Source organism: Aeromicrobium sp. UBA7512 (assembly GCF_002476985.1).
GTDB lineage: Bacteria > Actinomycetota > Actinomycetes > Propionibacteriales > Nocardioidaceae > Aeromicrobium > Aeromicrobium phoceense.
On sequence record NZ_DLNK01000007.1, the window covers coordinates 654,814 to 700,986 of the forward strand.

41 protein-coding genes and 1 tRNA gene (1 of these 42 only partly in view) are annotated in these 46,173 nt (G+C 71.4%); 27 read left to right on the plus strand and 15 right to left on the minus strand.

The annotated features are described in order from the left end of the window. On the plus strand, positions 1-937 hold the 3' portion of the coding sequence (locus tag B2363_RS14040) for an alpha/beta hydrolase (RefSeq protein ID WP_286930924.1). The gene continues 581 nt to the left of window position 1, outside the view; 937 of the gene's 1,518 nt are visible here — the last part of the coding sequence; the start codon falls outside the window, past its left edge; its stop codon occupies positions 935-937. A gap of 76 nt (positions 938-1,013) precedes the next feature. Here B2363_RS14040 and B2363_RS14045 read toward each other — a convergent pair whose 3' ends face one another. Then, entirely contained in the window at positions 1,014-1,313 is a 300-nt protein-coding gene (locus B2363_RS14045) for a chorismate mutase (protein WP_078699451.1), read from the minus strand. Positions 1,314-1,397: 84 nt separating this feature from the next. On the opposite strand from B2363_RS14045, the gene B2363_RS14050 reads away from it, so the two are divergent. Beyond that, positions 1,398-1,473, plus strand: a tRNA-Thr gene (locus B2363_RS14050). A 257-nt stretch (positions 1,474-1,730) separates the two neighbouring features. On the opposite strand, the gene B2363_RS14055 is transcribed toward B2363_RS14050, so the two are convergent. Continuing rightward, positions 1,731-3,779: a discoidin domain-containing protein gene (locus B2363_RS14055; protein WP_286930925.1), complete on the minus strand. Its 2,049-nt coding sequence runs from the start codon at positions 3,777-3,779 to the stop codon at positions 1,731-1,733. 80 nt (positions 3,780-3,859) lie between these two features. Further along, positions 3,860-5,029 carry a pyridoxal phosphate-dependent aminotransferase gene (locus tag B2363_RS14060; RefSeq protein WP_286930926.1) on the minus strand — a complete coding sequence of 390 codons (1,170 nt, stop codon included), beginning with the start codon at positions 5,027-5,029 and terminating at the stop codon, positions 3,860-3,862. Positions 5,030-5,271: 242 nt separating this feature from the next. Between B2363_RS14060 and B2363_RS14065 the strand changes: the two genes are divergently transcribed. The 6 genes from B2363_RS14065 (at position 5,272) to B2363_RS14090 (ending at position 9,271) form a co-directional block, all read left to right on the plus strand. Then, a complete protein-coding gene (locus B2363_RS14065; RefSeq protein ID WP_286930929.1) occupies positions 5,272-5,919 on the plus strand; it encodes a sortase domain-bontaining protein in 648 nt (215 codons plus the stop codon). An 18-nt stretch (positions 5,920-5,937) separates the two neighbouring features. Further along, positions 5,938-6,582, plus strand: coding sequence for an orotate phosphoribosyltransferase (gene pyrE / locus B2363_RS14070; protein ID WP_286930931.1), 645 nt, complete (start codon positions 5,938-5,940; stop codon positions 6,580-6,582). Further along, positions 6,579-7,187, plus strand: coding sequence for a TrmH family RNA methyltransferase (locus B2363_RS14075; protein WP_286930933.1), 609 nt, complete (start codon positions 6,579-6,581; stop codon positions 7,185-7,187). Before pyrE ends, B2363_RS14075 begins: the two co-directional genes overlap by 4 nt. 30 nt (positions 7,188-7,217) lie before the next feature. Next, a complete protein-coding gene (gene fbaA / locus B2363_RS14080; protein ID WP_286930935.1) occupies positions 7,218-8,234 on the plus strand; it encodes a class II fructose-bisphosphate aldolase in 1,017 nt (338 codons plus the stop codon). Between the two features lie 166 nt (positions 8,235-8,400). Further along, entirely contained in the window at positions 8,401-8,838 is a 438-nt protein-coding gene (locus B2363_RS14085) for a universal stress protein (protein ID WP_181753230.1), read from the plus strand. Positions 8,839-8,866: 28 nt separating this feature from the next. Then, positions 8,867-9,271, plus strand: coding sequence for a DUF3151 domain-containing protein (locus B2363_RS14090; RefSeq protein ID WP_286930937.1), 405 nt, complete (start codon positions 8,867-8,869; stop codon positions 9,269-9,271). A 1-nt stretch (position 9,272) separates the two neighbouring features. On the opposite strand, the gene B2363_RS14095 is transcribed toward B2363_RS14090, so the two are convergent. The 3 genes from B2363_RS14095 to B2363_RS14105 are packed head-to-tail and all read right to left on the minus strand — an operon-like array spanning position 9,273 to position 12,947. Beyond that, complete coding sequence (locus tag B2363_RS14095; RefSeq protein ID WP_286930938.1) at positions 9,273-10,148, minus strand: diacylglycerol/lipid kinase family protein; 876 nt, start codon at positions 10,146-10,148, stop codon at positions 9,273-9,275. 10 nt (positions 10,149-10,158) lie between these two features. Beyond that, entirely contained in the window at positions 10,159-11,559 is a 1,401-nt protein-coding gene (locus tag B2363_RS14100; protein ID WP_286930939.1) for a condensation domain-containing protein, read from the minus strand. After that, entirely contained in the window at positions 11,556-12,947 is a 1,392-nt protein-coding gene (locus B2363_RS14105) for a condensation domain-containing protein (protein WP_286930940.1), read from the minus strand. The genes B2363_RS14100 and B2363_RS14105 overlap by 4 nt, the downstream gene beginning before the upstream one ends. Before the next feature lie 258 nt (positions 12,948-13,205). Between B2363_RS14105 and B2363_RS14110 the strand changes: the two genes are divergently transcribed. From B2363_RS14110 to purB, 8 genes are all read left to right on the plus strand, one after another. Further along, positions 13,206-14,489, plus strand: a complete 1,284-nt coding sequence (locus B2363_RS14110; protein WP_286930941.1) for an adenylosuccinate synthase — start codon at positions 13,206-13,208, stop codon at positions 14,487-14,489. 31 nt (positions 14,490-14,520) lie between these two features. Next, entirely contained in the window at positions 14,521-15,051 is a 531-nt protein-coding gene (locus tag B2363_RS14115) for a hypothetical protein (protein ID WP_286930943.1), read from the plus strand. Then, on the plus strand, positions 15,048-16,004 hold the full coding sequence (locus B2363_RS14120; protein ID WP_286930945.1) for a hypothetical protein: 957 nt from the start codon (positions 15,048-15,050) through the stop codon (positions 16,002-16,004). The genes B2363_RS14115 and B2363_RS14120 overlap by 4 nt, the downstream gene beginning before the upstream one ends. A 7-nt stretch (positions 16,005-16,011) precedes the next feature. Then, positions 16,012-16,758: a hypothetical protein gene (locus B2363_RS14125; protein WP_181753213.1), complete on the plus strand. Its 747-nt coding sequence runs from the start codon at positions 16,012-16,014 to the stop codon at positions 16,756-16,758. Then, positions 16,751-17,296: a hypothetical protein gene (locus B2363_RS14130; protein WP_181753212.1), complete on the plus strand. Its 546-nt coding sequence runs from the start codon at positions 16,751-16,753 to the stop codon at positions 17,294-17,296. The genes B2363_RS14125 and B2363_RS14130 overlap by 8 nt, the downstream gene beginning before the upstream one ends. A gap of 35 nt (positions 17,297-17,331) precedes the next feature. Next, positions 17,332-18,576, plus strand: coding sequence for a phosphoribosylamine--glycine ligase (purD, locus tag B2363_RS14135; RefSeq protein ID WP_286930948.1), 1,245 nt, complete (start codon positions 17,332-17,334; stop codon positions 18,574-18,576). A gap of 101 nt (positions 18,577-18,677) precedes the next feature. Continuing rightward, entirely contained in the window at positions 18,678-19,685 is a 1,008-nt protein-coding gene (locus B2363_RS14140) for an Lrp/AsnC family transcriptional regulator (RefSeq protein ID WP_286930949.1), read from the plus strand. Positions 19,686-19,702: 17 nt separating this feature from the next. Beyond that, positions 19,703-21,124 carry an adenylosuccinate lyase gene (gene purB / locus B2363_RS14145; RefSeq protein WP_286930950.1) on the plus strand — a complete coding sequence of 474 codons (1,422 nt, stop codon included), beginning with the start codon at positions 19,703-19,705 and terminating at the stop codon, positions 21,122-21,124. 233 nt (positions 21,125-21,357) lie between these two features. Here the strand turns inward: purB and B2363_RS14150 are convergent, their stop codons facing one another. Continuing rightward, on the minus strand, positions 21,358-21,906 hold the full coding sequence (locus B2363_RS14150; RefSeq protein ID WP_286930952.1) for a maltokinase N-terminal cap-like domain-containing protein: 549 nt from the start codon (positions 21,904-21,906) through the stop codon (positions 21,358-21,360). A gap of 4 nt (positions 21,907-21,910) precedes the next feature. Next, complete coding sequence (locus B2363_RS14155; RefSeq protein ID WP_286930954.1) at positions 21,911-23,080, minus strand: MFS transporter; 1,170 nt, start codon at positions 23,078-23,080, stop codon at positions 21,911-21,913. Between the two features lie 71 nt (positions 23,081-23,151). Between B2363_RS14155 and B2363_RS14160 the strand changes: the two genes are divergently transcribed. From B2363_RS14160 to B2363_RS14170, 3 genes are all read left to right on the plus strand, one after another. Beyond that, positions 23,152-24,012: a phosphoribosylaminoimidazolesuccinocarboxamide synthase gene (locus B2363_RS14160; protein WP_286930955.1), complete on the plus strand. Its 861-nt coding sequence runs from the start codon at positions 23,152-23,154 to the stop codon at positions 24,010-24,012. An 85-nt stretch (positions 24,013-24,097) separates the two neighbouring features. Beyond that, the gene (locus B2363_RS14165) at positions 24,098-25,660 is read left to right on the plus strand and encodes a long-chain-fatty-acid--CoA ligase (RefSeq protein WP_286930957.1); all 1,563 of its coding nucleotides are present in this window, start codon (positions 24,098-24,100) and stop codon (positions 25,658-25,660) included. 44 nt (positions 25,661-25,704) lie between these two features. Beyond that, positions 25,705-27,252, plus strand: coding sequence for a glycosyltransferase family 2 protein (locus B2363_RS14170; protein WP_286930959.1), 1,548 nt, complete (start codon positions 25,705-25,707; stop codon positions 27,250-27,252). Positions 27,253-27,258: 6 nt separating this feature from the next. Here the strand turns inward: B2363_RS14170 and B2363_RS14175 are convergent, their stop codons facing one another. From B2363_RS14175 to B2363_RS14190, 4 genes are read right to left on the minus strand one after another with little or no spacing between them, the layout of a single operon-like run. Further along, entirely contained in the window at positions 27,259-28,239 is a 981-nt protein-coding gene (locus B2363_RS14175; protein WP_286930961.1) for a class I SAM-dependent methyltransferase, read from the minus strand. A gap of 33 nt (positions 28,240-28,272) precedes the next feature. Beyond that, entirely contained in the window at positions 28,273-30,828 is a 2,556-nt protein-coding gene (locus B2363_RS14180) for a CDP-glycerol glycerophosphotransferase family protein (RefSeq protein WP_286930963.1), read from the minus strand. Further along, the gene (locus B2363_RS14185) at positions 30,825-33,290 is read right to left on the minus strand and encodes a rhamnan synthesis F family protein (RefSeq protein ID WP_286930965.1); all 2,466 of its coding nucleotides are present in this window, start codon (positions 33,288-33,290) and stop codon (positions 30,825-30,827) included. Before B2363_RS14185 ends, B2363_RS14180 begins: the two co-directional genes overlap by 4 nt. Continuing rightward, positions 33,287-33,778: a hypothetical protein gene (locus B2363_RS14190; protein ID WP_286930966.1), complete on the minus strand. Its 492-nt coding sequence runs from the start codon at positions 33,776-33,778 to the stop codon at positions 33,287-33,289. The genes B2363_RS14185 and B2363_RS14190 overlap by 4 nt, the downstream gene beginning before the upstream one ends. 113 nt (positions 33,779-33,891) lie before the next feature. Here B2363_RS14190 and B2363_RS14195 point away from each other — a divergent pair, with 113 nt between their 5' ends. After that, positions 33,892-36,678 (plus strand): YfhO family protein, encoded by a 2,787-nt coding sequence (locus B2363_RS14195; RefSeq protein WP_286930968.1) that lies wholly within the window; start codon positions 33,892-33,894, stop codon positions 36,676-36,678. Here B2363_RS14195 and B2363_RS14200 read toward each other — a convergent pair. Next, positions 36,631-37,572 (minus strand): lysylphosphatidylglycerol synthase transmembrane domain-containing protein, encoded by a 942-nt coding sequence (locus B2363_RS14200; protein WP_286930970.1) that lies wholly within the window; start codon positions 37,570-37,572, stop codon positions 36,631-36,633. The two genes, B2363_RS14195 and B2363_RS14200, sit on opposite strands and share 48 nt — an antisense overlap. Before the next feature lie 60 nt (positions 37,573-37,632). Here B2363_RS14200 and B2363_RS14205 point away from each other — a divergent pair, with 60 nt between their 5' ends. The 3 genes from B2363_RS14205 to B2363_RS14215 are packed head-to-tail and all read left to right on the plus strand — an operon-like array spanning position 37,633 to position 40,578. Further along, entirely contained in the window at positions 37,633-38,763 is a 1,131-nt protein-coding gene (locus B2363_RS14205; RefSeq protein WP_286930972.1) for a glycosyltransferase family protein, read from the plus strand. 2 nt (positions 38,764-38,765) lie between these two features. Next, positions 38,766-39,512: a class I SAM-dependent methyltransferase gene (locus B2363_RS14210; protein WP_286930974.1), complete on the plus strand. Its 747-nt coding sequence runs from the start codon at positions 38,766-38,768 to the stop codon at positions 39,510-39,512. Between the two features lie 52 nt (positions 39,513-39,564). Then, positions 39,565-40,578, plus strand: a complete 1,014-nt coding sequence (locus B2363_RS14215) for a glycosyltransferase family 2 protein (RefSeq protein WP_286930975.1) — start codon at positions 39,565-39,567, stop codon at positions 40,576-40,578. A 9-nt stretch (positions 40,579-40,587) separates the two neighbouring features. Here the strand turns inward: B2363_RS14215 and B2363_RS14220 are convergent, their stop codons facing one another. After that, positions 40,588-41,901 carry a UDP-glucose dehydrogenase family protein gene (locus B2363_RS14220; RefSeq protein WP_286930976.1) on the minus strand — a complete coding sequence of 438 codons (1,314 nt, stop codon included), beginning with the start codon at positions 41,899-41,901 and terminating at the stop codon, positions 40,588-40,590. Positions 41,902-42,026: 125 nt separating this feature from the next. Between B2363_RS14220 and B2363_RS14225 the strand changes: the two genes are divergently transcribed. The 3 genes from B2363_RS14225 to B2363_RS14235 are packed head-to-tail and all read left to right on the plus strand — an operon-like array spanning position 42,027 to position 44,395. Beyond that, positions 42,027-42,305 (plus strand): GNAT family N-acetyltransferase, encoded by a 279-nt coding sequence (locus tag B2363_RS14225; protein ID WP_241732805.1) that lies wholly within the window; start codon positions 42,027-42,029, stop codon positions 42,303-42,305. After that, complete coding sequence (locus B2363_RS14230) at positions 42,305-43,519, plus strand: Nramp family divalent metal transporter (protein ID WP_286930978.1); 1,215 nt, start codon at positions 42,305-42,307, stop codon at positions 43,517-43,519. Before B2363_RS14225 ends, B2363_RS14230 begins: the two co-directional genes overlap by 1 nt. Before the next feature lie 18 nt (positions 43,520-43,537). After that, positions 43,538-44,395: an Fpg/Nei family DNA glycosylase gene (locus tag B2363_RS14235; protein WP_286930980.1), complete on the plus strand. Its 858-nt coding sequence runs from the start codon at positions 43,538-43,540 to the stop codon at positions 44,393-44,395. Between the two features lie 66 nt (positions 44,396-44,461). Here the strand turns inward: B2363_RS14235 and B2363_RS14240 are convergent, their stop codons facing one another. After that, complete coding sequence (locus tag B2363_RS14240) at positions 44,462-45,358, minus strand: DUF6801 domain-containing protein (RefSeq protein ID WP_286930981.1); 897 nt, start codon at positions 45,356-45,358, stop codon at positions 44,462-44,464. Between the two features lie 188 nt (positions 45,359-45,546). On the opposite strand from B2363_RS14240, the gene B2363_RS14245 reads away from it, so the two are divergent. Continuing rightward, the gene (locus B2363_RS14245; RefSeq protein WP_286930982.1) at positions 45,547-46,170 is read left to right on the plus strand and encodes a hypothetical protein; all 624 of its coding nucleotides are present in this window, start codon (positions 45,547-45,549) and stop codon (positions 46,168-46,170) included. Positions 46,171-46,173: the final 3 nt, after the last annotated feature.

A 46,173-nucleotide genomic window follows, 5' to 3' on the forward strand; every position in this document is an offset into this window, starting at 1 on the left:
CACCGACGAGGCCGCCCGCGACCACGACATCGCCCGCGCCGTGCTGGGCCAGGAGACGATGCGCTGGTTCGGCTTCTCCTACGGCACCCAGCTGGGTGCCACGTACGCCGACCTGTTCCCCGAGAAGGTCGACAAGATGGTCCTCGACGGGGCCGTCGACGTCACCCTCGACGCGGCGGGTCAGGGACTGGGGCAGGCCACCGGCTTCCAGGCCGCGCTCGAGGCCTACCTCGCCTCCTGCCTCGACGAGGACGAGTGCCCGGTCGGCGACTCGGTGAGCGAGGGCATGTCCACGATCACCACGCTCATGGGCCAGCTCAGCAAGGATCCCCTCGAGGCGCCGGGAGGCCGGCTGCTGACCGAGGGCCCCGCCTTCTACGGCATCGCCATGGCGCTGTACTCCCAGGAGTCGTGGCCGTACCTCACCAGCGCGCTGCGTGGACTCGTCAAGGGCGACCCCACGGTGATGCTCGTGCTGAGCGACACCTACTTCGACCGCAAGCCCGACGGGTCCTTCGGCTCGAACTCCGGGCAGGTCATCTACGCGATCAACTGCCTCGACTCCGACGACGCGCCCGACGCCGCGCGGACGAAGGCCCTCATCCCGCAGTTCCGCGACGTGTCCCCGGTGTTCGGGGCGTCGCTGGGCTGGGGTGTCATGGCCTGCCACGACTGGCCGATCAAGGGCGAGCACCCGCAGCAGGCGGTCACCGCCGAGGGCGCCCCGCCGATCCTGGTCGTCGGCACCACGCGCGACCCGGCCACCCCGTACGAGTGGTCCGAGGCGATGGCCGACCAGCTCGACTCAGGCGTCCTGCTCACCCGTGAGGGCGACGGCCACACGGCCTACACCTCGGGGAACTCCTGCATCCGCGAGGCGGTCGACGCCTACTTCGGCGGCACCGTCCCGAAGGACGGCACGGTCTGCAAGGAGTGACCTGCGGGAAGCGCTGGGAGTGACGTTCGCGGGGGTGACACGCCGTGGAGCACCCCGCGAACGTCACTCCCAGCGCTCAGTCGCGGATGGCCTCGTGGTGCCGAATGACCTCGCTGATGATGAAGTTGAGGAACTTCTCCGCGAACGCGGGGTCGAGGTCGGCCTCCAGCGCCTTCGAGCGGAGCCGCTCGATCTGGCGCGACTCGCGCTCGGGATCGGCCGGCGGGAGGTCGTGCTCGGCCTTCAGCCTCCCCACACGCTTGGTGCACTTGAACCGCTCCGCCAGGAGGTGCACGAGGGCCGCGTCGATGTTGTCGATGCTGGCACGGATGTCGTCGAGCTCGGCCTGGGTCGGTGCGTCCACGCGGCCGATCATACGGACAGAACCCGGGTTTCCGTCCCGCTGGGCCGAGGCGGTATAGTCCACACTTGGTTCGGCGGGTGATCCTCGCCGGATCGCGCCGCCTTAGCTCAGTCGGTAGAGCATCTCACTCGTAATGAGAAGGTCGTCAGTTCGATTCTGACAGGCGGCTCCACCAGAATCATTGGAATGGCGCGGGTTTCTGCACTGGCAGAGTCCGCGCCTTCGTCATTCCGCGCCGGTTGGGCTCGCCGTCGGCCCGAGCGCGCACGTCCCCGAACATGAGCCCCGCCTCAGGTTGGTTTGAACGCCGCCTGTAGGTTGATGGCACTGCCCAGGTGCTTCGGCCCGGGTGGTGGCCGGAGCAGCACCGGCCTCTCGCCGCCCCAACCACCATCGGGAGGTTGGGGCGGTCCTCTGCCCTCAGCGATCTCAGCTGAACGCGCCGAACTCCTTGATCGAGTAGCCGTAGCGCGTCGCCCGCTCGACGCCCTGCATCCGCACGAACCGCGCCGAGCTCGGCGCGAACTTCACGGTGTCGAGCCCGCCGTTGCCGGAGCCGACGACGGCCACGTCGCGCCACTGCTTCCCGTCGAGGGAGGTCTGCACGCGGTACTGGCGCGCGTACGCGCTCTCCCACTCGATCGTGACCTTGCTGACCGGGCGCACCGACAGCAGCTCCACCTGGAACCAGGCGTCGTCCTGGCCGTACTTGCTGGCCCAGCGGGTCGAGAGCTTGCCGTCGATCGCGCGACCGGGCTTCAGGTCCGTCAGCAGGTTCCACTCGGTGGAGCTGGCCGACGCGATCGCCTCGCGCGCGAGGTTGGCGCCCGGCTGGAAGTCGGAGGTGGCGCCCCACGTCTGCAGGTAGGACTCCGACCCGGCGGCGAGGTCGTCGACGATCGCGGACCCGGCCAGGGTGCGCAGGCTCTCGATCCAGTCGGGGACGAGACCGTAGTGCGGGACGCCCTCGGCGTTGTAGTCCCACGTGCGCTCACCGGTGACCTGCCGGTCGAAGACCGTGCCGTCGACGCCGGTGAACGGGTAGGAGATCTTCGCGCCGTCCTCGGGCGGCGCGGCGGTGCCGCCGAAGCCGTTCATGTCGGTGCCGTAGCCGTAGGCGACGCCGTACTTGTCGCGCATCGGCTTCGTCTCGCGCCACTGCGTCGCGAACTCGGTGGCCGTGTGCCCGTACTGCGTCGCGAAGCCGCCGAGGCCGTAGAGCCGGTCCATGTACGCCGTCGACAGCCAGTCGTGGGTCGAGAGGGCGCCGGGGTAGGCCTCGGCCTCGAGGATGTCGAGGGCGCGGCCGGCGGCCTTGGCGCTCATGTGGTCCAGCTCGACCATCATGTTGCGCTTGATCATCCCGCGCAGGGCGTACTCGCCGAGCTCGGTGAGGCCGCGCGGGTTGCAGTGCGGCCCCTTCGGGTAGACCGGCAGCACCGCGGGCAGGCCCGGGACGCTCGCGATCTCGCTGGGCAGCACACCGCCGATCACGGTGTTGTCGGCGACCTCGCCCTCGCGGCACGTCGCGGGGTTCCACCAGGTGCCCGTGGTCAGGAACTGACCGGCGTTCACCAGCAGCCCGGCCGTGCCCTCGTCGTAGCGCACGCCGCACAGCGCGTTGTCGAACTTGTGGCACAGGAACATGCTCGAGACGCCCTTGCCCTGGAGCTCGTCGAGGCCCCGGTCGATGTCGGCCTTCGTGCACTGCGGCGCGCCGAGCACCTGCTTGCAGCCGAACGGCTCGGACACCTCGACGCCGAGGACGACGGCCAGCTTGCCGTCGGCCACGACCGCACGGGCCTGCTCCGGCGTGGTGACGACGCGGTACCAGCCCTTGCCGGCGCCGCCGAACTGCCGGTCGACGAACGCCTGCAGGTCGTACGTGGCCTTGATCTGGCGACGGACGGTGTCCATGTCGTCGCAGCTGTACTTGTTGGGGCCGGCGATGACACCGAGGATCGGGCACAGTCCCGGGTTGGAGACCATGTCGTTCACCATGATCCGCTGGCCGCCGCGCCACGCGCGCTCGACCCACTTGTAGTACATCTGCTGGTGCGTGAAGGAGGAGTAGGTCGGCCAGTCCTTGAACGTGGGCCAGCCGACCGTGTCGTGCGCGTCGAGGGGGCCGCGGCCGGCACCGGAGTTCGTCAGGTTCTCCAGGATCGAGACGCCGTGACGGTCGCAGTCCTTGAGCGCGTCCGCGATGCCCTTCTCACTCCAGGTGGAGCCGCAGACCGCGTTCCCACCCATGCCGAGGTCCATGAACATGTGGGTGTGGGCGTCGATGAAGCCGCTCACCTCGCCGCCGGGCCCCGTGCCGCGCATCGGCTCGCCGGTCGCGTTGACCTCGGACTCGGGGGAGGGGGTGCTGGTCGCGACCCACCAGCCCGACTCGGCAGAGGCTCCGGTCCCTCCGGTGACCAGGACCAGGGCGCCGAGCGCCGCCACCAGGAATGCCTTGAGCCGTCGTGACACGAGAGTCCCCCTACGAGATGCCGTTGGCGTGACTCTAGGTGTGAGGCAGGCCACATGCAAACGGGAGTTGCACGATCGTCTCAGTTCGAGCGCAGCGCGCGCAGGCGCGCGACCGCCTCCTCGAGCACCTCGGTGCGCTTGCAGAACGCCCAGCGGACGAGGGTGCGTCCGGGGTTCGAGCCGTCGGGCCGGTCGTCGTGGAACACCTGGTGCGGGACGGCGACGACGCCGGCGAGACGGGGCAGCGTGCGGCAGAACTCGAGGCCGTCGGAGAAGCCGAGGGGCGCCACGTCGGTCGTCGCGAAGTAGGTCCCCTCGGGGATGAAGACGTCGAAGCCCGCGTCGGACAGCCCGGTGCAGAGAAGGTCGCGACGCTTGCGCAGCCCGTCGCGCAGGTCGGTGAAGAACTCGTCGGGCAGGTCGAGTGCCGTGGCGATCGCCGGCTGGAACGGCGCGCCGGAGGTGTAGGTGAGGAACTGCTTCGCACCCATGAGGGCGTCCACGAGGTCGGCCGGTCCGGTCGCCCAGCCGATCTTCCAACCGGTGAAGGAGAAGGTCTTCCCGGCGCTGCTGACGGTGAGCGTCCGCTCGGCCATGCCCGGCAGTGTCGCGATCGGCACGTGCGGCCGCGCGAACGCGAGATGCTCGTAGACCTCGTCGGACACGACGACCAGGTCGTGCTCGATGGCCACCTCGGCGACGGCGGCCAGCTCCTGCGGCGTCAGCACCGTCCCGGTCGGGTTGTGCGGTGTGTTGAGGACGATCGCGGTGGTGCGCGGCGTGACCGCGGCGCGCAGCTCGTCCACCGGCAGCCGGAAGTCGGGAGCGCGCACGGTCACCGCGACGTGGCGGGCGCCGGCCATCTGGATCACGGCGCGGTAGGAGTCGTAGTAGGGCTCCAGCACGAGCACGTCGTCGCCGGGATTCACCAGCCCGAGCAGCGCGGCCGCGACGGCCTCGGTCGCGCCGGTGGTCACCACCACCTCTCGCGCCGGGTCGAGCTCGATGCCGTGGAAGCGGTGCTGGTGCCGGGCGATCGACTCGCGCAGGGGTGCCATGCCGGTGCCGGGTGCGTACTGGTTGTGGCCCGCGGTGATGGCGTCGCGCGCCGCCTGCCGGATCACCTCGGGGCCGTCCTCGTCGGGGAAGCCCTGACCGAGGTTGATCGCGCCGGTCTGCGTGGCCAGGGCACTCATCTCCGCGAAGATCGTGGTGCCGATTCCATCGAGTCGAGCGCTGCGCCTGCTCACCTGATCGACGATAGCGGGGCCCATCGGATCTTCGGAGGTAGCAGGGGGAGGACATAGGTCGGCCCGCCGTTCTCGGGGGGTGAAACGGCGGGCCGACGGCAGGAACGACGGCTCAAGAGCTCCCCGAACCTGCTCCTCCAGAATACATGGGGCCCCCAACCGCCGGAGCGAAATCGCGAACTTCGCCGAAGAGATCGCGGAGTCCGGTTCGCGTGCGTGGCCGGCCCCGGGACAATGGTGACGTGTCCTCCGCCTCCACGCGCTCCGTCGGCTCCCGCGTCGTGCTGGTGCTCGGCCTCGTGCTGGTGCTGACCGGTGTGGGGATCCTGGGCTGGGTGGGCTGGCAGTACTGGGGCACGAACGTCGTCGCCCAGCGCGACCACGAGCGCATCCGCGGCGAGATCTCCGAGGCCTGGAAGGCCCAGGAGGATCCCATCGCCGGGGTCGGCCTGCTGCGGATCAAGCGCTTCGGATCCGACTTCGAGGTGCCGATCCTCGACGGCGACGACGACGCCACCCTCGCGAAGGGCGTGGGCCGGCACGAGGAGAGCGCCCAGCCGGGCCGCGTGGGCAACCTCGTGCTCTCGGGCCACCGGGTCACGCACGGCGAGCCGTTCCGCAAGTTCCTCGACCTGCGCGCGGGCGACGAGGTCGTCGTGGAGACCCGCACGCACGTCCACACCTACGTCCTGCGCCAGGACGGCGACGAGATCCGCGTGCCGTTCACGACGTCCTGGCCGCTGTGGCCCGTCCCCGACCCCGACGCGGAGGGGGAGCCCGCCACCGAGCGCGTCATCACACTCGTCACCTGCTCCGAGCTGTTCCACACCGACGACCGCAGCGTCGTCGTGGGCGACCTCGCCTCCTCCGAGCGGAAGCCGGGCACCTAGGCCCCCTACGCTGGCGGGGTGCACGACTACCAGCGCCGCTTCATCGAGTTCGCCCTCGAGCACGAGGTCCTGCGCTTCGGCGAGTTCACGCTGAAGTCGGTGCGCACGTCGCCGTACTTCTTCAACGCGGGCGCGTTCGACACCGGCGCACGGCTGTCGGCGCTCGGCGGGTTCTACGCCGACGCGATCGCGGGCGCCGGACCCGAGTTCGACGTCCTGCTCGGCCCCGCCTACAAGGGCATCCCGCTCGCCGCGGCGACGGCGGTGCGGCTGGCCCAGGACCACGACCGCGACGTGCCGTGGTGCTTCAACCGCAAGGAGGCCAAGGACCATGGGGAGGGCGGCCTCTTCGTCGGCGCCGCCCCGCGCGGCCGGCTGCTGGTGATCGACGACGTCATCACCGCCGGCACCGCCATCCGCGAGGTCATCGCACTGGTCGAGCCCCTCGACGCCGAGGTGGCGGGCGTGGTCGTGGCCGTCGACCGCCGCGAGCGCGGCACGGGCGACCTCTCCGCGATCCAGGAGGTCGAGCGCGACCACGGGATCACGGTGACGTCCATCGTCACCTTCGACGACATCATCGAGTACCTCGAGGAGTCCGGCCGGTACGCCGAGCACCTGCCGGCCGTCCGCGCGTACCGCGAGCAGTACGGGGTGTCGTGACCGTCGGCCCGTGGCAGGGCCCCTGGCCGGACGACCCGCGCCTGGATCCCGAGCTGCTGCGCGAGGGGGACACCCGCAACGTCGTCGACCGCTACCGCTACTGGACCGTGGAGGCGATCGTCGCCGACCTCGACCTCCAGCGCCACCGCCTGCACGTCGCGATCGAGAACTGGCAGCACGACTTCAACATCGGCTCGATCGTGCGCACCGCGAACGCGTTCAACGTCGGCGGCGTGCACATCATCGGCAAGCGCCGCTGGAACCGCCGCGGGGCGATGGTCACCGACCGCTACGTCCACGTGCACCACCACGAGGACGTCGCCGCGTTCGCCGCGTGGGCGGCCGAGTCGGGACTCACCGTGGTCGGCGTCGACAACCTGCCCGGCGCCGTCCCGCTGGAGACGACGAACCTCCCGCGCGACGCCGTCCTGGTGTTCGGCCAGGAGGGTCCGGGCCTCACGCCCGAGGCCGCCGCGGTGTGCGAGCGCCTGGTCGCGATCGCCCAGTTCGGCTCGACCCGATCGATCAACGCGGGTGCTGCCGCCGCGATCACGATGCACGCCTGGATCCGTGAGCATGCCGACCTCGCGTCGGTGGAATACTGACCCGCAACACGAGTTCCCACAGGAGGACCCATGCCCGTCGCCACTCCCGAGGTCTACGCAGAGATGCTGGACAAGGCGAAGAACAACTCCTTCGCCTACCCCGCGATCAACGTCTCGTCCTCGCAGACGCTGAACGCCGCCTTGGCCGGCTTCGCCGAGGCCGGCAGCGACGGGATCATCCAGGTCTCCACCGGCGGCGCCGACTACTTCTCCGGCCCCACCGTCAAGAACATGGTCTCCGGCTCGCTGGCGTTCGCCGCGTTCGCGCAGGAGGTCGCCAAGAAGTACCCGATCAACGTGGCGCTGCACACCGACCACTGCCCCAAGGACAAGCTCGACGGCTTCGTTCGTCCGCTGCTCGAGGCCTCGGCCGAGCGGGTCAAGGGCGGCGACCTGCCGTACTTCCAGTCGCACATGTGGGACGGCTCGGCCGTGCCGCTCGCCGAGAACCTCGAGATCGCGCAGGAGCTGCTGGCCAAGGCGCACGCCGCGAACATCATCCTCGAGGTCGAGATCGGCGTCGTCGGCGGCGAGGAGGACGGTGTCGAGGCGGAGATCAACGACAAGCTCTACACATCCCCCGAGGACGCCATCGCGCTGGTCGAGGCGCTCGGCCTGGGCGAGAACGGCCGGTACCTCACCGCGCTGACGTTCGGCAACGTGCACGGCGTCTACAAGCCGGGCAACGTGAAGCTGCGTCCCGAGGTGCTCAAGGCCGCGCAGGACGCCGTCGCCGCGAAGTTCGGCCAGGACCGCCCCTTCGACTTCGTCTTCCACGGCGGATCGGGCTCGCTGCCCGAGGAGATCAGCGCCGCGGTCGACTACGGCGTCGTGAAGATGAACGTGGACACCGACACCCAGTACGCGTTCACGCGCCCGGTCGTCGGTCACATGTTCCAGAACTACGACGGCGTCCTGAAGGTCGACGGCGAGGTCGGCAACAAGAAGGCCTACGACCCCCGCGCGTGGGGCAAGGCCGCCGAGGCCGGCATGGCGGCGCGTGTCGTCGAGGCCTGCGAGAACCTGCGCAGCGCCGGCACGCACTGACGCACCGAACGACGGCGGGGACGGCTTCGTCCCCGCCGTCGTCGCGTCCGGACCGGGTCTCGGTGGCCGGGACCGCGCGCCCCCGGGCCGGGCCGGCGCCCCCGCCGGCGACTAGGATCCGAAATGGCATCCGGGCGTCCGAGCTCGGCGTGATGAAGGGGAAACCATGGCGAAGATCGTCCTCACCGGCGTCGACAACACCGAGCCCGCGGCCGCCGCGGCGCGCAAGGCGGCCGAGCTCGCCGCTGCGATGGGCGCCCGACTGCACGTGCTCTCGGCGTACGGCAGCTTCGAGGCCGAGCGGATCGACGTCGGCTCCGAGGAGCTGCTGATCACGAGCGAGCAGGCGGCCCAGGGTGTGGCGAGCGACGTCTTCGCGGGGATCCGCCGCGAGTTCCCCGAGCTCGAGGTGACGTACGGCGCCGCCGAGGGCAACCCCGCCGACGCGCTGGTCCGTGCGGCCGAGGAGCTCGACGTCGACGTCATCGTCGTGGGCAACAAGCGCGTGCAGGGCCTGGCCCGGATCCTGGGCAGCATCGCCCGGGACGTGGCCGCGCACGCACCGTGCGACGTCTACATCGCGCACACGCACCAGCGGTCCTGATGGGGTCGCCCGTCTAGGCTGGCTCACCATGACCAACCTTCTGGGAGAACCGCCCGAGACCCTGCTGCCCGAGGACCCGGGCGCGGCCCTGCTGGCCGAGGGAGCGCCCCCCGAGGAGGTCGCCGAGCGTCACCCCGACTCGGTGGCCGCCTGGGCGCGCCTGGCCGACGCCGCGCTCGCCGAGGACCGTCATCTCGAGGGCTACGCGTTCGCGCGCACGGCCTATCACCGCTCCCTGGACTCGCTGCGCCGCAACGGCTGGCGCGGGCACGGCCCGGTGCCGTGGTCGCACGAGGCCAACCGCGGATTCCTCCACGCCCTCGCCGTCCTGGCCACCGCCAGCGAGCGGCTCGGCGACGTCGAGGAGGCGCACCGCTGCCGCGAGTTCCTGCGCGAGTCGAGCCGCGAGGGCTACGACGCGCTCGTGGGCTGACTCAGTCGGGAAGGCGCATCGCGAGGCCGCCGGCGTGCAGCTCCCACCCGTGCTCCCGGCGCGGGTCGGAGAGCTCGCCGTCGGTCGTGCAGCGCACGGGCTCGCCCTCCACCCGCACCGACTGGGCCCGCGTGTAGTGCACGAAGTCGGCGCCCGGGTGGGTGCCGCGGCGCAGGTGCAGGGCGTAGGCGATCCGCTGGGGCAGCCGGGCCGCGAACGCGACGGCCACGTCCATGGCCCCGTCGTCGACGATGGCGTGCGGCAGCAGCTCGCCGCCGCCGCCCACGAAGCGCCCGTTGCCGACCGCGACCTGGGCCACGCGACCGCTGAGCGTGCGGTCGTCGATGGTCACGTGCACGTCGGCGCTGCGGCTGAAGAGGGTCGAGATCGCCCCGAGCACGTAGGCGATCGGACCGAGCGCCGGCTTGACGGGCTCGGCCCGCGCGGCGGCCTCGGCGCCGATGCCCACGTGCGCCGCGTTCACCACGACCCGCCCCGTGGAGTCCAGGATCAGGTCGATCGGCCGGACCGAGCCGTTGGCCAGGTCGCGGGCGGCCACCACGGGATCGGTGGACAGGTCGAGGGTCCGGGCGAAGTCGTTGCCCGTGCCCAGCGGGACGAGACCCACCGGGGTGCCCGGCAGCCGGCCGGCGTCGTGCAGCGCCTGGACGACCGCGTGCAGGCTGCCGTCCCCGCCCATGGAGATCACCAGGTCGACGTCGGGGTGCTTCGCCAGGGCCGCGGCCAGGTCGTCGGGGTCCTCGGTCGCCACGTGGTCGACGTCGGCGACCTCGCGCAGGGCCGAGAGCGCCCGGGCGATGACCTCCTCGTCGGAGGTGCCCGCATTCGCGTTGCTGACCGCCAGCCAGGAGTTCACCCCTCTGACGTTAGCGGGTGAGCGCGCCTCGCAGGAGGTTCGAGGCGTACGTGAAGAACGCGTTGACGTTCTCGACGGCCGTGGGCGTCTGCGGGACGCTGCACATGACGTAGAGCTCGGTGGGCGTGCGGTTGATCCACACGTTCACGTTGTCGTCGTAGCCCTGGCCGGTGGTCCCGTGGAAGCGGTCCTGCGCCCACTTCTCCTGGCCGGGGATCATCCGGCCGTCGAGGTAGGACACGATCGCCGGCCGGTGGGTGTCCTCGAGCGAGAAGCCGAAGACCTCCTGGACGACCTCCATGACCCGCAGTGCCGGCACCGGCTCGCAGACGCGGGCCTCGCGGAACTTCCGGCGCACGTCGCGGGCGACCTCGAAGAGCGTGTCCTCGGGTCCGACCGGGATGTGGATGGGCAGGACGTTGATCATCCAGCCCATCGTCACGAGCGTCTCGGCGGTGTCGCGCGTCGCGACGGGGTTGAAGAACCGGTACGCGCTCCGGCCGGCGAGGTCACGCGCCGCCAGCGCGAACGAGGCGTAGACGACCGACGGGAACGTGGCCTCCTCCTCCTTGGCGATGGCCTCGAGCCGGTCGCACTCCTCGGCGCTGAGGATGTCGTAGTCCATGGGGATCAGCCAGAACCGCTCGCCCTCGGCGATCCCGAGGTCCATGGGGAATCCGTCCTTCGCGACCACGCCGTCCATCGCGTAGTCGGCCCAGAACTGCATCGACGGGTGCTCGATGTCGTACTGCTGCGCGGCGTCGCGCTCCTCCTGCGCGTACGTCATGTAGCCCTTCACCGGGGGCAGGTCGACGTGCTCGGCGCCGGTCTCGTTGGCGTACAGCTGGGAGAGCTCCATGTAGCCCAGCAGGACGCTGAAGCCGTCGCCGTAGCAGTGGTCGAAGCCGCAGAAGATGGTGGACGTGTCGTCGCCGGAGACGCCCGCGATCGCGTAGCCGAAGTTGTCGATCGGGTCGACGGCGTCGCTGAAGTGCTTGAGCAGCACGTTGTTCACGTCCGGCCCGGGGTGCGAGCCGAGCGGCGTGACGGTGAGCGTCATGTCCTCGGGGGCGACCGCATGGCGGGTCATCTCGCCGTCAGGGTCGTCGGGGTTGTCCCGGAAGGTCCCCCAGAGGACCTCGTGCCGGCGGACCCACGTCGTGGCCGCGCGCTGCAGGGCATCGACGTCGAGCGGGCCAGGGACGTCGAAGCACAGGCCGAGCCAATTGGCGTCGGCCGAGCCCACCCGCTCCATCGCCCGGCGCAGCCGCAGGTGCTGGTCCTGCATGTAGGAGGGCCGGTGCTCGTTCGCGGGCGCGACCGCGAGGGCCGCGTATGACTCCTCGGACGGGCGGAGCAGGAACACGTCACCGTCGATGGTGTCGAGCTCCTCGATGCGGGTCATCCTCATGCCAGTGCCTCCGTCGGATCGTTGACCTCACGCGTGACCGCCACCATCTGCTCCCGCATCCGGTTCATCACGCGGTCGAGCCACTCGATGCAGGGCGGGGTGTCGGGGGTGCGGTGGACCAGCTCGGTGCCGTACGGCATCGAGTTGACCCACAGGTGCATCTCGTCGCTGGGCTCGACCTCGCCCAGGAAGACGGTGGAGTCCATCTCCTCCCAGCCGTCGCGCCCGGGGCAGTGGCGCGAGTCCAGGAACGACACGACCGCGGCGGGCCGCATCGTGGTGCCGAGCAGCTGGTTGGCCAGCGGCAGCGGGATCGTCTCGGCGGTGCGGGCGAACTGCCACGCCTCCGCCGTGCGCCGGGCCAGCTCGGTGAGGGGGAGGTCGCGGCCCATGTCGACCGTCATCGGCACGATCCCGGAGAACCAGCCGATGGCCTGGTGCCACTCCTGCCGGTGCCGGTTGTGCGTCGACATCAGCACGGTGAGGCGATCGTCGGGCTCCTCGGCGACCATGGCGCGCAGCAGCACCGCCGTGAAGGCCAGCGCGGGCGGGACGTCGTTGCGCTCGCACCACCGGTGGAAGGCCTTGCTCAGGCGGGGACCGGCGAAGGTCGGGTAGCGCATCCGGTGCTGGATCAGGTCACCACGGCGGACGCCCGTGCCCCGGGGCAGGCCGGGCAGGTTGCCGGTGGCGTCGGCGGCGCGCCGCCAGGGCTCGAGGGCCGGGCTGTCGACCGTGATGGCGTCCTGGATGGCGCGCTGCTCGACGGCGAAGTCCACGTAGCTGCCCACGGGGGTCGGCAGCGGCGCGTGGTTCAGCTCGGCCTCGAGGTGCAGCTTGAGCTCGCCCATCGTCAGATAGGCGCTGTAGCCGTCGAAGGTCACGTGGTCGAAGGCGGCGAAGACGGTGATGTCGCCGTTCTCGTCGGTCACGGTGATCACCGTGGCGGCGGGCCACGACAGCGGCCCGGTGAGGTCGTCCAGCTCGGCCATCACCGCGTCGAACGCCTCGCCGGGATCGGCGAAGTGCCCCACGTGGCGCGGCTGGAAGCCGATCAGCTCGGCGTCGACGATGCGGCGCTCGTAGCTGCCGTCGTCGCGGCGGACGAACATGCACCGCAGGCTCTCGTGGCGGGCGCAGAACCGGCGCAGCGTGCCCGCGAGCGAGACGAAGTCGGCACCGTGCAGCGTGGCGCGCAGGCCGATCCACGGGTTGACCTCGTCGTCGACGTGGCGCGGGAGGCTGGCGATGTCGAGGCGGCGCTGCTGGTCGGGGGTGACGGGGCGCGGGTCCGGCGGAGCGGTGGCGAAGGCGCGCAGCGTCGAGGAGCGGGGCACCCAGAGGTGGATGTCTCCCGCCGGGACGAGCGTCAGGCGATGGGGATGCAAGGGAGTCCTCCTTCGAGTGCCGTTGGGCCCGGGGGAGTCCCACTGCAACTCACCGTTACACGAGCAGTTACGGGAAGGCTACTGCAGGAATCCGTGACGTCCATCACTCGGAACGAACTCGTGCGGATGTCTCATTTGGCAGGCGCTCATGGCCCCCCGGGTCGCGGGCCTGTGCCCCCGCGACGCTCGCTTCTCGGTAGGATCGACGAGTAAGAGCCCCCGTAGCGGGGCTTTCCGTCTGGTGGAGGGGTGGCTCGCATGCCCGCAGTCGTGATCGTCGGAGCCCAGTGGGGTGACGAGGGCAAGGGCAAGGCGACCGATCTCCTGGGCAGCCGCGTCGACTACGTCGTGAAGTTCAACGGCGGCAACAACGCCGGCCACACCGTCGTCATCGGTGACGAGAAGTACGCACTGCACCTGCTCCCGAGCGGCATCCTCACCCCGGGCTGCGTGCCGGTGATCGGCAACGGCGTCGTCATCGACCTCGACGTGCTCTTCCAGGAGATCGACGGCCTGAACGCGCGTGGGATCGACACCTCGCGCCTGCTCGTCAGCGCCAACGCGCACATCATCGCCGACTACAACCGCACGCTGGACAAGGTCAACGAGCGCTTCCTCGGCAGCCGCAAGATCGGCACCACCGGCCGCGGCATCGGCCCGACCTACGCCGACAAGATGAACCGCCTCGGCATCCGCGTGCAGGACCTCTTCGACGAGAAGATCCTCCGCGCGAAGGTGGAGGGCGCGCTCGACCTCAAGAACCAGATCCTCACCAAGGTCTACAACCGACGCGCCGTGTCGGCCGAGGAGATCGTGGAGTCCCTGCTCGGTCACGTCGAGCGCCTGCGGCCGTTCGTCGCCGACACCGCCCTCGTGCTGCACGACGCCCTGCGCGAGGACAAGACGGTGCTGCTCGAGGCCGGCCAGGCCACGCTGCTCGACGTCGACCACGGCACCTACCCGTTCGTCACCAGCTCGTCGGCCACCACCGGCGGCGCGTGCACGGGCTCGGGCATCGCGCCCACCGAGATCACCCGCGTGATCGGCATCGTCAAGGCCTACGCCACCCGCGTCGGCGAGGGCCCGTTCCCCACCGAGCTGTTCGACGCCGACGGCGACCGCCTGCGCGAGAACGGCGGCGAGTTCGGCACGACGACGGGCCGCCCGCGCCGCTGCGGCTGGTACGACGCGCCCGTGGCCCGCTACGCGGCCCGCATCAACGGCGTCACCGACTTCGTGATGACCAAGCTCGACGTCCTGACCGGCTGGGAGCAGATCCCGGTGTGCGTCGCGTACGACGTCGACGGCGAGCGCGTCGACGAGATGCCGATGACCCAGACGGGCTTCCACCACGCGAAGCCGATCTTCGAGTACTTCCCGGGCTGGTCCGAGGACATCAGCGGCGCCCGGGAGCTCTCCGACCTGCCCGCGAACGCGCAGTCGTACGTGCGCGAGATCGAGGCGATCAGCGGCTCGCGGATCAGCGCCGTCGGCGTGGGTCCCGACCGCGAGGAGACGGTCGTCCTGCACGACCTGCTCTGACCTGAAACACCTGGCACATACGGGGGCACGTGTGAACGAGGAGAAGCGGTTCGAGTGGCAGGCGTTCCGCCGGGCCCGGTGGGGTCCGGTGCGCGTCGTGGTGCGCGACGGCCTGATCGAGGCCACGGTCGAAAACGCGGTCGTCGAGCTCGACGTGACGGACCGCCGGCCCGCGGCCGAGCGCGAGGCGAACCAGTGGCGCAGCGTCTTCGACGACGGCGTCCCGGTCAGCCTGAACGGCGCGCGGGTCGCCACGGTGACCACCGCGCAGGGCAGTCCCGGCGGCCTGGTCCGCCGGAAGCGGCACACCATCACGGGCGACGCGGGGTTCGTCCTGCCCGGGATGGAGTACACCGGTCGCTCGCTGCCCGACCTGGTGACGCTGCGCTGCGACGCCGGAGTCCTCGTGGCGTCGCGCCGGTGGGCCTCGCCGATCAACGTGGCGGTGACGGAGTGGTCGATCGTCAGGGAGTATGACCTCATCGCGCCGCGCGTGACGAAGCTCGCGGCGCCCGAGCACATCGCCCTGTGGGCCGCACTGAAGGAGAGTCAGCGCTCATGACCGTGGAGATGGACTACGACCAGCTGACGCTCTCGGCCACCCGCGCCGAGGAGCTCGCCAGCAAGATCCGTTCGAACGCCGCCTCGGCGAGGTCGGCCAGCCCCGTGGCGCTGCCGAGCCTGGAGAACATCGAGGCCAAGGCGACGTTCCTGGACGACGCCGCCGAGAAGCTCAAAGGCCTCGCCGACATCGCGCTGCTGCTCGACGAGTCGGGCGAGGGCAAGGTCTCGATGTCGCTCGGCGCCATCAACGACACCCTCAACGACCTGCTGGGCGAGTACCTCGGCGCCGAGTTCGGCAACATCTTCGGCAACGACGACGACTTCCCGCTCATCTCGATCGCCGCGGCGCTGGGCAAGATGAAGAAGATGGCCACGGGTGTCGCGCCGATCTTCCAGACCGGCCTCGTCGGCCGCCAGATGCTGACCCGCATGGCGAACGCCGGCGGGCGCACCGGCGAGTGGGCCCGCTGGATGCTCTCCGGTGGCGGCCGGCACGCCGCGCCGCCGACCGCTCTGCTCAACAAGCTGCCGAAGTGGGCCGGACCGGGCACCCGGTTCCCCACCGCGGGCTGGGCCGACCCGCTCGCGCGCAATCCCGGCGGACTGGGCCTCATGCGCGGCCTGGGCATCGTCGGCGGCGTCTACAGCACCGCCGTCGGGGTCAACAACCTCATCCAGCAGGGCAACCCGATCGACGCGTTCGAGCGCGAGGGTGCGGGCTACGTCGCCGACGTCGCCGAGACCGCCTTCAGCGCCTCCACGACCGCGTTCCTGATCGCACCGAACCCGGTCACCGGCGCCATCGCCGTGACCACCGGCCTGGTCTGGGCGGGGGCCGAGGTCGTCGACCACTGGGACGAGATCAGCGAGACGGCCTCGAACGCCTGGGACACCGTCACCGACGGCGACACCTGGTCCGACGTCGGCGACACGCTCACCTTCTGGGACTGATCACGACATGAACGACACCCCTGCGAACGCTGGAGCCACCGTGCCGAAACTCGACGAGACCTTCCTGCAGTTGACCGTCGGCTACGACGACCTGATCAAGCTCGCCGAGGTCCATGCGGGCCGGATCAGCCCGGGCGACGCGCCCACGCGCCTGCGCCAGGAGGGACTCGTGACCTCCACGGGCGTCCATCCCACGGCCGCGAGCCTGGTCGAGGTCGCGGTGGGCCCGGCACGCAGCATCGTCGTCGAGCGCTTCGACGGCGCCACCCTGAAGCCCCTGTTCATCGGCTGGATGCCCGACGGCCGCGCCACCACCAGCACGCCCGACGCCGAGGGCGCGGTCGTCGTGACGGCCACCGAGCTCGGCCTGCTGCGTGACCAGCTGCGCCAGTGGCTGGCGATCTTCGACCGCGAGGTCGTCGACGACCGCGACACCGTGGGCACGAACACCACGGTCATCGACGCGGCCATGACGCTCGACGGCGTCGACCCGAGCGGTGACGCGGCGCTCGATCCGATCCTCGAGGGGTGGCGCCTGGCCTGGCGCGCGACGGGCAACTGGGCCGAGCGCGACGTCGACGCCTCCGTCACCGTCGTCGACGCGGGCGCCCAGGGCTGGTACCGCGTCGAGCACGCGCCCCGCACCGGCAACGAGGAGGTCGAGGTCTCGCTCGTCCCGCTCACCCTCGAGGAGGTCGTCGCGGCGCTGGGCGACGTCGTCACGGGCCGCAGGTCCCAGGTGGCCGATGACTGACGTCCTCCCGCCCTCCGATCTCGTCTCGCGGCAGCAGGCGGCGCGCTTCACCCGCCTCATGCGGGTGCTGGAGCGGCAGCACCGGCGTCCCGAGGCGATGGCGGGCTTCTTCGCGGCCATCGGGGCCCACGGCGTCGTCGCGGCGCTGGCCACGATCGCGTTCGGACCCCACCGCGAGGACCTCACCGACTGGGACCGACTGCCCGACCTGCTGCGCGACGGGCTGCACGCGGCTGCCTCGTGGCCCGAGTTCGACGCCGAGGGGTTTGGCGCCGACCTCGCCGAGCTGCTGCGCGAGGACGACGAGGACCGTCGCGGCACCGTCTCGGCGGTCACCTCGTTCCTGCTGGCCTCCGGCCGCTACGACGAGCGGCTGCTGGCCGGCTGGACCCGCGCCTTCGACGAGCTCACGCTCCCGGTCGAGCAGCCCCTCACGTGGGCCTCGTTCTTGACCGGCACCGACGGGCCGCGTCCGTGGGACGGCCTCGTGGCGCTCGCTCGCGAGGTCGCCGCCGGCTCCGCCGACGCCCCGTCGTGATCGGTGCCGGCGCCGGGCGCCGCTAGGCTCGACGGGTGAAGGTTCTCGTCATCGGCACCGGCGGCCGCGAGCACGCCCTGTCCCTGGCCCTCTCCCGTGACTCCCAGGTCACCGAGGTCCACGCCGCCCCGGGCAACCCGGGCATGGCGGCCGTCGCCACGCTGCACCCGGTCGACCCACTGGACGGCGCGGCCGTGGCCGACCTCGCCACGAGGATCGGTGCCGGCCTGGTCGTCGTCGGCCCCGAGGCGCCCTTGGTGGCCGGCGTCGCCGACGCCGTTCGGGAGGCCGGCATCGCCTGCTTCGGCCCCACGGCCGAGGCGGCCCAGCTCGAGGGCTCGAAGGCGTTCGCGAAGCAGGTCATGGCCGCCGCCGACGTCCCCACCGCGATGGCCCGGGTGTGCGAGACCCCCGAACAGGTGGCCGATGCGCTCGACACCTTCGGCCCGCCCTACGTCGTCAAGGACGACGCGCTCGCCGCGGGCAAGGGCGTCGTCGTCACCGAGGACCGGCAGGTCGCGTTCGACCACGGCGTCTCCTGCGCCCGCGTCGTGATCGAGGAGTACCTCGACGGTCCGGAGGTCTCGCTGTTCGCGATCACCGACGGCTCGACGGTGCTGCCGCTGCAGCCGGCCCAGGACTTCAAGCGCGCCCTCGACGGCGACGAAGGGCCCAACACCGGCGGCATGGGGGCGTACACGCCGCTCGCATGGGCGCCCGACGACCTCGTGAGCGACGTGACCCAGCGCGTCCTGCTGCCCACCGTGAAGGAGATGGCCGCGCGCGGCACCCCCTTCCAGGGTCTGCTCTACGCAGGCCTGGCCCTCACCAGCCGGGGCATGCGCGTGGTCGAGTTCAACGCGCGCTTCGGCGACCCCGAGACCCAGGCCCTGCTGTCGCTGCTGAGGACACCCCTGTCGGCGCTGCTGCACGGCGCGGCCACCGGCACGCTCGCCGAGGTCGGCCTGCCGCAGTGGCGCGACGGGTCGGCCGTCACGGTGGTCATCGCGTCGGAGCACTACCCGGAGTCGCCGGTCACGGGCGACCGCATCGACGGCGTCGACGAGGCCGACGCGCTCGAGGGCGTCGACGTGATCCACGCGGGGACCAAGATCGACGAGGACGGCAACCTCGTGACGGCGGGTGGACGCGTCCTGTCGGTCACCGCCGTGGGTGCCGATCTCGACGAGGCGCGACGTCGCGCGTACGCCGGGGTAGATCTGGTCCGGATCCGCGGGGCCCACCACCGGCGGGACATCGCGGCGCATCTCCCGGAATGACGGGACGCACGCATTGCCCGGTTCCGTCAGCGTGATGTTGATCATCGCGACGATCCGCCACCGAGATGCGGCGTGAAACCGTCAACCCATACTCTGGAGTCATGTACGCGTCGTGGCAGGGCCTTCCCGAGCTGCCCGAGATCGACCTCGCCCTGGTCCATGCCCTCCAGGTGGCGCCGCGCGCGCCGTGGAGCGCGATCGGTCGCACGATCGGCGTCGACCCGGCCACTGCCGCCCGCCGGTGGGACCGCCTGGTCGCCGAGCGTCTCGCCTGGTTCGTGGTCCGCCCGAGCGCGGAGCAGCTGGCGGCCGACCGCGACGCCGTCGTCCTGAAGCTGAAGGTCCGTCCCGGCTCGGAGGTGCGGGTCGCCGAGAGGATCGCCGCCGAGGAGGAGGTCTACGCGGTCGACCTCCTCGCCGGCGAGGACGACATCGCCGTGGTGCTGGTCGGCCGCGGACTCGGCGCGATGCGTGAGCGCGTCGACGCCCTCGTGGGCTCGGACCCCGACGTCTTCATGACGCGCGTCTTCTTCATCGCCACGGTCCACCGTGAGGACGCGCAGTGGCGTCTCGGAGCGCTGACCGCCGATCAGGAGCTCGCGCTCGACCGGCGCACCGACGGCCCCGTGTCCGCTCCTGACGACGACGTCCTCCAGCAGCTCACCGAGGCCCTGGTCGAGGAGCCGCGGATGAGCGTCGCGGACATCGCCCGCCGGCTCGACCGGCCCGAGCCGACGGCACGCCGCCTGCTCGACCGGGCGCTGCGCTCGCGCGCGATCCGCCTCGGCTGCGACGTGGTGGCCTCGGCAGGTGGCGCCGGCCGCGCGGTGATGCTGGAGGTCCGGGCCGACGATCCGCGGGCCGTCGGCCCCGTGATGAGCGAGTTCCCGTGCGTCGTGCGCTGCGCCGCCGTGGTGGCTCCGGGCAACCTCGCCCTCGTCGCGCGGTTCGGCGCACTCGGGGACCTCGTCGACTTCGAGGCCGCCGCCGCAGCGCAGGTGCCGGGGTGGCAGGTGCTCGACCGGGCCACGATCGTCCGCAGCGTCAAGCGCCAGGGGCGGGTCCTGGACGACGACGGCCGCGTCCTGCTCTCCGGCGCCGCAGGCTGAACTGCGACAATGGGCGGGTGACCACTCCGAACGTCCTCGCCTCCCGTTACGCGTCCGCCGAGCTGGCACGCATCTGGTCGCCCGAGCACAAGATCGTCCTCGAGCGCCAGCTGTGGATCGCGGTCCTGAAGGCCCAGCGCGACCTCGGCGTCGAGACCCCCGACGGCGTCATCGAGGCGCACGAGGCGGTCGTCGACCAGGTCGACCTCGAGTCGATCGCCGCGCGCGAGCGCGTGACCCGTCACGACGTGAAGGCCCGCATCGAGGAGTTCGCCGCTCTCGCCGGCAGCGAGCACATCCACAAGGGCATGACCTCGCGCGACCTGACCGAGAACGTCGAGCAGCTCCAGGTCCGTGCCTCGCTGGCGCTGGTGCGCGACCGGGCCGTCGCCGCGCTGGCGCGCCTGGGCCGACTGGCGGGTGAGCACGCCGAGCTGGTGATGGCCGGACGCAGCCACAACGTCGCCGCGCAGGCCACCACGATGGGCAAGCGCTTCGCGACCACGGCCGACGAGCTGCTCGTCGGCATCGAGCGCGTCGAGCAGCTGATCGCCCGGTACCCGCTGCGCGGGATCAAGGGCCCGGTCGGCACCGGCCAGGACATGCTCGACCTCCTCGGTGGCGACGAGGCGAAGCTGGCCGACCTCGAGCAGCGCGTCGCGGCGCACCTGGGCTTCGAGCGCACGTTCACGAGCGTCGGCCAGGTCTACCCGCGGTCCCTCGACTTCGACGCCGTCAGCGCGCTCGTGCAGCTGGTCGCCGCGCCGTCGAGCCTGGCGCTCACGGTGCGCCTCATGGCGGGCAACGAGCTGGTCACCGAGGGATTCAAGCCGGGCCAGGTCGGCTCGTCGGCGATGCCGCACAAGATGAACACCCGCTCGTGCGAGCGCGTCAACGGTCTCGCGGTCGTGCTGCGCGGCTACGCGTCGATGGTGGGCGAGCTCTCCGGCGACCAGTGGAACGAGGGCGACGTGTCGTGCTCGGTCGTGCGCCGCGTGGCTCTCCCGGACGCGTTCTACGCCGCCGACGGCCTGTTCGAGACGTTCCTGACCGTGCTGGACGAGTTCGGCGTGTTCCCGGCCGTGGTCCAGCGCGAGCTCGACCGCTACCTGCCGTTCCTGGCCACCACGAAGGTCCTGATGGCCGCGGTGCGGCACGGCGTCGGTCGCGAGACCGCCCACGAGGCCATCAAGGAGCACGCCGTCGCGGTCGCGCTCGAGATGCGTGAGCAGGGGACCGCCGACAACGACCTGCTCGACCGGCTGGCCGCCGACGACCGTCTCGGTCTCACCGCCGAGGACCTCCAACGTCTCGTGGCCGAGCCGCTGGCCTTCACGGGCGCCGCCGTCTCCCAGGTCTCCGCGGTGCTGTCGCAGGTCGACGCCGTGCTGAAGCGCCACCCCGAGGCCGCCGCCTACGCGCCGGGCGCCATCCTCTGACGATTCGCCGGGTCACCTGATCTCGGTACGCGGCTCGCTGCGCTCCCCAGCTACTCGATCACCGCGGCCGGGTACACGTGATCTCGATACGCGGCTCGCTGCGCTCGCCAGCTACTCGATCACCGGCGGCCGGGGTCACGTGATCTCGATACGCGGCTCGCTGCGCTCGCCGGCTACTCGATCACCGGAGCCGGTGATCGAGTGCCTGCGAGGAACGAGCAGGTGTATCGAGATCAGGCGAGCCAGGCCAGCACGACAGGACCGGGGTGCTCCGCCCACGTCGCGGTGAGGAGTCCGGTGGCCTCCGCGGGCGCCTGAGCGTCGACGATCCGGGCCACGTGGAGCGTGCCGTCGCCCGATCCGCTGCCGTGCACCGCCGCGGTGAACGAGCGACGGGAGATGGGCGTGCCGTCGGGGGTCAACATCGTGACCTCGCCGCGGCCCTCGCGGATCACGGCGGTCGTCTCGGCGACGTAGACGGGATCGGTCGCGCCGTCGTAGATCCAACGGCGACCCAGCGCCGAGTGGTCCATCTCGCCCACGAGCTCACCGCCGTCGAGCGGTGCCGAGCGGTAGGTCAGCGGGACGTGCACGACCGTGTCGCCGACGGGCAGCAGGAACCCCTCGATCCCCACCTCGCCCTCGGGATCGTCGAAGCGGAAGTTGGCCTGGAAGGGGGGAACCGACGCGCCGGCCGGCCACCACGGCTGGCGGGGCAGCCATGCCTCGAGCAGCTCGGCCTTGGTGGGGTTCAGCTCGGAACCCGGATGAACGACGCCCATGGCGTCATCGTGCCACGGGTCGCAGCCGCGCGAAGGCCAATCCGGCTGCCACGACCGACAGCAGCGCGGCGCCCACGATCGGCGCCACGTCGTTGAGGCCGTAGAGCCCGGCGCCCATGACCGGACCCGCCACGTAGGTGAGGCCGACGGTGGCGGAGAGCTGCCCCGCGACGGCGGCGTGCTCGCTCGGCTCGACCGCGAGGGTGGCACCGGCGTTGTAGCCGGGCACCGCGAGCCCCAGCCCCGCCGCGACGACGACCATCGCCGGGAGCAGGGTGGCCGTGCTGGAGGCGAACACGGCGCCGGCGTAGCCGACCGCCGCGACCAGGCTGCCGACCACGATGAGCGCCCGCGGCCCGCCGGGCACCCGCGGTGCCACGAAGGCCTGCGTCACCGCGAACCCGATGCCGATCAGCACGCCGGCGACGGCGACTACCTGCGCGGTGGCGGTGTCCGACAGTCCGAGCCGGTCCTGCACGAGGAAGCCCAGGATGATCTCCACGAGCGCCAGGCCCAGGAACAGCGCGCCACCGGCCAGGAGGAACGGCAGCACGCGAGGATCGCGGAACCCGAGTCGCTCGCGCTCCGGTCGCTCCTGCCGCTCGGGCACCGGCAGGAGCCAGACGGCGACGAGCGTGGCACCGACCAGCACCGGCGCGAGGTACACCGGCAGCAGCAGTCCGCCGATCGCCGCGAGGCCGCCGAGCGCGGGCCCGACCACCAGGGAGATGCCCTGGACCGCGCCGAACGCGCCCATCGCCTTCGTGCGCTCGATCGCGCCCTGGCTCGTGGAGGCGAGGTACGTCAGCGCCGCCACCGGCACGGCCGCGAAGCCCAGCCCGTAGAGCACCCCCCGCGTCAGCGCGAACGCCCCGAGGACGACCCAGCGGGGCAGCTCCTCCCGTGCCGAGATCTCGGTCATCACGGCGAACCCGGTGGCACCCACGGTGGCGATCAGCAGCCCGCGGACCAGCACGGTGTGCACGCCGATGCGATCGACCTCGCGGCCCCACCACGGCCCGGCGATCACGAGCATCGCCGCCGACAGCGTCATGACGGCGCCGAGATCGACCTCGCCGAGGCCGACGAGTCGTGTGACGGGCGCCAGGACCGGGACGAGCATCCCCTGCGCGCTGTAGACGACGAGGGCCGACACCAGCAGGGTCGTGGTCATGGTCCGGGTCGATGGCACCGGCACAGCCTGCCACGGAAACGCGCGGCTGGGCAGGCCACTAGCCTGATGCCATGCCGCTGGAGATCCCCGGAGCCACCCACCTGCACTCGGGCAAGGTGCGCGACCTGTACACGTACGGCGACCACCTGCTGATGGTCGCCTCCGACCGGGTGAGCGCCTACGACTTCATCCTCGAGCCAGGGATCCCCGACAAGGGCGAGATCCTCACCCGGATGAGCCTGTGGTGGTTCGACCAGCTGGCCGACCTCGTGCCGCACCACGTCGTCAGCACCGACGTGCCGCCCGAGGTCGCGGGGCGGGCGCTGGTCGTCGAGCGGCTCGACATGTTCCCGGTGGAGTGCGTCGCTCGCGGCTACCTCACCGGCTCCGGGCTGATCGACTACCGCGAGACGGGCGCCGTGTGCGGCATCCCGCTGCCCGACGGCCTCGTCGACGGCTCGCGGCTGGACGAGCCGATCTTCACCCCCGCCACGAAGGCCGACCTGGGCGAGCACGACGAGAACGTCTCGTTCGAGGCGATCGTGGAGACCGTCGGCGCCGAGATGGCCGAGCGACTGCGCGACCTCACCCTGGCGGTCTACGGCCGCGCCGAGGAGATCGCCCGGGAGCGGGGGATCATCCTGGCCGACACGAAGCTCGAGTTCGGCGCCCGCCCGGACGGCACCATCGTCCTGGCCGACGAGGTGCTGACGCCCGACTCCTCGCGCTTCTGGCCCGCCGACCGGTACGTGCCCGGCCAGGCCCAGCCCAGCTACGACAAGCAGTTCGTCCGCGACTGGCTGACGTCGGCCGAGTCGGGCTGGGACCGGGCGTCGGACACGCCGCCGCCGCGACTGCCCGACGAGATCGTCGAGCGCACCCGCGAGCGCTACATCGAGGCCTACGAGAGGCTCACCGGTCTGACCTGGTGAGGTCATGGACAGGGTGTCGGAGGCGGTCCGGGCCTCGATTACAGTGTCGATGTAACTGAGGACACACCCCCCGAAAGAAGGCACCGTGACCAATCTCGCCGCGATCCTCGACGACACGACCGCCAAGTACCCCGAGCGCACCGCCATCGTCTTCGGCGACACGCGGCTGAACTACGCGCAGGTCAACGGTGCGGCCAACCAGGTCGCGAACCTGCTGGTCGAGCGGGGGATCAAGCCCGGCGACAAGGTCGCGATCTCGATCCCGAACCTGCCCTACTTCACGATCGTCTACTTCGGCATCCTCAAGGCCGGCGCCACGGTCGTCCCGCTCAACGTGCTGCTGTCCGAGCGTGAGGTCGCCTACCACCTCGACGACTCCGACGCGGTGGCCTTCTTCGCGTTCGAGGGCACGCCCGACCTGCCGATCGGCGACCGCGCCTGGGCCGGCTTCAACCAGGTCGAGGGCTGCAAGGAGTTCTTCCTCATCAAGCTCGACTCGGCCGCGCCCGAGCCCATGGAGGCGCCCGAGTTCTACGGACCCCTCGTGGCGAAGCAGTCGCCCGAGTTCACCACCGTCGACCGCGACGACGACGACACCGCCGTCATCCTCTACACGTCGGGCACCACCGGCCAGCCCAAGGGCGCCGAGCTGATGCACCGCAACCTGCGCGCGAACGCCGGCCTCGGCCCGTCGCTGTTCGGCGCCGACGAGAGCGACCCCGACACCTACCTCGCCGTGCTGCCGCTGTTCCACATCTTCGGCCAGAGCGTCATCCAGAACACCGCGATCCTGTTCGGCGGCACGATCGTCTACCTGCCGCGCTTCGAGCCCGACGCCGCGCTGGCGCTGCTGCTCAAGGAGAAGATCACCTTCTTCGCCGGCGTCCCGACGATGTACTGGGGCCTGCTGCAGGCCCTGGCGCAGTCCGACGGCGGCGTCGACGTCGAGGCGATCGCGGCGACCCTGCGCGTCGCCGCGTCCGGTGGCGCGGCGCTGCCCGTCGACATCCACCGCCAGTTCGAGGAGAAGTTCGGCATCGTCATCCAGGAGGGCTACGGCCTGTCCGAGACGTCGCCGGTCGCCTCGTTCGGTGTCCGTGGCGAGCCCGTCCGCGTCGGCTCGATCGGCCGGGCCGTCGAGGGCGTCGAGCTCAAGCTCATCAACGACGACTGGTCCGACCTGGCCCACGACCCCGAGGCGATCGGCGAGATCGCCATCAAGGGCCACGGCATCATGAAGGGCTACTACAACCGCCCCGCCGCCACCGCCGAGGCGATCCACGGCGAGTGGTTCCGCACGGGCGACCTCGCGCGCAAGGACGACGATGACTACTTCTACATCGTCGACCGCAGCAAGGACATGATCATCCGCGGCGGCTACAACGTGTACCCGCGCGAGCTGGAGGAGGTGCTGATGACGCACCCGGCGGTCTCGCTGGTCGCCGTCATCGGCGTCCCGCACGAGTCGCACGGCGAGGAGATCAAGGCGGTCGTGGTCAAGAACACCGACGATCCCACCACCGAGGCCGAGCTGCGCGAGTGGGCCAAGGGCCAGTTCGCCCAGTACAAGTACCCGCGCATCGTGGAGTTCCGCGACGCGCTGCCGATGACCGCGACGGGCAAGATCCTCAAGCGCGAGATCGACTGATCGCCGCCCGTGAAACCGCGGCGTCGTCCCAGTAGGCTCGCGGCGTGCATGCAGGCGATGGCGTGACGACGCCGCGGTTCTCACTTCTGACCACCGTCGAGGACGCGAGCCGTGAGGCGTTCGACCTCACGGCGGCGTCCGTACGCGGGCAGCGCCTGCGGGACTGGCAGTGGGTGGTGGTCCACGGTCCCGCGGCGGCGTCCGAGGTCGTCGACGCCCTGCGCGAGGCGGCCGCGGCCGAGCCGAGGATCGTCACGGTGGAGTCCGCGGCGGGCCCGTCCGCGGGCCTGGACGCCGCGACCGGTGACTTCGTCGGCCTGCTCGACCTCGGCGACGAGCTGACGGCCCAGGCCCTCGTGGTCGTGGCGAAGGCTGTCGACGCCGCCGGCGACGAGCTCGACGTGGTCTACAGCGACCACGACGAGCCCGCGCCCGACGGTTCCGGGCGCCGGCCGTACTTCAAGCCCGACTGGTCACCGGAGCGGCTGCTGCACCACGCCTACGTGGGACGTCTCAGCGTCCTGCGTCGCAGCTCCCTCCTCGCCGCGGGCGGCTTCCCGCCCGGCAGCGGACCGGCCGCCGGGCTCGACGCGCTCCTGCGGGTCAGCAAGCGCGGCGGCGACGTGCGACACGTGCAGCGCGTCCTCTACCGCCGGAACGGGGGACCCGAGCACGAGGCCGCGGACGCCGTCCCCGTCGTGCAGGCCCACCTCGACCGCGTGGGGATCGAGGCCACCGTCACGGTGTCGGAGACGCCGGGGCTGCTGCGCATCGTCCGTCGTCCCGACGTCACGACGCCCACCTCGATCATCATCCCGACGATCGGCACGTCCGGCGAGGTCTGGGGTGCCCACCGCAACCTCGTCACCGAGACCGTGCGCACGGTGGCCGAGCACACGCGCCACACCGACCTCGAGTTCGTGATCGTCTACGACCGGCCCACGCCGGAGCAGGTGCTCGAGGAGCTGCGAGCGCTCCGCGAGAGCCACGGCCTGCGGATCCGGCTCGTCGTCTTCACCGAGAAGTTCAACTTCAGCGCCAAGTGCAACGTCGGGGCGGCCTACGCGGCCGGTGACGTCCTCGTCTTCCTCAACGACGACATGGCGGCGCGCAGCGACGAGGTCATCGAGACGCTCATCGCCCCACTGCGCGAGCCCGGCGTGGGCGCGACCGGCGCCAAGCTCTTCTTCGAGGACGGCACCGTGCAGCACGGCGGGGTCCGCTTCGGCAGCGGCTTCCTGTCCGATCCGTACCGCACCGCCGCCGAGGACGCCCCCGGCGAGCTGGGCGAACTGCAGGTCAATCGCGAGGTCACGGCGCTGACGGGTGCCTGCGTGGCGGTGCGGCGCGACGTGTTCGAGGCGGTGGGCGGCTTCAGCGAGCGGTTCCCGATGAACTTCAACGACGTCGACTTCGGGCTCAAGACGAGCCGCGCAGGACTGCGGTCGCTGTGGCTGCACGAGGTCCGCCTGTGGCACTTCGAGTCCGTCACGCGCGACAACGCCGTCCGCCCGTGGGAGTTCGCGCGGCTCGAGAACCGCTGGGGACGGCGCAAGGCCGTGCGCGAGCGCTACTCCAACAACGTGCGCTGACCGGCCTCAGCGACGGCGGAGCCGGCGCCGGACACGACCTGCCGTGCGCCGTAGCGCACCGGAGGTGGGTGCCGACGGGGCCGCGGGCTTCTCCAGCTCGCGCACCTGGGCGCGCAGGCGCTTGACCATCCCCTGCAGCCGCCGAGTCTCCGCCGCAGCCACGGCGGCCGTGGTCTCGAGCCCGATGATGCGATCGCGCTCGACCAGCTGCGCGCGCCAGGCGGCGGTCATCACGTGCTCGGCGTCGGGGCCCGGACGCACCCAGCGCGGGTCCTTGCCGACGACGAGCTCCGGCGTCGTGGCGACCTCGCCGGCGCGAGGCGGCCGGACGGCGAGCTGGAACTGGTAGACCATCGCATCGGGCTGGGTCCGGATCCACGCCAGCACGCCGGCCGGCAGGGCGTGGGGGTCCACGTCCACCTCGACCCCCAGGGGGTCCGCCGTGGTGCCACGCAGCTCGTCGGTCACCAGGCCCGCGTCGGCGACCATCTGCAGCAGGCCCTCGCGGGAGAAGAACCGGATGTGGGTGTGGTCGAGCAGGCCGGTGTCGGTCGTGCGCCAGCGGCCCTGCAGCAGCGCCAGCCGCAGCGAGCCGTGGGTGACGTTGGGGATCGAGATGACGATGCGGCCGCCGGGAGCCAGCAGGCGTGCGCTGTCGGCGAGCACGCCGACGGGGTCCATGACGTGCTCGAGCACGTCGGCGAAGATGATGGCGTCGAAGGAGCCCGTCTCGAAGTGCCCGCTCAGGGGCGCCGCGTCGAGGTCGCCCACGACCACCGACTCCAGGTGCTCCGCGGCGATCGCCGCGGCCTCGGCGTCGAGCTCGAAACCGCTCACGCGGCAGCCGCGCTCGATCAGGACTCGGCCGAGGTCACCGGCCCAGCACCCGACGTCCAGCACGCGGTGGGCGTCGCCGAGCAGATCGATCACCTGAGCGTGGCTCGTGTTCAGGTTCGTCGGGTCGATCTCGACGGCGTAGTGCGACATGGGCGGTCAACTCTCTGTTCGACAGGCGGGGGGTCAGCTGCCGTAAAGGGACTTCACCCGGGCCACGACACGAGCGGAGGCCCGGTCGTCGACGTGGTCGAAGAAGAGCCGACGCCGCCAGGCGTAGTCCTCCTCCTGGTCGGGCGTCAGCGGATCGAAGAAGCCGTCGAGCGCCGCGGCGAGGTCGTCGAAGGTCTCGCACACGGGCCCGGGAAGAACCTGGCTCAGATCATAGAACAGCCCGCGCTCCTGCCGGGCGTAGCGATCGAGGTCGTACGCGAAGCTCGCCATGGGCCGTCCGGTCAGCATGAAGTCGACGAGGCAGCTCGAGTAGTCGCTGACGAGGCCGGCGGCGCTGCGGTAGAGCACCTCGAGGTCGGGGTAGCGCCGACTGGACACGTCGATGGCCCCGAGGGGCGCCAGCTGGTGCCAGTAGGTCTTGGCCGAGTCGGCCATGTGCTCGCGGACGCCGAGCACCGCGTCGTGCCGGTACATCCAGTCCTGGAGCCACGCGAGCTCCTCGGGGCTGAACCGGTAGTAGGCCTCGTCCTGCGCGTCCTTGAAGGTCGGCAGGAACAGCACCAGCCTGCGCCCCTGCGTGTCCTCCTCGAGCCGGCGCGCGGACTCGGCGAGATCGGCCGGGAGGCGTTCGGGCTCGCACCGGATGTAGTCGTTGCGCGGCAGTCCGGTGGGCCACATGTCGGCGTGGGCCAGGGGCCAGAAGGCCGACCGCATCGTGAGGGAGTCGAGCCGGCTCGAGGTGACCACGGCGCGGGTGGCCGCGTGCTCGCGGCCCTCGGCCCGCTCCAGCTCGGGCGGCGGGTCGATCATCGCCGAGCCGAAGCGCTTGAGCGGGATCCCGTGCCACAGGTTGACGAAGTTGTGGGTGATCGGGGAGACCGGCCAGTGCCCGTTGATCCGGGGTCCGTGCTTGACGAAGATCTGGCGTGACCTGACGAGGTGGTGCTGGCCCTCGCGGCTCATCAGCGGGACGGTGACCACGTTCTCGCCGGGCAGGTCGATCCGGCGCGACCGGGTCAGGATGATCTTCTTGATCGACGGGTCGTGGGCGACCTCGTCGAACAGGGCCCGCTCGTTGCCCGAGAGCGTGTGGGAGTACGCGCACACCGGGAACGCCCACCAGTGGTCGAACTTGGGGGCCCAGCGGTCCTCGGTGCGGAAGCGCGCCCACGCCCAGGGCTCGTGGTAGTCGACGGTGCCGTCGGGGCGCGTCGTGATCGAGAGGCTGTGCCGCAGCTGGTCGTCCGCGCTGACCCGGAGCAGGTTGCGCTCGAAGGACTCGACGTCGGCGCCCGGGACGAGGTCGAGAATCCGCTCCTTCCACGCGGCGAGATCGGGCGTGCGCCGCGGGTTCTCCGAGATCAGGTTGCGCTTGAGTAGCGGGAACCCCTGGGCGACGACGCCCCAGTAGTCGGTCGTGTAGGCCGGCAGGTAGGGGTAGAGGCCGTCGACGATCGTCGCGAAGTCGAAGCCGTGGGTCAGCAGGTACCGGCTCAGGCCGATCTCGTACTTGAGGATGACCAGCGGCTTCTTCGCCTGGCGTCGGACGGAGTCGATCCGCGCGCGGAACCCCGGGTCGGCGACGACGGGACGGCGGAAGACGAGGAAGTACGAGCTCAGGTGCAGGTGGTCGAGCGGGTCAATCTCGTTGGTGACGCGCCAGCGCTGCTTCGCCTCCGCCAGCGGCAGGGGAGCGTCGTCGCCGTGGTCGCGGGAGTAGGGCCGCTTCGTGGCGTGCAGGCCCCACCAGTCGCCGGGGGTGGCGTCCATCCGCGCGAACACGTCGTCGAGGGGGCGCAGCAGGTAGGCGCTGTCGTTCACGAAGACGACCTCGTCGTACGTCTCCAGGACGTCCCAGCCGACGAGGTCCTGGGCGAGCATCGACCACGAGCCGAAGTCGTACCGGCCGTGCCGGATGGCCCAGGCGCCGCGGGTCACGTCGGCCAGCTTCTCCAGCTCGCCGGGCGCCATCGTGGAGTCGGCCAGGTAGTAGACGTCGGCATGGCGCGACAGCTCGGTGACGTAGGCGACGACGTGGTCGTCGACGATGCCGTCGGGGTCGTAGCCCACGAAGAGGCAGACCCGCCGAACCGCCTGGCCGGGCTCGAACGTCGTGGGCGGTCGCACGTCGTGGGCGGGCGGCAGCGTGGGCAGGCCCTGGTGGCGCCCCGAGACCAGGTGGTGCACCAGCGGGTTGACGTCCTCGCGCGTCGGGTCGAGGTGCTCGTTCCAGTACCACCACAGGTCGAAGTCGATCCGCGGGTTGACCAGCTGCTTCCATCCGGTGCCGCAGTAGTGCTTGTACGGTCCGGTCTGGGCGGCCCGCACGACTGACTGGGAGCGCCGGTAGGCCTTGACGTCGAGCGCCTTCGCGCGCTTGACGAGGGCGATCTCGCAGGCCAGCACGACCGCTTCCGGGGCAGTCGCGGCGGTGTCCGGGGCCGGCGACAGTCCCGAGGACAGCACCTCGTCGAGCAGTGCCTGCGCGGCCTCGGCGGACTCGTTCCGGGCTGCGTCCCACCGCGCGGCGAAGGCGAGCCAGGCCAGGGCGAACTCGTCGTGCGTCATGCGGCACCTCCCTCGAGCTCGAGGCGTATGCGCTCGACGGCCCGTTCCGTGCTGCGTCCGTCGAGGTGGTCGATCAGCAGGTCGCGCGTGCGCAGGTAGCGCCGCCAGGGCGCGGTGGAGTCGAGGGCCTGCGAGAGCGCCGCGTGGAAGGAGTCGAAGTCGCGGCAGACGGGCCCGGGGAACAGGTGCTCGAGGTCGAACAGCAGCGAGTCGGCCACGTCGTCGAGGTCGTGGGCGAAGCTGACGACGGGACGGCCGGTGGCCATGAAGTCGAGCCCGATGCCGTCGTGGTCGGTGACCAGGAGGTCGGTGGCGCGCAGCACGGCCTGGGTGCGGGGAAACCGATGCGCCGACAGGTCGAGCGCCGATCCGGCGAACCTCTGCAGGTAGGCGCGCTCGAGGTCGCCCCGGGGGTCGCGGATCCCCCACACGGCGTCGTTCGACTCCGCCCAGGTAACGAGCGCGTCGATCTCGCTCGGGGAGTACGGATACGGCTTCGCCGAGCCCGTGGAGGACCGGCGCGTCGTGGCCAGCAGCACGAGGCGGCGTCCGCGCAGGAGGTCGCGGACGCCCTGCTCCTGGGCGGCGACCTCGGCCGGAGGCATCTCGGCGACGAGATGGTCGTGCGCCGGGATGCCGGTCAGCCAGGCCTCGGTGAACCGCGCGGGCCAGTGGGCCGCGAGCGTGGCCGACCGGTCGACGGCCGACGCGGTCAGCACTCCGCTGATCGCCTGGCGTGGGATCTGGTGCAGCATCTCGAGCGGTCCCGTGTCGGAGGGGTGGACGTCGCCCGGGTGGTCGGCCGGCTTGAGCATCCGGGCGGTGGCCGAGAGCGACAGTCCCTCGCGCACCGCGACGACGACGTGGCGCTCGGGCAGTCCCGCGAGGCCGAGCGTGCGGTAGGGCCGCTCCTTCACCAGGATGACGCCGGCGCCCAGCAACGCCTCGCGTCCCTGCGGGCTGCGCTGGGGGAGCCGGGTCACGTTGCGACCGGGCACGTCGAGGCGCGCCGATCGCGTGAGGACGATCTTCTCGATCTCGGGGTCGTCGCCGACGAGGTCGAGGATCGCGCGGCTGTTGTCGGGCAGCTCGCCCGTGGCGGGGTCGACGACGAACACCCAGCGGTCGGGCCGGCGCGGCGCCGCGGTGTCGGCCTTCTTGAACTGGCGGGACGTCATCGGCGTGGGCACGACGACCTCGCCGTCGGGGCCGGTGTGGATCGAGAAGCTGCGCTGCAGGAGGTCGTCGGGAGCCGTGCGGAGCAGGTTCTCCTCGAACACCTCCACGGGAGCGTCGGGCGCGACCTCCAGGAGCCGCTCCTTCCACCGCGAGATCTCGGGCACGTCGTAGTGGTTCTGGTACAGCAGGAACCGCTTCAGGACGGGGAACCCCTCACCGATCATGTGGAACGCCCAGGGCGTGAAGATCGGGTGGAACGGATACAGGTGCGGCATGAACGTCGAGAAGCGGTGGCCGTGGCCGATCAGCAGGTGGGTCAGCCCGATCTCGTACTTCTGGATCACCAGGCGCTTCGAGCGCTGTGCGGTGACGCTCTCGACGACCTTGCGGAAGACGGGGCTGTCGAGCACGGGACGCCGGAAGGCCAGGAAGTAGGAGCCGACGAGGAAGTCGTAGGTCACCGATTCCTCGAACCGGTCGAGCAGCTCCTCGCGCACCGTGTCGAGCGGGATCGGGTCGGGGAACCCGTTCTCGGGGACGTCGCGCGTCATCGCGATGCCCTTCGTGGCCTGCAGACCCCACCAGTCGCACGCCTGGGCGTCCATGCGCTCGAACACCACGTCGAGCGGACGCACGAGGTAGGACGAGTCGTTGACGAACAGGACCTCGTCGTACTGCTCGAGCCGCTCCCACCCGACGAGCTCGCTGGCGAGCATCGCGTAGGAGCCGAAGTCGTAGGCGCCGTGGCGGATCGCCCAGGCGTCGTGCGCGACCTCGCGCAGCTTGGCCAGCTCGGTGTCGGGCAGGTACCCGTCGAAGAGGCAGAAGACGTCGCTGAACCGGGCCAGCTCGCGGAGCAGGAGCAGGGCCGCCTCGTCGACGACCCCCTCGGTGTCGAAGCCGGCGAAGAGGGTCGCGCGGCGCACCGGCCGGTCGGTGGGCAGCACCGCACCCGGGCCCGCGGCGGTGGTGGCCGGACGGGTGGACAGTCCCGCGTCACGACCGACGAGCGCGTAGTGGACGAGGGGGTTGATCGTCTCCTCGGCCGGGTCGAGGTGGTTGGCCCAGTACCACCACACGTCGAAGTCGGCGTTCGGCTTGCGCAGCTGCTTCCATCCCGTGGTGCAGAAGTGCTCGAGCAGGTCGGTGACGGTGTCGGGCAGCTCGGGCAGGGAGAGCGCGTAGTACGCCTCGTCGAAGAACGGGGCGACGGCGGCCGTCTCGGCCTGGAGTCTGCCGCGTTCGGACATCGTCTCGAGCGCGGCCAGGTCGTCGGCGGTCACTGGTGCGTGCGGAGGTGGTTGAGGAGGGGATTGGCCTTCTTGCGCGCGACGAGCGGGTGCTTCGCGAGGTAGCGCCTGGTGCTGAAGTCGGGTCCCGGGTCCTTGCCCTCGGCGGCGCCGTGCCGCAGGTAGTGCAGCGCCGGGCTCAGGCCGGTGGTCACGACCTCGGGGTAGGCCCGCAGGTACCAGGCCCCGTCGAACAGGGCGGAGGCGCGCAGCTCCGTGACGTCCTCGATCTCCTCGCCCGTGGCCGCGTTGGGCATCACGCGACGCTTCAGCCAGCCCTTCGGGCCGCTGGTCTGCCGCTCCTCGGCCGTCAACCGGGCGTCGAGGACACGGGAGATCTCCAAGGACTGCTCCCGGCCGCGATCGTGCTCGGCCTCGCGCTCGGCGCAGACCTCGTGCTGCTCGCGCAGGGAGGCGAGTTCGCGACGGCACCGCTCGAGCTCGGACCGGAGTTCGGCGTCCTCGTCGACGTCTGAATACACCCGCGCGTCCCCCTGTCGTGTCGGCCCCGTCATCATAACTGCTGGGGGACACCGCCCGTCCTCCGTCATCTCCGCGCAGGAGATGTCCGCCCGACCAGGCCAGGGGAGCACACATGACGGACACGACGTCGCGAGAGCGGACCGGGGCCACCCCGGTCGAGCGCGTCACGCGCGCCGTCGTCGTGCTCGGCTTCGTCCTGCTCGTCGCGCTGACGTTCGGTCCGGCGCTGTTCGGCTTCGGGGTCTTCCTCGACGTCGACTTCCTCCGGGCGTACTGGCCGTTCACCGCGACCGGCGCTGTTCCGGCGGGAGCGATGTGGTGCCGCGGCGACACGTTCGACGCCCTGTACCCCGCGATCGTCAACACCGTCGAGTCCGCCCGGAGCGGGGTGTGGCCGACGTGGACGCCCTACGAGGTCGGCGGGGCACCCATGGCGTCGTTGCCGAACCACACGGTGCTCAGCCCCGTCACCTGGCCGTTCTGGGTGCTGCCGAGCCACGTGGCGCCGGCGTGGGTGAAGCTCACCGAGCTCGTCATCGTCGTCGTGGGGATGTTGGCCCTGCTGGGCCGCTGGGGTGTCCGTCGCAGCGCGGGCCTGCTCGCTGCCTTCGTGTTCTTCACGTGCGGCTTCATGCTGATGTGGACGAACTGGCCCCACACGCGCGTCGCCGTGTTCATCCCGCTGCTGCTCTGGGCGCTGGACCGGGTCGTGGTGGAGCGTCGCGCGCGCGACGTCGCCTGGGTCGGCCTCGTCGTGGCGAGCATGCTGCTGGGTGGCTTCCCGGCGGTGACGCTCTTCGCACTGACGACCGGCGCCGTCTACGTGCTGGTGGTGGGATGGCGCCAGCAGGGCACCCGCGCGACGGTCCTCGCGTACGCCGGCGCGGCGGGTGGCGTGGTGCTGGGCGTGGCGCTGGCGGCGGTCCAGATCCTGCCCTTCGCGATGAACCTCCAGACCGTGCTGGCCGGACGGGAGCCGCGCGAGGCGTCCCCGAGTGAGCTGCTCGTGACGAGCGTGGCACCACGGGCGTGGGGCACGTGCGTCGACAACGCGCGCTGGAGCAGCACCAACCCGATCGAGGGCATCGCCTACGTCGGCGTCGGCGCCGTGCTCCTCGTGCTGACGCTCCTCGTGCTGGGGCGCAGCGCCCGCGTCCGCCCGGGGGTCGTGGCGCTCATCTCGGTGCTCCTGGCCGCCTGGGTCTGGCTGACGTGGTTCGGCGGGGCGCCGCTGGACCTGCTGCAGCAGCTGCCGGGATTCGACACGAACAAGATCGGCCGCGCGACCTCCATCGTCGGGTTCCTGGTGGCCCTCGCGGCTGCCTTCGGCCTCGACCGGCTGATGTCGGACGACGACGGACCGGGTCCCCGTCCCGAGCGCCGGCGTCTTCCCCTCGTGGGCCGCCTCGCGGTGGGCGCCGTCCTCGCGCTCGGTGCCCTCTACGTCGGGTGGCGGGTGCACGAGGTCGCCGCCATCACGGGCGCCACGGGCCTCGTCAGGGACCAGCTCGTCGCGCCCGCGATCTGGGCCCTCGCCGGCGTCGCAGTCCTGGCCGCGGGACTCCTCAGCCGCCGGGTGCGTCCGTTCGTCCCGCTCGCCCTGGTCGTGATCGTCATCGTCCAGGCCGTCGTGTTCGCGCGGCACGTCTGGCCACTCAGCGACCGCAGCAACCTGTACCCCGTGACGGAGGCCCACGAGTTCCTCCAGGCGAACATCGGCGCCGATCGCTACGCCAGCGGTGGCATGTGGGGCTACCCGGCCACGTCCGACTACTACAAGCTCCGGACGCCGGTGGGACACGAGTTCACCGCGCCGGCCTGGATGCAGTTGCTCCAGGCGGTGTCGCCCGACACCCAGGTGACGCGGACCTACACCCGCTTCGCCGACCTCCCCACCCCCGAGATCGGCGACGACCCGCTCCTGGACCAGTTCTCCGTGAAGTACTGGGCCGTCCGGCCCAGCCAGATCGTCGGCAGGGCCGACGATCCGTCCGGCGAGCGCTCGGGGACCGTGACCCTCGGCGACGAGGAACGGGCGTCCTGCGAGCTGCCGGCGGGACCACTGCGCGGTGTCGTCCTGTCCCTCGACCGGACCGTTCCGCTGGAGGACGACGACCGGGTCCAGGCGCACGTCCGGGTCACGGCCGGGGGCGAGGTGGTGGAGGGCGCTCGCGCCTTCAACACGACGATGGAGGACGGCCAGCTGCGCATCGGTGTGGCCGGTGAGGACCTGCCCTCCTCGGATGACGCCGAGGTCGAGGTGTGGTTCTCCGGCGCGCCCCGCGCGGTCGAGCTCGACGCGACCGCCGACGGACTCTCGTGCCGCGCCCTGCGCCCGGACGATGACGGCCTCAAGCTCGTGCACGTCGACGCCGGCTCGCTGGTCTACGAGCGGTCGACCTCGCTGCCGAGAATCCGCTGGGCGGGCGAGAGCCGCGTGGTGGAGTCCGCCGACGAGCGGCTCGAGCTGCTGGGGAAGGGCGTGCCCGCCGACCGCGTGCTGCTGGACGAGACCGGTCCGTTCGAGGCCGAGGGCTCGAGCGCCCGCGTCGACACGGTCCGCGATGACGCGGGATCGATCGAGGTCGAGGTCGACGCCGACGGTGACGGCTACCTCGTCGTGGGCGATTCGATCCTCCGCGAGGGCTGGGAGGCCACCGTCGACGGCGAGCCGGTCGACCTCGTGGCCGCGAACCACGCCTTCGCGGCCGTGCCGGTGCCCGACGGCCGCCACACGGTGGAGCTGGCGTACCGGGCGCCCGGACTCGCGCCGGGACTGGCCATCAGCGCGGGAGCCGCGCTGCTCACGGCCGGTGTGTTCGTCGTCCCGCTGGTCCGGCGCCGGACGAGGTCAGGCGGCGACGCGGTGGATGACCAGCTGGATGCCCGCGAGGAGTAGGTCGACCAGCGTCGCGAGGCAGCGCACGACCAGCGCCACGACGAGCGCCGTGGACGTCGGCATCGATCCGGCGAGCGCCAGCACCAGCACGGCGTCGCGGACGCCCGCGCCGGCCGGCAGGAAGAACGCGGCCATGCCCAGCGTGTACGCCAGGGCATAGCCGACGATCGAGGGCGCCAGGGTCTCCACCGGGTCACCGTCGAGGCCGATGACGATGAACCACACCTGCAGCCCCAGCAGCAGCCAGGTGAGGCACTGCCACGCGGTGGCCTTGAGCAGGGACCTCCAGCCGATCGCCTCAGGGAGGGGCTCGCGGCGCGCGAGGCGCAGCAGCCGGTTGAGCACGCGGTCCAGCAGCCGTGGGTGGATCGCGACGTAGAGCAGGGGCAGGACGAGGACGAGCCACCAGAACCGGTGGCGCAGCTCGGGGGTGACCCACGGCATCAACGCCACGGCGACCGTGATCCCGGCGACGCCGGAGATGACCAGCGCCAGCACGCCCAGCACGGCGGCGGACCGCCGCGGGACCCGGTGCTCGCGCCCCATCTCCATCTGGGCCACGATCGACCAGAGGCTGCCCGGGACGTACTTGCCGAGCTGGCTCACGAAGAAGATGTGCGCCGAGATCCTCAGGCCCAGGCGCGATCCCAGACCCGCAAGGAGCTCGCGCCAGACCTGCAGGGACGCCAGCATGCCCAGCACCGCGAACACCGACGCCGCGGCCACGGTCCATGGCGGGATGCGCTCGAGGTCGTCGGCGATCGCCTGGTAGTTGCGGGTGATGGCCACGGCGGCCAGGGCCAGCATCACGACGAGCGCCGCCCGTCGGGCCCACGCACGGGCGCCGCTGCGCTTCTCGCCCGTCGGGGCAGGCCCCACCGGCTGCGCGTCCACGTGCTGAGGCTAGCAACCGCTCGACAGGGCGGACCGAGCCCAGCGGCTACAGTGTCGGGCGTGCGCATCGTGGCCTTCGGAACCTACGACTCCGCCGTCCACCCCCGCGTCGCGGTGCTGATCGCCGGCCTGCGGGCGTGGAACCAGGACGTCGTCGAGCTCAACCGGCCCCTGGGCTACTCGACGGCCGAGCGCGTCACGCTCGTGCAGGAGCCGTGGCGGCTCCCCGGCTTCGGGCTGCGCCTGCTGCGCCGCTGGGCGTCCCTCGTGCGCCTCGGCCTCAAGGAGCGCAGGCGCGGACGTCCCGACGCCGTGCTCGTGGGCTACCTCGGTCACTTCGACGTCGTGCTCGCCCGGCTGGTCTTCGGCCGCGTCCCGATCGTGCTCGACCACCTCGTCTCGGCCTCGGGCACGGTCCTCGACCGGGGCCTGGCCTCCCGCCGGTCCCTGCGCGGACGCGTGATGGTGGCGATCGATCGGTTGGCCCTGGCCTGCGCCGACGTGGTCGTCGTCGACACCGCCGAGCGGGTGCCGGCCCTCGCCGAGGGCGGCCGCCGCGACGTCGTCGTGTGTCCCGTGGGGGCTTCCGACGAGTGGTTCGCCGCGAGCGGGGCCGCCGCTGACCGCGGCGTCGACGAGCCGCTGCGCGCGATCTTCTTCGGCCTTTTCACGCCGCTCCAGGGCGCCACGACGATCGCCCGGGCGGCCGCGCTGCTCGAGCCCGACGACCGCGTCGAGATCACCCTGGTCGGGCGCGGCCAGGACTGGGACGAGGCCCGGCGGATCGTCGGCGACCACCCGGCGGTGCGCTGGATCGAGTGGCTCGAGCCCGCCGACCTCATCCGCCTCGTCGCGACCCAGGACGTGTGCCTGGGGATCTTCGGGACGACCGCCAAGGCGCGCGAGGTCGTGCCCACGAAGGTGTTCCAGGGCGCGGCGGCCGGCTGTGCCGTCGTCACCTCCGACACGGCCTCCCAGCGCGGCGTGCTGGGCGACGACGCGGCCTACGTTCCCCCGGGCGATGCCGAGGCCCTGGCTGCGGTGCTGCGAGAGTTGTCCGTGGACCGCGGCCGGCTGGACTCCCTGCGCGAGCGCATGGGGGAGCGGGCGGCCCGCGAGTTCACCGCGGCGGAAGCCGTACGACCGATGATGAGCGAGATCGGCGGAATCACGCCGGTCGAGGAGGAGTGAGCGTGTCGAAGACAAGCGCAGGACTGCCGCCGCTGGCGATCCGGGCCTGGCTGCGTTACGTCGTGGTCCAGCGGGTCTTCGAGCGGATCGCGCCGCGCACCGTGCTTGAGGTCGGCTGCGGCCAGGGCGCCATCGGGGCGCGGCTGGCCCAGCACAGCGAGTACCTCGCGGTCGAGCCCGACGACAGCTCCTATGCCGTGGCCGCCTCCCGGATCGAGCCCTCCGGCGGCACGGTGATCCACGGCGTGCACGCCGACGTGCCGGCCGCCTCCACGTTCGACGTGGTGTGCGCCTTCGAGGTGCTCGAGCACCTCGAGCACGACGACCAGGCCCTCGAGGACTGGGTGGCGTCGATCCGCCCCGGTGGTCACCTCGTGATGTCCGTGCCCGCGTTCCAGCGCCGGTTCGGCCCGATGGACACGAACGCCGGCCACTTCCGCCGGTACGAGCCGCAGGAGCTGCGCGCGCAGCTGGAGCGCGCGGGCCTCGTGGACGTCGAGACGACGGTCTACGGCTGGCCGCTGGGCTACGCGCTCGAGGCCGTGCGCAACCGTGTCGACGCCCGCAAGCTCGCGCGGCGCGAGGCGTCGATGGAGGACCTGACCTTCGCCAGCGGCCGCACGTTCCAGCCGCCCAACCGGCTCGTGGGCCTGGCGGTCGCCGTGCTCGTGCGCCCGTTCTGCCTGCTCCAGCGCCTGCGGCCCGACCGGGGCATCGGCCTGGTCGTCTCCGCTCGCAAGCCCGCCTGATTCCGCCCCGTAGAATGGCTCGCGAGCGCCCGTACCCGATCTTGAGGAAACCGTGAAACTAGTCGTTCAGATCCCGTGCCTGAATGAGGAGGAGACGCTCCCTCTGGTGCTGGCGTCCATCCCGCGAGAGATCCCCGGCGTCGACGAGATCGTCGTGCTGGTCATCGACGACGGCTGCACCGACCGCACGGTCGAGGTGGCGCGCGAGCACGGTGTGACCGAGTTCGTCCACCACGTGCGGAACCAGGGTCTCGGCCGCTCGTTCCACGACGGCGTCATCCGGGCGCTCGAGCTCGGCGCCGACGTGGTGGTGAACACCGACGGCGACAACCAGTACCCGCAGGAGCGGATCACCGACCTCGTCCAGCCGATCGTCGCCGGGAAGGCCGACATCGTCATCGCCGACCGGCAGGTGCACCTCGTCGAGCACTTCTCCTGGGCCAAGAAGCAGCTGCAGAAGGTCGGCAGCGCCGTGGTGAACCGGGCTGCTGGCACGAAGCTGCCCGACGCCGCGAGCGGCTTCCGCGCCTACTCGCGCGAGAGCCTGATCCTGCTGAACACGATCACGCGGTTCAGCTACTGCATGGAGACGATCATCCAGGCGGGCAACAAGAACCTGAAGATCGTCAGCATCCCGGTCGTCACCAACGCCAAGACGCGCGAGTCGCGCCTGTTCAAGACCACGCCCGAGCACATCGCCAAGTCCGCCATGGCGATCATCCGGTCGTTCATCATGTACAAGCCGTACGTGATCTTCAGCTGGCTCACGCTGTTCTTCGGCGTGGTCGGGATGATCCCGTTCCTGCGCTACGGCGTGCTGTGGACGCAAGGCGAGCAGGGCGGCCACCTGCAGTCGCTGCTGCTCGGCGTGCTGCTGCTGACGATGGCGATGCTGTGCGTGATGCTCGGCGTCGTGGCCGACCTGATCCGCACCAACCGCGTGCTCATCGAGGACAACCTCGAGCACACGAAGCGGCTGCGGTTCGGCGACTCGGCCGAGGAGTCGCTCGTGCGCCACGGCCTCTCGAAGGTCACCTACGAGCGCGTCGAGTCCTCGCCGTCCTGACCCGAGGGGTCAGGGCCTGCCGAGCGCCCGGTAGGTCCAGCCGGCGGCCCGCCACTGCTCGGGGTCGAGCGCGTTGCGGCCGTCCAGGATCCGTCGCTGGCGCACCTTCGCGCCGGCCACGGCCGGGTCGAGGTCGCGGTACTCGCGCCACTCGGTGAGCAGCAGCACGAGGTCGGCCCCGGCGAGGGCCTCCTCGGTGTCCTCCACGTAGAGCAGGTTCGGGTACGACGACTTCGCGTTGCCGAGCGCGGCGGGGTCGGTGACCCGCACCGTGGCGCCCTGGAGGCGCAGCTGCTCGGCCACGTTCAGGGCGGGGGAGTCGCGGATGTCGTCCGAGTCGGGCTTGAACGACGCGCCCAGCACGGTGACGCTGCGGCCCAGCAGCGAGCCGCCGCACTCCTCGCGGGCGAGGTCGACCATCCGGACCCGGCGACGGGTGTTGATGGCGTCGACCTCCGCCAGGAAGCTCAGCGTCTGGTCGGCGCCGAGCTCGCCGGCGCGCGCCATGAACGCGCGGATGTCCTTGGGCAGGCAGCCGCCGCCGAAGCCGAGGCCGGCGTTGAGGAACTTGCGGCCGATGCGGTCGTCGAGGCCGATGGCGTCGGCGAGCGCCGTGACGTCGGCGTCGGTGCGCTCGCACAGCTCGGCCATCGCGTTGATGAAGGAGATCTTCGTGGCCAGGAACGAGTTGGCAGCGACCTTGACCAGCTGGGCGGTCGCGGGATCCATCACCAGGCGCGGCGTGTCCTCGCCCAGGATCGTGGCGTAGACCTCGTCGAGCAGCGCGGTGGCGCGCTCGCCGGCCTCACCGTCCGGGACGCCGTAGACGAGGCGGTCGGGGTGCAGCGTGTCCTGCACGGCGAAGCCCTCACGCAGGAACTCGGGGTTCCACACGAGCATCGCGTCGGGCTGGACGTCGGCCAGCCGGGCCGCGAGCCGCTCGGCGGTGCCGACGGGCACGGTGGACTTGCCGGCGATCAGGGCGCCCGGCGCGACGACGTCGAGCAGGCTCGCGAAGGCGCCGTCGACGTAGCGCAGGTCGGCCGCGTACTCGCCCTGCTTCTGCGGGGTGCCCACGCACAGGAAGTGCACCTGGGCGTCGGCCGCGTCGGCGAAGTCGGAGGTGAACGAGAGCCGTCCGCTCGCCAGCGTGCGCTCGAGCAGCTCGGGCAGGTTGGGCTCGAAGAACGGGGCGCGGCCGGCGGCCAGGCTCTCGATCTTGGCCAGGTCGGTGTCGACGCCGACGACCTCGTGGCCGAGCTCCGCCATGCTGGCGGCGTGGACGGCGCCGAGGTATCCGCAGCCGATGACACTGATCTTCATGGAGCCACCGTAGCGAGTGCACCCGTGCCCCGGGGTCGAAGGGACCAACCGTCCCAGCCCGCCGGCCCGCTCGTGGTGCCCCGCTCGTCGTGCACAGGGGAAAGCCGATGTGGGAGGGTCGATCCATGACGGTCGACATCACGCACAACGAAGCGGAGCAGCAGTACGAGATCGCGGTCGACGGTGAGCGCGCCGGCTTCACCGAGGCGCGTGAGGAGGGCGACGTCGTCGTCTTCCCCCACACCGTGATCGACGAGCGGTTCGAGGGTCAGGGCCTGGCGAGCCAGCTCGTCACCTTCGCGCTCGACGACGTGCGCGCCCGCGGCAAGAAGGCCAAGGTCCACTGCAGCTACATCAAGCGCTTCGTCGAGAAGCGCCCGCAGTACCAGGACCTGCTGGCCTAGTGACGCAGGTCCTGCGACGCCGGCTCACGCTGCTGGGGCCGGCGTTCATCGCTGCCGTCGCGTACGTGGACCCGGGCAACGTCGCGACCAACCTGACCGCGGGGGCGCGGTTCGGGTACACCCTGGTCTGGGTCATCGTGCTGGCCAACCTCATGGCGGTGCTGATCCAGTACCTCTCGGCCAAGCTCGGGCTGGTCACACGTCGGTCGCTGGCGGCGCAGGTCGGCGGCCGCCTCTCGGTGCGCGCCCGCTTCCTCTACTGGCTCCAGGCCGAGGGGATCGCCATCGCGACCGACCTGGCCGAGGTCATCGGCGGCGCGATCGCGTTCCACCTGCTCTTCGGCGTGCCGCTGCCGCTGGGTGCCCTATTGACGGCCGCGGTGGCGGTGATCGTGCTCGCCGTCGGCGACCGCTGGGGCCAGGGCGTGCTGGAGCGGATCATCCTCGGATTCCTGCTGCTGATCGCCGTGGGCTTCCTCGCCGGACTCGTCGTCGGCCCGCCGCCGGCGGGCGAGGTGGCGCAGGGGCTGGTGCCGCGCTTCGACGGCGCCGAGAGCGTCCTGCTGGCCTCGGGCATCGTCGGCGCGACCGTCATGCCGCACGCGGTCTACCTGCACTCGAGCCTCACCGCCGACCGGCTGGGCGTGCGCGGTGAGCACTCGTCCGTCCGCGACCTGCTGGCCGCCACCCGGATCGACGTCGTGCTGGCGCTCATCCTGGCCGGCATGCTGAACCTCGGCCTGCTGCTGATGGCCGCCGCGAACCTCCAGGGCATGCCCGGCACCGACACGATCGCCGGCGCGCACGAGCTGATCAGCAGTGAGATCGGCGTGGGCGTGGCCCTGCTCTTCGCGGTGGCGCTGCTCGGCTCGGGAATCTCCTCCACCTCCGTGGGCAGCGCGGCGGGCGCGGAGGTGATGCGCGCCCTGACGCCGTGGTCGCTCAAGCCGGTGACCCGTCGCCTGATCACGCTGGTGCCCGCGCTGGTCGTGCTGCTGCTGGGCATCGACCCGACGCGCGCCCTCGTGGTCTCGCAGGTCGTGCTGTCGATGGGCATCCCGTTCGCGGTGGTCCCGCTGGTGTGGCTGACCGCGTCGCGCGCCGTGATGGGCGAGTACGTCAACCGGCGCCTCACCACGGCGCTCGCGTCGCTGGCCGCCGCCGCGATCGTGGCGCTGAACGTCGTGCTGTTGTGGCTGACGTTCGCCGGTTGAGCCTCGTAGGCTGACCCCATGCCCGAGATGCCCGAGGTCGAGGCGCTCGTCCACTGGCTGGGCGACAAGCTCGACGGTGCCGTGGTGGCCGAGATCGAGCCCGCGTCGTTCGCCGTGCTCAAGACCTACGACCCGCCCGTCTCGGCCTTCTCCGGGCTGACCGTCACCGGTGTCACCCGGCACGGCAAGTTCATCGACATCGACGTGGACGGCCTGCACCTGGTGATCCACCTGGCCAAGGCGGGCTGGCTGCGGTGGTCGGACCACTTCGGGGACAGCCGGGTCAAGATGGGCGGCCCGCTCGCCCTGCGCTTCCGCGTGGACCGCGGCGACGGCCCGCACGAGGGCTTCGACCTCACCGAGGCGGGCACCCGCAAGGGCCTGGCGGTCTACGCCGTGCGCGATCCGCAGGAGGTCGGGGGGATCGAGCGGCTCGGCCCCGACCCGCTGGCGCCCGGCTTCGACCTGCGGCCGCTGCTGCAGCGCCGGATGCAGGTCAAGCGGCTGCTGCGCGACCAGACCGTCGTGGCGGGCATCGGCAACGCCTACAGCGACGAGATCCTGCACGCCGCGAGGCTGTCGCCGTTCGCGATCGCCGAGAAGCTGGACGAGGACGAGGTGGTGCGGCTGGAGACCGCCGTGACGTCGGTGCTCACCGAGGCGGTCGCCGCGGCCGACGGCAAGCCCGCCGCCGACCTCAAGGATGCCAAGCGCGAGCGCATGCGCGTGCACGGCCGCGCGGGCCAGAAGTGCGACGTCTGCGGCGACACCGTGGCCGAGGTCGTGTTCGCCGACTCCTCGCTGCAGTACTGCCCGACCTGCCAGACCGGCGGCACGCTGCTCAAGGACCGCACCACGTCGAAGTTCCTGAAGTAGCCCTGCGGGCAGACGAAGGGGCGAGAGCCTCGCGGCCCTCGCCCCTCCTTCACACCTGTGGTTCGGTCACTTCTTGACGGTGACGACGACCTTCGTCTTGGCCGATCCGCCCTTGCCGTCGCGGATGCTGACGTAGAAGGCGGCCTTGCCCTTGAAGTTCTTCCGCGGCTTGAAGGTGAGCTTGGACCCCCGGACCGAGACCTTGCCGGCCTTCTTGGAGACCTTGCCGGCCTTGAAGGTCAGACGGTTGCGGTCGGCGTCCGTCGCACGGATGACGAACTTCTTGGCCTTGTTCTTCTTCGTGACGACCTTGACCGTGCGCGGCGCCTTGGGCGCGGCGTTCACCTGCCGGATCGAGGCGAGCGTCCGGGCCTGCGTCGTCGAGCAGTCCATCGTTGCGGGGACGTTGCCGCCGGAACCGTAGATGGTCGCGGTGACGTAGAACTTCGCGGGCATGCTCAGCGTGGCCGCGCCCGCGGTGTAGGCCGGCGTGGTGATGGCCGGGACGGTGCCCTTCGCCGCGATCGTCCAGGCGGAGTCGGCGGGGATGGGAGCCCGCGCCGCCGAGAGCGAGGGAATGCGGACGTTCATCGAGCGGCCGGCGGAGCTCAGGGTCACGGCCGCGTTCGTCGACTGGCCCGAGGCCTCGGTGCCCAGCAGGCGCGTGCCGTCACGCAGCACGTCGGGCATGGCCAGCGTGATCGCGACGGGCGTCGGAGCGATGCGCTCACCGCGGAACACGGTGGCGGGAATCCGGGTCACGGTCCTGACGCCGACCTCCCGCAGGCCGAGGTCGAGCGGGCCGGCGAAGACCTGGCACTGGTAGGTGAACGACTTGTCGACGGGCTGGCTTCCGGCGGCCTGGGCGGGGGCGGAGAAGCCGATCGCGGCGAAGGTACCGCCGACGAGTGCGGCGGTGACGGGGAGCGCGACACGGCGCGCCATGAGGGAAGAACGGGTCACGAGGGACACCTCTCTGGGACGGTGCTCGCCGGGGTGGGATCTCGGCGCGCAAGAACGGGCGTGCGGGGAACCTAGCACGCGAAACTGTGAGTTACAACACAAGATACAACGCGTGTTCGTGGGGCCCGCCGAAATGGCCCATCGGTCGTCCTCGGGTGGGTCATCGACCCCCCTCCTAGGCTGGTGACATGGGCATCGGGAAGACGGGGCGGCGCGTCAACGCCGCGGTCGGCGGGTTCACGACGCGGGTGGACGGTCAGACCGAGCTCGCCGCCGCGCGCGCGGCCCAGGCGCTGCGCCTCGCGGTGCGGCTGCTGCGCTGGCCCTCGCTGGGCGTGATGGTCGTGTCGTGGCCGTTCCTCGCCGGACTGGCGATCGTCAGCGTGCTGGCGGACGACGTCTGGCTGAGCGTGCTCGCCGGGCTGATCGCGGGCGTCGGTGCCCTGCTGTCCGGCGCGTTCGCCTGGCGCCGGCAGCGGATCCTCGCCGCGGTGGAGGACGAGCAGCAGCTCGCCACCGAGCTGGGCATCGCGGTCGCGATGAGCGATGACGTGGGCGAGGCCCGCCTCGTGCTGGGTCAGCTGGCCGGAGCCACGGGCGGCGTCCGTGTGTTCTCGCGGCTCAAGGGCCTGTGGCGCGGCTTCGGTCTCGGCCCCGGTGTGCTCCAGGACGCCGCCGACCTGCCGCGGGCGCGCTGGTTCTTCCCGCCGACGGTCGGCACCACCGTCACCCTGTTCCTCGGCGTGCTGTGGCTCGTGCCGATCTCGTTCGTCAGCTGCCTGCTGCTGGCGATCGCCCTCGCCGCCCGCTGACCC

Coding starts and splice junctions, on each gene's coding strand:
- B2363_RS14045 (WP_078699451.1), bottom strand. CDS start 1,313: ATGATCGGCCGCGTGGACGCACCGACCCAGGCCGAGCTCGACGACATC.
- fbaA (WP_286930935.1), top strand. CDS start 7,218: ATGCCCGTCGCCACTCCCGAGGTCTACGCAGAGATGCTGGACAAGGCG.
- B2363_RS14085 (WP_181753230.1), top strand. CDS start 8,401: ATGGCGAAGATCGTCCTCACCGGCGTCGACAACACCGAGCCCGCGGCC.
- B2363_RS14090 (WP_286930937.1), top strand. CDS start 8,867: ATGACCAACCTTCTGGGAGAACCGCCCGAGACCCTGCTGCCCGAGGAC.
- B2363_RS14100 (WP_286930939.1), bottom strand. CDS start 11,559: ATGAGGATGACCCGCATCGAGGAGCTCGACACCATCGACGGTGACGTG.
- B2363_RS14110 (WP_286930941.1), top strand. CDS start 13,206: ATGCCCGCAGTCGTGATCGTCGGAGCCCAGTGGGGTGACGAGGGCAAG.
- B2363_RS14120 (WP_286930945.1), top strand. CDS start 15,048: ATGACCGTGGAGATGGACTACGACCAGCTGACGCTCTCGGCCACCCGC.
- B2363_RS14125 (WP_181753213.1), top strand. CDS start 16,012: ATGAACGACACCCCTGCGAACGCTGGAGCCACCGTGCCGAAACTCGAC.
- B2363_RS14130 (WP_181753212.1), top strand. CDS start 16,751: ATGACTGACGTCCTCCCGCCCTCCGATCTCGTCTCGCGGCAGCAGGCG.
- B2363_RS14140 (WP_286930949.1), top strand. CDS start 18,678: ATGTACGCGTCGTGGCAGGGCCTTCCCGAGCTGCCCGAGATCGACCTC.
- B2363_RS14150 (WP_286930952.1), bottom strand. CDS start 21,906: ATGGGCGTCGTTCATCCGGGTTCCGAGCTGAACCCCACCAAGGCCGAG.
- B2363_RS14155 (WP_286930954.1), bottom strand. CDS start 23,080: ATGACCACGACCCTGCTGGTGTCGGCCCTCGTCGTCTACAGCGCGCAG.
- B2363_RS14160 (WP_286930955.1), top strand. CDS start 23,152: ATGCCGCTGGAGATCCCCGGAGCCACCCACCTGCACTCGGGCAAGGTG.
- B2363_RS14175 (WP_286930961.1), bottom strand. CDS start 28,239: ATGTCGCACTACGCCGTCGAGATCGACCCGACGAACCTGAACACGAGC.
- B2363_RS14180 (WP_286930963.1), bottom strand. CDS start 30,828: ATGACGCACGACGAGTTCGCCCTGGCCTGGCTCGCCTTCGCCGCGCGG.
- B2363_RS14195 (WP_286930968.1), top strand. CDS start 33,892: ATGACGGACACGACGTCGCGAGAGCGGACCGGGGCCACCCCGGTCGAG.
- B2363_RS14220 (WP_286930976.1), bottom strand. CDS start 41,901: ATGAAGATCAGTGTCATCGGCTGCGGATACCTCGGCGCCGTCCACGCC.
- B2363_RS14225 (WP_241732805.1), top strand. CDS start 42,027: ATGACGGTCGACATCACGCACAACGAAGCGGAGCAGCAGTACGAGATC.
- B2363_RS14235 (WP_286930980.1), top strand. CDS start 43,538: ATGCCCGAGATGCCCGAGGTCGAGGCGCTCGTCCACTGGCTGGGCGAC.
- B2363_RS14245 (WP_286930982.1), top strand. CDS start 45,547: ATGGGCATCGGGAAGACGGGGCGGCGCGTCAACGCCGCGGTCGGCGGG.